At 56.1% G+C, this 57,671-nt stretch carries 49 protein-coding genes (2 of these 49 only partly in view); 14 read left to right on the top strand and 35 right to left on the bottom strand.

Features of this window, described 5'->3' with window-relative positions; genetic code table 11:
- The 7 genes from recN to EU556_RS09630 all read right to left on the bottom strand — a co-directional run.
- Positions 1-1,387 carry the 5' portion of a DNA repair protein RecN gene (recN, locus tag EU556_RS09660; RefSeq protein WP_135433609.1) on the bottom strand. The gene continues 287 nt to the left of window position 1, outside the view, so 1,387 of the gene's 1,674 nt are visible here — the first part of the coding sequence; its start codon is at positions 1,385-1,387; the stop codon falls past the left edge of the window.
- A gap of 152 nt (positions 1,388-1,539) precedes the next feature.
- Complete coding sequence (gene porD / locus EU556_RS09655; protein WP_135433607.1) at positions 1,540-2,460, bottom strand: type IX secretion system protein PorD; 921 nt, start codon at positions 2,458-2,460, stop codon at positions 1,540-1,542.
- Positions 2,453-3,103, bottom strand: coding sequence for a phosphopantothenoylcysteine decarboxylase domain-containing protein (locus EU556_RS09650; RefSeq protein WP_135433605.1), 651 nt, complete (start codon positions 3,101-3,103; stop codon positions 2,453-2,455). Before EU556_RS09650 ends, porD begins: the two co-directional genes overlap by 8 nt.
- 115 nt (positions 3,104-3,218) lie before the next feature.
- Positions 3,219-3,788 carry a flavoprotein gene (locus EU556_RS09645; RefSeq protein WP_135433603.1) on the bottom strand — a complete coding sequence of 190 codons (570 nt, stop codon included), beginning with the start codon at positions 3,786-3,788 and terminating at the stop codon, positions 3,219-3,221.
- Positions 3,789-3,814: 26 nt separating this feature from the next.
- Positions 3,815-4,162: a DNA-directed RNA polymerase subunit omega gene (locus EU556_RS09640; protein ID WP_135433602.1), complete on the bottom strand. Its 348-nt coding sequence runs from the start codon at positions 4,160-4,162 to the stop codon at positions 3,815-3,817.
- 100 nt (positions 4,163-4,262) lie between these two features.
- The gene (locus tag EU556_RS09635) at positions 4,263-5,090 is read right to left on the bottom strand and encodes an outer membrane protein assembly factor BamD (RefSeq protein ID WP_135433600.1); all 828 of its coding nucleotides are present in this window, start codon (positions 5,088-5,090) and stop codon (positions 4,263-4,265) included.
- A gap of 89 nt (positions 5,091-5,179) precedes the next feature.
- A complete protein-coding gene (locus tag EU556_RS09630) occupies positions 5,180-6,853 on the bottom strand; it encodes an OstA-like protein (RefSeq protein ID WP_135433598.1) in 1,674 nt (557 codons plus the stop codon).
- 285 nt (positions 6,854-7,138) lie between these two features.
- Here EU556_RS09630 and tilS point away from each other — a divergent pair, with 285 nt between their 5' ends.
- Positions 7,139-8,467 (top strand): tRNA lysidine(34) synthetase TilS, encoded by a 1,329-nt coding sequence (gene tilS, locus EU556_RS09625; RefSeq protein ID WP_135433596.1) that lies wholly within the window; start codon positions 7,139-7,141, stop codon positions 8,465-8,467.
- Between the two features lie 106 nt (positions 8,468-8,573).
- Here tilS and EU556_RS09620 read toward each other — a convergent pair whose 3' ends face one another.
- Positions 8,574-9,647, bottom strand: a complete 1,074-nt coding sequence (locus EU556_RS09620) for an FUSC family protein (RefSeq protein WP_210116256.1) — start codon at positions 9,645-9,647, stop codon at positions 8,574-8,576.
- A gap of 470 nt (positions 9,648-10,117) precedes the next feature.
- Between EU556_RS09620 and mdh the strand changes: the two genes are divergently transcribed.
- Entirely contained in the window at positions 10,118-11,059 is a 942-nt protein-coding gene (mdh, locus tag EU556_RS09615; RefSeq protein ID WP_135433592.1) for a malate dehydrogenase, read from the top strand.
- A 139-nt stretch (positions 11,060-11,198) separates the two neighbouring features.
- Positions 11,199-11,831 (top strand): macro domain-containing protein, encoded by a 633-nt coding sequence (locus tag EU556_RS09610; protein WP_135433590.1) that lies wholly within the window; start codon positions 11,199-11,201, stop codon positions 11,829-11,831.
- Positions 11,832-11,929: 98 nt separating this feature from the next.
- Here the strand turns inward: EU556_RS09610 and EU556_RS09605 are convergent, their stop codons facing one another.
- The 3 genes from EU556_RS09605 to mutL all read right to left on the bottom strand — a co-directional run bounded on the left by EU556_RS09605 (position 11,930) and on the right by mutL (position 16,079).
- On the bottom strand, positions 11,930-12,823 hold the full coding sequence (locus EU556_RS09605; protein WP_135433588.1) for a rhomboid family intramembrane serine protease: 894 nt from the start codon (positions 12,821-12,823) through the stop codon (positions 11,930-11,932).
- Between the two features lie 189 nt (positions 12,824-13,012).
- A complete protein-coding gene (locus EU556_RS09600; protein WP_167855527.1) occupies positions 13,013-13,777 on the bottom strand; it encodes a rhomboid family intramembrane serine protease in 765 nt (254 codons plus the stop codon).
- 223 nt (positions 13,778-14,000) lie between these two features.
- Positions 14,001-16,079: a DNA mismatch repair endonuclease MutL gene (gene mutL, locus EU556_RS09595; RefSeq protein WP_135433584.1), complete on the bottom strand. Its 2,079-nt coding sequence runs from the start codon at positions 16,077-16,079 to the stop codon at positions 14,001-14,003.
- Between the two features lie 303 nt (positions 16,080-16,382).
- Between mutL and EU556_RS09590 the strand changes: the two genes are divergently transcribed.
- The 3 genes from EU556_RS09590 (at position 16,383) to EU556_RS09580 (ending at position 21,401) form a co-directional block, all read left to right on the top strand.
- On the top strand, positions 16,383-19,334 hold the full coding sequence (locus tag EU556_RS09590; RefSeq protein ID WP_135433582.1) for a glycoside hydrolase family 3 N-terminal domain-containing protein: 2,952 nt from the start codon (positions 16,383-16,385) through the stop codon (positions 19,332-19,334).
- 257 nt (positions 19,335-19,591) lie between these two features.
- Positions 19,592-20,731: an N-acetyl-alpha-D-glucosaminyl L-malate synthase BshA gene (gene bshA / locus EU556_RS09585; protein WP_135433580.1), complete on the top strand. Its 1,140-nt coding sequence runs from the start codon at positions 19,592-19,594 to the stop codon at positions 20,729-20,731.
- 142 nt (positions 20,732-20,873) lie between these two features.
- Complete coding sequence (locus tag EU556_RS09580) at positions 20,874-21,401, top strand: hypothetical protein (RefSeq protein WP_135433579.1); 528 nt, start codon at positions 20,874-20,876, stop codon at positions 21,399-21,401.
- A 121-nt stretch (positions 21,402-21,522) separates the two neighbouring features.
- Here EU556_RS09580 and EU556_RS09575 read toward each other — a convergent pair whose 3' ends face one another.
- Positions 21,523-22,059, bottom strand: a complete 537-nt coding sequence (locus EU556_RS09575) for a DUF7935 family protein (RefSeq protein WP_135433577.1) — start codon at positions 22,057-22,059, stop codon at positions 21,523-21,525.
- A 295-nt stretch (positions 22,060-22,354) separates the two neighbouring features.
- On the opposite strand from EU556_RS09575, the gene EU556_RS09570 reads away from it, so the two are divergent.
- Complete coding sequence (locus tag EU556_RS09570) at positions 22,355-22,708, top strand: HesB/IscA family protein (protein ID WP_135433575.1); 354 nt, start codon at positions 22,355-22,357, stop codon at positions 22,706-22,708.
- A 76-nt stretch (positions 22,709-22,784) separates the two neighbouring features.
- Here the strand turns inward: EU556_RS09570 and EU556_RS09565 are convergent, their stop codons facing one another.
- Both EU556_RS09565 and EU556_RS09560 read right to left on the bottom strand, forming a co-directional pair.
- Entirely contained in the window at positions 22,785-23,585 is an 801-nt protein-coding gene (locus EU556_RS09565; RefSeq protein ID WP_135433573.1) for an alpha/beta fold hydrolase, read from the bottom strand.
- Between the two features lie 166 nt (positions 23,586-23,751).
- Complete coding sequence (locus tag EU556_RS09560) at positions 23,752-24,105, bottom strand: hypothetical protein (protein WP_135433571.1); 354 nt, start codon at positions 24,103-24,105, stop codon at positions 23,752-23,754.
- Positions 24,106-24,288: 183 nt separating this feature from the next.
- Here EU556_RS09560 and EU556_RS09555 point away from each other — a divergent pair, with 183 nt between their 5' ends.
- Positions 24,289-26,484 carry a penicillin acylase family protein gene (locus EU556_RS09555; protein WP_135433569.1) on the top strand — a complete coding sequence of 732 codons (2,196 nt, stop codon included), beginning with the start codon at positions 24,289-24,291 and terminating at the stop codon, positions 26,482-26,484.
- Positions 26,485-26,576: 92 nt separating this feature from the next.
- Here EU556_RS09555 and EU556_RS09550 read toward each other — a convergent pair whose 3' ends face one another.
- From EU556_RS09550 to EU556_RS09525, 6 genes are all read right to left on the bottom strand, one after another.
- On the bottom strand, positions 26,577-27,968 hold the full coding sequence (locus tag EU556_RS09550) for an alpha-amylase family glycosyl hydrolase (protein ID WP_245327554.1): 1,392 nt from the start codon (positions 27,966-27,968) through the stop codon (positions 26,577-26,579).
- Between the two features lie 61 nt (positions 27,969-28,029).
- Positions 28,030-30,132 (bottom strand): glycoside hydrolase family 97 protein, encoded by a 2,103-nt coding sequence (locus EU556_RS09545; RefSeq protein WP_135433567.1) that lies wholly within the window; start codon positions 30,130-30,132, stop codon positions 28,030-28,032.
- Between the two features lie 101 nt (positions 30,133-30,233).
- Positions 30,234-31,097 (bottom strand): alpha/beta hydrolase, encoded by an 864-nt coding sequence (locus EU556_RS09540; RefSeq protein ID WP_135433565.1) that lies wholly within the window; start codon positions 31,095-31,097, stop codon positions 30,234-30,236.
- 114 nt (positions 31,098-31,211) lie between these two features.
- Positions 31,212-32,126 carry an MBL fold metallo-hydrolase gene (locus EU556_RS09535; protein WP_245327550.1) on the bottom strand — a complete coding sequence of 305 codons (915 nt, stop codon included), beginning with the start codon at positions 32,124-32,126 and terminating at the stop codon, positions 31,212-31,214.
- Between the two features lie 88 nt (positions 32,127-32,214).
- Positions 32,215-32,910 (bottom strand): DUF4288 domain-containing protein, encoded by a 696-nt coding sequence (locus EU556_RS09530; RefSeq protein ID WP_135433562.1) that lies wholly within the window; start codon positions 32,908-32,910, stop codon positions 32,215-32,217.
- Between the two features lie 61 nt (positions 32,911-32,971).
- Entirely contained in the window at positions 32,972-33,397 is a 426-nt protein-coding gene (locus tag EU556_RS09525; protein ID WP_245327548.1) for a GNAT family N-acetyltransferase, read from the bottom strand.
- A gap of 107 nt (positions 33,398-33,504) precedes the next feature.
- Here EU556_RS09525 and EU556_RS09520 point away from each other — a divergent pair, with 107 nt between their 5' ends.
- Both EU556_RS09520 and glpK read left to right on the top strand, forming a co-directional pair.
- Positions 33,505-35,127: a glycerol-3-phosphate dehydrogenase/oxidase gene (locus EU556_RS09520; protein WP_135433560.1), complete on the top strand. Its 1,623-nt coding sequence runs from the start codon at positions 33,505-33,507 to the stop codon at positions 35,125-35,127.
- Positions 35,128-35,325: 198 nt separating this feature from the next.
- The gene (glpK, locus tag EU556_RS09515) at positions 35,326-36,852 is read left to right on the top strand and encodes a glycerol kinase GlpK (protein WP_135433558.1); all 1,527 of its coding nucleotides are present in this window, start codon (positions 35,326-35,328) and stop codon (positions 36,850-36,852) included.
- A 72-nt stretch (positions 36,853-36,924) separates the two neighbouring features.
- On the opposite strand, the gene EU556_RS09510 is transcribed toward glpK, so the two are convergent.
- The 7 genes from EU556_RS09510 to EU556_RS09480 form a co-directional block, all read right to left on the bottom strand.
- Positions 36,925-38,379 carry a carbohydrate-binding protein gene (locus EU556_RS09510; RefSeq protein WP_135433556.1) on the bottom strand — a complete coding sequence of 485 codons (1,455 nt, stop codon included), beginning with the start codon at positions 38,377-38,379 and terminating at the stop codon, positions 36,925-36,927.
- A gap of 462 nt (positions 38,380-38,841) precedes the next feature.
- Entirely contained in the window at positions 38,842-39,480 is a 639-nt protein-coding gene (locus EU556_RS09505; RefSeq protein ID WP_135433554.1) for a hypothetical protein, read from the bottom strand.
- Positions 39,481-39,609: 129 nt separating this feature from the next.
- Positions 39,610-40,488 carry a ChaN family lipoprotein gene (locus EU556_RS09500; protein ID WP_167855526.1) on the bottom strand — a complete coding sequence of 293 codons (879 nt, stop codon included), beginning with the start codon at positions 40,486-40,488 and terminating at the stop codon, positions 39,610-39,612.
- 127 nt (positions 40,489-40,615) lie between these two features.
- On the bottom strand, positions 40,616-41,947 hold the full coding sequence (locus EU556_RS09495) for an ABC transporter permease (protein ID WP_135433552.1): 1,332 nt from the start codon (positions 41,945-41,947) through the stop codon (positions 40,616-40,618).
- Between the two features lie 41 nt (positions 41,948-41,988).
- The gene (locus EU556_RS09490) at positions 41,989-42,945 is read right to left on the bottom strand and encodes an ABC transporter ATP-binding protein (RefSeq protein WP_135433550.1); all 957 of its coding nucleotides are present in this window, start codon (positions 42,943-42,945) and stop codon (positions 41,989-41,991) included.
- Between the two features lie 121 nt (positions 42,946-43,066).
- Positions 43,067-43,609, bottom strand: coding sequence for a hypothetical protein (locus tag EU556_RS09485; RefSeq protein ID WP_210116255.1), 543 nt, complete (start codon positions 43,607-43,609; stop codon positions 43,067-43,069).
- An 86-nt stretch (positions 43,610-43,695) separates the two neighbouring features.
- On the bottom strand, positions 43,696-44,169 hold the full coding sequence (locus EU556_RS09480; RefSeq protein ID WP_245327546.1) for an RNA polymerase sigma factor: 474 nt from the start codon (positions 44,167-44,169) through the stop codon (positions 43,696-43,698).
- Between the two features lie 224 nt (positions 44,170-44,393).
- On the opposite strand from EU556_RS09480, the gene EU556_RS09475 reads away from it, so the two are divergent.
- Positions 44,394-46,652: a S41 family peptidase gene (locus EU556_RS09475; protein WP_135433546.1), complete on the top strand. Its 2,259-nt coding sequence runs from the start codon at positions 44,394-44,396 to the stop codon at positions 46,650-46,652.
- A gap of 90 nt (positions 46,653-46,742) precedes the next feature.
- Here the strand turns inward: EU556_RS09475 and dnaJ are convergent, their stop codons facing one another.
- Both dnaJ and EU556_RS09465 read right to left on the bottom strand, forming a co-directional pair.
- Positions 46,743-47,882: a molecular chaperone DnaJ gene (gene dnaJ, locus EU556_RS09470; protein WP_135433544.1), complete on the bottom strand. Its 1,140-nt coding sequence runs from the start codon at positions 47,880-47,882 to the stop codon at positions 46,743-46,745.
- Between the two features lie 27 nt (positions 47,883-47,909).
- A complete protein-coding gene (locus EU556_RS09465; protein WP_135433542.1) occupies positions 47,910-48,479 on the bottom strand; it encodes a nucleotide exchange factor GrpE in 570 nt (189 codons plus the stop codon).
- Positions 48,480-48,658: 179 nt separating this feature from the next.
- On the opposite strand from EU556_RS09465, the gene EU556_RS09460 reads away from it, so the two are divergent.
- Complete coding sequence (locus tag EU556_RS09460) at positions 48,659-48,973, top strand: hypothetical protein (RefSeq protein WP_135433541.1); 315 nt, start codon at positions 48,659-48,661, stop codon at positions 48,971-48,973.
- Between the two features lie 7 nt (positions 48,974-48,980).
- Here the strand turns inward: EU556_RS09460 and obgE are convergent, their stop codons facing one another.
- The 5 genes from obgE to EU556_RS09435 form a co-directional block, all read right to left on the bottom strand.
- Positions 48,981-49,973, bottom strand: a complete 993-nt coding sequence (gene obgE / locus EU556_RS09455) for a GTPase ObgE (protein WP_135433539.1) — start codon at positions 49,971-49,973, stop codon at positions 48,981-48,983.
- 109 nt (positions 49,974-50,082) lie between these two features.
- The gene (locus EU556_RS09450; protein WP_135433537.1) at positions 50,083-50,706 is read right to left on the bottom strand and encodes an adenylate kinase; all 624 of its coding nucleotides are present in this window, start codon (positions 50,704-50,706) and stop codon (positions 50,083-50,085) included.
- Between the two features lie 109 nt (positions 50,707-50,815).
- Positions 50,816-51,355, bottom strand: a complete 540-nt coding sequence (gene hpt, locus EU556_RS09445; protein ID WP_135433536.1) for a hypoxanthine phosphoribosyltransferase — start codon at positions 51,353-51,355, stop codon at positions 50,816-50,818.
- Positions 51,356-51,525: 170 nt separating this feature from the next.
- Positions 51,526-53,754, bottom strand: a complete 2,229-nt coding sequence (locus EU556_RS09440; RefSeq protein WP_135433534.1) for a sodium-translocating pyrophosphatase — start codon at positions 53,752-53,754, stop codon at positions 51,526-51,528.
- Between the two features lie 192 nt (positions 53,755-53,946).
- On the bottom strand, positions 53,947-54,861 hold the full coding sequence (locus EU556_RS09435) for a M20/M25/M40 family metallo-hydrolase (RefSeq protein ID WP_135434720.1): 915 nt from the start codon (positions 54,859-54,861) through the stop codon (positions 53,947-53,949).
- Between the two features lie 110 nt (positions 54,862-54,971).
- Here EU556_RS09435 and EU556_RS09430 point away from each other — a divergent pair, with 110 nt between their 5' ends.
- On the top strand, positions 54,972-56,225 hold the full coding sequence (locus tag EU556_RS09430; protein WP_135433532.1) for a tol-pal system protein YbgF: 1,254 nt from the start codon (positions 54,972-54,974) through the stop codon (positions 56,223-56,225).
- Positions 56,226-56,234: 9 nt separating this feature from the next.
- The gene (locus EU556_RS09425) at positions 56,235-57,608 is read left to right on the top strand and encodes a hypothetical protein (RefSeq protein ID WP_135433530.1); all 1,374 of its coding nucleotides are present in this window, start codon (positions 56,235-56,237) and stop codon (positions 57,606-57,608) included.
- Here EU556_RS09425 and EU556_RS09420 read toward each other — a convergent pair.
- On the bottom strand, positions 57,560-57,671 hold the 3' end of the coding sequence (locus tag EU556_RS09420) for a glycosyltransferase family 4 protein (protein ID WP_135433528.1). The gene runs 956 nt beyond the window's last position; the window shows 112 of its 1,068 coding nt (coding positions 957-1,068); the start codon falls outside the window, past its right edge; it ends in the stop codon at positions 57,560-57,562. The genes EU556_RS09425 and EU556_RS09420 overlap by 49 nt on opposite strands.

Raw genomic sequence — 57,671 nt, 5'->3', positions numbered from 1 at the left:
TGATACCCGTGTCAATTTCGTCGAACACGATGGTAGGCAGGGCGGTTTTGTCAGCCAGCATGTACTTGATGCACAGCATAAGGCGCGAGAATTCACCGCCCGAGGCCGCTTTGCTCAGGGTCTGGGGCTGAGCGCCCTTGTTGGCCGTGAATAAGATGCCGATGAGGTCGATGCCGCTGGCGGCGGGGGCACCGGCCTGGTGCTGCACCACAATGCGCGAGTGCGGCATGCCTAGCTCGGCCAATAAGCCTACGAGTTCCTTCTCAAATTTAGGGAACACCTTGCGGCGGGCTTCCGACAAACGGGCGGCTTGCTTGGTCACGGTAGCCAAGGCAGCTTCGGCATCACGGCGGAGGCGGAAAATCTGCTTGTCCAGGTTCAGCACCGAGCCCACTTTGTCGCGCAGCTCCGAGCGCACGGCTAGCAGGGCCACTACATCGCGCACCTGGTGCTTGCGCTGCAGGCTGTAGAGTACGTTCAGGCGGCCTTGCAACTCATCAATGCGGGCGGGGTCGCCTTCGGTGCGGCGCTCGGCAGCTTCAATCTCATCAGAAATATCGTGCAGTTCAATTAGGCAGCTATCCAGGCGTTCCTTCAACTCCTTAAACGAGTCGGCATAGGCCGAGACCTGGCCTAGCAGCGTGGCGGCTTCCTTCAGGCCGCTGGTAGCGCAGTACTCGCTTTCCGTTAGGCTTTGCAGAGCCTGGGTCAGCTTGTACTTGATTTCCTCGGCGTGCTCTAGCTGCTTTACTTCCTGCTCAACTTCCTCCTGGTTTTCGTTGTCGAGGCGGGCATCTTCCAGTTCGTTGAGCAGGAAAGTGTGATAGTCTAGCTCCTTATTGGCCTGGGCTACTTGGTCTTCCAGGGCCTTTAGGTCAGCCTCCAGTTTGCGGTACTGGCGGTAGGCATTACTGTACTGGGCGCGGGTGGGTACTAGGCCAGCGTACAGATCCAGCAGGTTCAGCTGGAACACCGCGTCGCCAAGCAACAGGGTGTCGTGCTGGGAGTGAATGTCCATCAGGTTGGCCCCAATGTTACGCAGCGTCTCCAGCGTTACAGGCGTGTCGTTCACGAAGGCCCGCGACTTCCCGGCCGGACTAATCTCCCGCCGCAGAATGCATTGGGTGTCGTAGTCGAGGTCTTCGGATTCGAAAATATCTTGGAGCTGGTAGCTGGAAATGTCGAACTGGCCTTCAATCACGCATTTCTTCTCCGTGTCGAAGAGCATGCGCGAGTCGGCGCGGTTACCGAGCAGCAGGCCAATAGCGCCGAGCATGATGGACTTGCCCGCGCCAGTTTCACCAGTGATAATATTAAGTAGTGCCGAGGGTCGCAGCTCCAGCTGCTCAATCAGGGCGTAGTTGCGAATGCGCAGGTCAACTAGCATAGCAAACCAAATGAGGGCCGGGCATACGGCCGTAGCTGACAAAGAGAAAAGCTACCACACCAGCCTAGACACAGCCGGCGTAGTAGCTTCCCAAAGCTACTAACTCATTTAGCTAATTACCAATTAAATTCGCAAAAGAATTTTTTAGAGCCCTAGCGCTGCTGCATAATGGCCTGATACTTCGCTGAGTTGGTGGGGTCAACCTCCGAGAGCAACGTCGCTACCTGCACCTTCTGTTGCTGGTCGGGGCTGCTGCGAAATACATTGGCTATTTCATCCGATTTCGTAGTAAAGAAGGCTCGGGCGAGCAAGGTACCTGGCCTACGCTGTACGGCTTGCTGCACCCCTTGCAAGGCCGTGGCAATGTTAACACGGGCCTCTTCAGGCTTGGTAATGAAGATATCCATGCCTTGGCGGTAGTAAGCGTACATGCCGCTCCGGAAAGCTTCTAGCTGTGGATCCTGCAGATTGTTGAGCAGCCAATAGCGGTTTCCTGATTCCGTATCCTTCCAGCCTGGGTCTTGCTCGTTAGTAGAGTTTTGAGAGGCGGCGTTGGTAAGTACCGTGCGGGCCCGGTCGTAGTAAGGCGAGCCGCCGAGGGGCGAGAAGCTGTCCTGATCCATGCCAATGATAGTGAAGGCGTAGAAAGTCAGGAGCGAAGACAAATTGCCGACAAAGGTATTTTCCGAGAAATCAATCGGGTTCTGGGGCGTGTAGTTGAATACCCAGCCCTTGTCGGCGAAGCTCAGCAAGTTGGTTTCGTAGCCAGTACCGTACACCGGGCGGGTGCTGATTATCCGTACTGTGGCCCGATAGGTACCGTTCTGCGGAATCTCGGTGATGCCAATGGCGAAACGGCACCTGATTTTCTCCTGGGGACGGTAAGTCTGCCGGGTGAACGAGCGCGTGTTCAGAAACGTCTGGATATCCTTCTGCATCTGCTGCACCAGTTGGCGGTCCGTAATCGTCACGTTTTCCGTCGTGATTTGCACGTCGGCCAGGAGCTCTTGGGCGCGGGCCGGACGGGTCAGTAACAGCGGAAATAGCAGAAGAAGCAAAAAGGATTTACGCATGGCGGGAGTAGCGGGCAAGAACAGTCTCAACAATGTCGCGGGCCACCGCAGTCTTGGGCTTTAACTCAAAGATAGTTGTTTGCCCCCCGGCTTCCAGCAGCGATACCTTGTTGGTATCGTGGCGGAAACCAGCTCCAGCGTCGCGCAAGGAGTTCAGCACCACTAGGTCGAAGTTCTTGCGCCGGAGCTTGTCGAGGGCGTAGGCCTGCTCGTTATTCGTCTCCAACGCAAAACCCACGGAATATTGTTCAGGGCGCTTGGTGTGGCCGAGCGTGCCGGCAATGTCCACGTTCTTCACCAGCTCCAGGGTAAGCGTATCGCCGTCCTTCTTGATCTTGTTTTCGGCAGCTTGACTTGGCTTGTAGTCGGCCACGGCGGCCGCAAACACCCAGATGTCGGCTTCCGGCGCTACGGCGGCAGCGGCGGCGTACATCTCGTCGGCAGTTTGTACGCGCTGAGTGGTAATGCGCGGATTGGCGGGGTCGGGCAGGCTAGTGGGGCCGCTTACCAGTGTCACCCCCGCTCCTTCTGCGGCAAAGGCCTCAGCTAACGCATAGCCCATTTTGCCGGTGCTGTGGTTGCCAATGAACCGAACCGGGTCGAGGGGCTCATATGTAGGGCCGGCCGTAACTAAAACGCGCATTATGTTGATCAGGTAGGTAGAAGCCTGTCATATTGAGCGTACTGCAGGACCTTACCTATGGTTCTTCGCGGCGCTAGGCCAGTCGTTTATTACATGATAAGATCTTTCGCTGCACTCAGGATGACGTTCCTATCGATAGAAAAAACCGCTCCAGCTCCGCTTGTATGTCCTCTGGTTCTAGCATGCGACCGGGTCCGGCTAGGCCACTCGCCAGTTCTCCGGAAGGCGAATCCCAGACGGTGTTACCGTACTGTCGCAGGCGAGCCAAGTTAGCTTGCGTAGCGGGGTGCTGGTACATGTCCAGGTCCATGGCGGGGGCCAGGAACACCGGGCAACGGGCCGAGAGATACACCGCATCGAGCAGAGTGTCGCAGAGTCCGTTGGCTAGGTGGCCTAGCGTATTTGCCGAGGCGGGCGCAATAACCAGGGCATCGGCCCAGAGGCCTAGGTGCACATGGTTGTGCCACTCCCCTGCCCGCTCATCCTTTAGAAAACCCTGCAACACCGGGTTTTTGGAGAGTGTACCCAGAGTTAAGGGCGTGACAAAGGCCGGGGCCGAGGGTGTCAGGATTACCTGTACCTCTGCCCCGGCCTTAACCAGGAGTCGCACCAGCAACGCCGATTTGTAGGCTGCAATGCTTCCGCAAACGCCCAACAATATCTTACGCCCGTGCAGCGACGACATATGTGTTTGTCTAGAAACTAGGCAGACTACTCAGCCCGACGAGCTTCTGGCAGCTGGGCCACTTCTTCTTCGGTGCGGTACATCACTTTGCCTTCCAGGAATTCCTCAATAGCGAGGTTGGTGGGCTTGGGCAGACGCTCGTAGTGCTTGGAAATTTCGATCTGCTCACGGTTCTCGAATACTTCTTCCAGGTTGTCGACGGTGGTGGCAAACTCGGCCAACTTGCCGTTCAACTCCTCTTTCAGCTTCACGGCCAACTGGTTTGCGCGCTTCGAGATGATGGCGATGCTCTCGTATACGTTGCCGGTTTCATTGGCGAATTCCGACATGTTGCGGGTCACGATGGAAGCAGAAACGTTGTTAGGAGTTTTCATATGACTTGATCTTCTGATGTGCTGATGATTGATTAGGGAATGCTAATGTGCTGATTTTTTGAAGAGCTGCTAAGGCTAACAACTCCCAACATCAGTGCATTTACTTTGCCGCGGTGGTTTCGGCGGGCTTCAGCTTATCTACCTCGGCGCGGGCCGTGTCGTACATCCGCTCGGCGTCCTTGAGGTTCTTGCTTTGTGGGTAAGTATCAATGAAGCTCTGGTAGAAAGCAATGGCCTCTAGGTACCGCTCGCGCTGCTTTTCCGGCACGCTTTCCTTGGCTAGGTCGTACTGGGCACTCAGCTTGTAGTACGCCGCCTGCTCATTCAGAGCCGAAGAAGGATATTGCTGCTGAAAGCCGGTAAAGGCCGTTACGGCCGACTGATAATAGCGCAGGTCGTAGTAGAGGCGGGCGCTGAGGAAGGCCTTGCTTTCTAGCTTCTTCTGTAGCTCCTGCGACATCCCCTCCGTTTCCTGGCGAAATTTGCTCTCGGGGTAGCGGTTCAGGAACTCCTGAATGCCCTCCAGGGCTGTAAACGTATTGGTCTGGTCCAACTGAAACTCCGGAGAGTCGCGGAAGAGGGACTTGGCATGTAGGAACATGGCCTCCTCGGTCAGAGGCGAGTTCGGGTACGTTTCGTAGAAGGTCTTAAAGTAGTAGGCTCCCAGCGTGTAGTTACGCTGCTTGAAGTTGGTGTTAGCGAAGTAAAACTGCGCTTTCTCCGCCTCCGGGCGACCTTTCAGCAACGGAATCAGCTCTTCGAGCAGCGTACCGGCCTTGAAATAGTCGCCTTTATCGTAGTACTGAATAGCGGCTTCGTACTTCTTGTTCACGTCGCTGCTCTTGAGCAGCTTTTGGTAGCCCGTGCAAGAGCCGAGCAGCAACGCGCTCAATAACAGAACAAAGAAGGTAGGGCGAAAAGAGAGCATAAGGGCGCAAAGGTAACGAAATGGTCTTAAATCTCAGATAGGCGGGATGAACTCCAGTACTGGCTTCGGTAACCCGGCTATTCATCCATTTACTGTGTGCGGGTAACCGCTTTAGGAGCCTGCGTACTGGCTTTGGGCTGTTTCTTGGCCGGAGCGGCGGGGCTTTTCTTCTTAGGAATGGTTTTTTTGGCCGGAGCCTTTTTCTTGGGCGGCGGGGCGAAGTGCTTACCTAACGTTTGGCGGCGGGTGGGTCGTTCCGTGGGTCGCCACCGGAAGCCAGGCAGTTTGGCATCTTCCGGCTTCAGCTCATTGGGCGGAATAAAGCTAGCGTCGGGGTTGGTGAGAAAGGTAATGGTCTGCAGCTTGCTTTCGGCGAACCGCATGGCCATTGTGGCGGAAAGTGCCCGGTTAACGCCCGACACGGCCGTATCACCCTCAAGAGCATAATAGAGGCTCTCTGCGTTGCCAAGCACGTCAATTTTTTTTATGGCCTTTTCCCCAAAGTAGGCCACCATGTTGCGGCCTTTTACCTGGTTGAAGTTCAGCAAGGTATCCTGCCCAATGCTGAAGGCGTGCCCGTAGAGGCGCATCTGGTCGATCTTCCCCTTCCGCTGCTGAATCTCCATGCTATCGGCGGTGAGCTGGTTCTTGTTGTTCCAGAGCACCGGGTCGTGGCTCAGATAGATAATGGAGTCTTGCCGGTCGTAGGTCAGCGAGTCGCAGCGGCCCTGCAGGTCGGCGCGGAAGATGCGGACTTTCCGGTAAGCGTAGATTACCCCGGCCTTGTTCTGGGGTGGCCTACCCTCAAGGCTCACTAGCGTATCGGCAGCCAGGTACAGGGTATCTTTCTCATTGATATTGCGCATCACAGGGGCGCCATAAATCTTGGCCTTCCCCTGCCCTCGCCAGTAACGGCCAATGTCGCCACGAATCACGATGTTGTCCTTCTTAGCCGTCATCGAGACGTTGCCGGTAGCCACGCCGTACTGCCGGGCTTCATCATAGAACAGCTTGTCGCCACCTAGTAAGTAGTTAGGCGTTTCAATTTTAGCGTTCCGGGCGAAGTTCGAGACTTTGGTTACGGTGTTGTAATTGCCATTCTCGGCGTAGAGGTTGCCCTGCGGCCCCTTGATGCGCGTGGGCCCGAAGAAGTAGGCCACCTTGGTAATGGTGTTGTACTGCAGCGTATCGGTGTCGATGGTGTTTTCCTTGGTAATCAGCTTTACGTCGCGCTTGAAGCTGAACACTTTGGAGGCGGTATTGTAGTAGCCAAACTGACTATCCAGGGTGTTCTCAGGATCCTGGAGGTGGCCGCCGGTGCTGTAGTAGGCCAGGTTGCGGTTGAGGTCGTAGTCGAGCAGCTGGGTGGTGAGCGTCATGCGCGGGTCGCGCAGGGTCACGTTGCCGGTCATGCGCGCCTTGCGAGTATCACCATCATAGAAGCCCCGGTCGCCGGTGATGGTGATGGTATCGTTCTGGATGATGCGCACTTTGCTGAATGCCTCCAGGGCGTTGCGCTCAGTGTACTGGTAAGCCGAGTCGCAGTAAAGCAGCGTGGTTCCCTGCCGGAGGCTTACATTGCCGAGCAGCTTCCGGATCTGGACGCCATTGAACGAACCACCCTGCAGCTGACCAGCACTAATTAGGTCAATCGGCTGGCCTTTCGGAAGCGGCGTGGGGCGCGCCGCCGGGCGCTGCTGGGCCGCGGCCAACCACGGCAGCAGCAGGAAAAACAGAAGAAAAAGTGACTTCGGGAATGACATTTCGGGGCAAAGGTACAGAAGGCCCGTCGGTAACGGTTTTCTTTGTGGAATAGTACAGGCCTAGGCCAGATCGGAGCTAATCTGATTGGCCTTTAAAGCTAGAGCTAAAAGGCTAGTTCACCTCCTTAGCTAAGGAGGGGCTAGGGGCGGTTGACCGGAGCGTTAAACTGCTACTAGAAACTAGTTTTAGCTCTGACTAATGTTCTAGGCCACTTCAACCACCCCTAGCCCTTCCTTAACTAAGGAGGGTAACTAGCTTTTAGTTCTTAGCTTCCAACCCTCCCCATGCTCGACCGCATTCAACAATTCATACAAGAACAAGACCTCTTCTCCCCTACCGATACGTTGCTGGTAGCTGTCAGCGGGGGCATGGACTCGGTGGTGCTGGCCGATGTGCTGCACCGGCTGGGCCAGCCGTTTGCCATGGCCCACTGCCACTTCGGGCTGCGCGGCGAGGAGGCAGATGCCGACGAGCAGTTTGTGCGCAAGCTGGCCAAGAAGTACGACGTGCCGTACTTCGCCGAGTTCTTCCAGACCAAGCAGTTTGCCGAGCAGGAAGGCATCTCCACGCAGATGGCGGCCCGGGCCCTGCGCTACGAGTGGTTTGAGCGCCTGCGCCAGACCCAGGGACTGGCCTACATTGCCACCGCCCACCACCAGCGTGACGCCGCCGAGACCATGCTGCTCAATCTGACTCACGGGACTGGCCTAGCCGGACTGCACGGCATCCGGCCCAAAAATGACTACCTCGTGCGCCCTCTGCTGCCCATCGGCAAAATGGAACTGTACGATTACCTGGTGGAGCACCACCTGATGTGGCGCGAAGATGCCAGCAACGACAGCCCCGTGTACCAGCGCAACCGCCTCCGTCTGGAGGTGCTGCCCGTACTGCGCGACATCAATCCCAACCTCGACCAGACCCTGCAGATTACCGCAGAGCGCGTGGGCGGGGCCGAGGAAATTGTACGCCGCTACGTAGAAGACACCGCCGCCCAGGCCCAGCGCCAGGAAGACGATGCGACGTACCTGGATATCCGGATGCTGCAGAAAACGGCTGCTACCACCTTGGTGCTGCACGAGCTGTTGCGGCCCTTCGGCTTCTCTTACATCGTCACCAAGGACATCGTGCAGAGCTTCGGGGCAGAGCCGGGCCGCCGCTTTGAGTCACCCACGCACCGGCTGGTGAAAGACCGGGAGCAGTTGGTTATTACCCGCAAAAACCTCACGAAGTTTGGCACCCACCAGCTGGCCCTAGGCCAGGAAGCCCTCAAAATTGATGGCTTACATCTGCGCACCGAGCTGCATGAGGTAGCGGAGGGCTTCGACATTCCGCGTGGCAAGGCTGTGGCTGCCTTGGATGCCGATGCGCTGAAGTTCCCGCTCATTGTACGGGCCTGGCAGGAAGGCGACTGGTTTATGCCCATCGGCATGAAGGGCAAGAAGAAGCTCTCCGACTTCCTCATCGACCAGAAAGTACCCCTCAACCTCAAAGACAACGTGCAGGTGCTGTGCTCCGCCGACGGCAAGATTGCCTGGGTTATCGGCTTCCGCCCCGACGAGCGCTTCAAAGTAACCGAAGAAACCGAGCGCGTGCTGATAGTGAAGCGAATGTAGTGGCCTAGGCCTGCCGCAAAGAGTAGCCCGAAGAGTAGTATGCATTGATGAGTTCAGCGTGCTGCTCTTCGGGCTCTTTTATGTATTGAGCCTAGGTAGCTTTCCTCTACTGTGCCAGCACTTTGTTGGCTTGTAAACGCAGTAGCCTCTCACTACCCCAGAACAACACCAGCGCAATGCCAGCGCCCAGCAAGGTATCTAGCACGCGCCCTTCTACTGTAACCAGTGTATTGCCGGCGTGGCCAACGGTGGCGTTTAGCAGAGCAATGGGCGTAATAAAGAGCAACCCCAGCGCGTAATTGCGGGCCACTACTACCTCCGTGGCACCTTGCAACAGCATGAGCGCAGCTACCAGCCCCAGGCCTGTTGGGTGCAACAAGGAAAGCAACTCAAATAGGCCTACTCCCAGCACCGTGCCCACCACTCGATGCGCAGCCCGTAGGCCAGTGAGCTGCCGCGATGGGCTAGCCTGCAGCACTGCCACCGCCGTCAGCACTACCCAGTACACGCGGTGCGCGCCTAATGGCCTAGCCACCACACTAGCTACCAGTATGGCGGCCACCACGCGTAGGGCCACGGCTGCGGTATCCCGGTCAAAGCTTAAGCGCGGCAGCAGCACACGCAGCCCTAGTGGTTCCGGATAGCGCCTGCCTGGTACCAGCAACGGTAGCACGACTACTAGGTAGGCCAGGGCAGCTCCGGCGGCGACTAACCCCAGCAGCCGGAGGCCCGGTTGGGCGGCACCGTCTAGCTCTGCGGGAGCGGCAATGTGCCCGCTCACGGCGGCCACCAACACAAACATCAGGGGGCCGGGCGGCCCCAGCCGCAAGCCTAACACCAGCGTAGAAGCCAAGGCTCCCACCACACCCAAGCCAGCAACCGTCAGCCACGCACTGTTGGCGCAGGCTACCCCTAACGCCGCGGCCAGCACCAGCCCAACCGCCACAAAGGGCAGAAGCCGGGCGCGGTCTTGGCGCCCCAGCGAGGCTCCATACAAGGCCGTGAAACTACCCAACGCCGCTTGCAAGCCCCACATCTGCTCACCCGCCAGTGTGAATACCGCCACGGGCAGGCCAATAGCCAGCCCAGCTTCCAGACCTACTTTCCAGCGCCACGGCGCATCGTGTAGCTTCAGAAGACTACCCACGGCACGGCGGGTGCGGGGAACATAACGCGACATGGGGTTTCTCATACGCACGCAAACTGGCTAGGCCTCTCATGGTACGTACAACCCTAGTCAGAGATAACGCCCATGAGACCACGCTCCTAATACGCCAGCGGCCCATGCTGTTAATAGCTTGGGCTACTGGTACAATGTATCGAGGATAATGATAGGCCAAGTAGTCGGTCTGCTGGGGTCGACGTTGGTCCATTTGAATGGTTGCTGTTTTATGCGGCACCGAGGACACGGTCACACTCGGCTGCGCAGTTGGAGCTTTCTGATAGGGTTGTTTGAACCTTATTCTATATAGTGTAGCCATTACCTAGCCTTATTAGGCATAGCAATAGAGGCCTAGGCCACTATTTTTCGGCTTCCTAACGAGCAGGTTAGATGCTACAGGCGAACTTTCGCTGCTTCTAAGTTTTCCAGAACGGGTTTTCGGTTAGCTTTACGGCCTAACCCACATCTCACACCCATATTCCATCCCAATGAAAGTTACCGTAGTTGGAGCTGGCAACGTAGGCGCAACCTGCGCTGATGTACTGGCCACCCGCGAAATTGCTAATGAGATTGTACTGGTAGACATCAAAGAAGGCTTCGCCGAAGGCAAGGCCCTCGATATCTGGCAGAAAGCCCCCATCATTGGGTATGATTCCCGCACCGTTGGCGTCACCAACGACTACAGCCGCACCGCTGACTCCGACGTGGTAGTAATTACCTCGGGCCTGCCCCGCAAGCCCGGCATGAGCCGCGACGACCTGATTTCGACCAACGCCGGCATCGTGAAGACGGTAACTGAGCAAGTGGTGAAATACTCGCCCAACGCCATCATTATTGTAGTGTCGAACCCGCTCGACGTGATGACCTACCAAGCTCACCTTACCTCGGGTCTACCCCGCGAGAAGGTGTTTGGCATGGCCGGCATCCTCGACACGGCTCGTTACCGCGCCTTCCTGGCGGAGGCCCTCAACGTAAGCCCCAAAGACATTCAGGCCGTACTCATGGGTGGCCACGGCGACACCATGGTGCCCCTCCCCCGCTACACCACGGTGGGCGGCATTCCTGTAACCGAGTTGATCGGCAAAGAAGAGCTGGACGCCATTGTGCAGCGCACGGCCGTAGGTGGCGGTGAGTTGGTGAAGCTGATGGGTACCTCGGCGTGGTACGCGCCCGGCGCCGCTGCGGCTCAGATGGTAGAAGCCATTGTGCGCGACCAGCGCCGCGTGTTCCCCGTGTGCATTGAGCTGCAGGGCGAGTACGGCATCAACGGTGTGTACCTGGGTGCGCCGGTTATCCTCGGTAAAAACGGCATTGAGAAAGTAATCGAGCTGCAGCTGAACGACGAGGAGAAAGCCCTGCTGGAAACCTCGCGCGGCCACGTAAAAGAAGTAATGGACGCCCTCGACAACATGAGCAAGGCCACGGCCTAAGCTCCTTGCTTTTCCCGAAGGCTCTGAACCGGCCGTCCTACACTCGTGTGGGGCGGCCGGTTTTTTCATTCTTGGATTCTAGGCCACCCTGCTTACTACTCCCCTGGTTTCTGCGTATGTTTCTGCCTGAAACCATTCTATGCACTTTAACTTCATTGACACCAACCAGGAGGTAGTAGCCGCCTGGCAGCGCGTATTCGCCGATGTTCCGCAGGTAACCGTTCAGCACGGTTCTATCTTTGATTTCCCCGCCGATGCGCTAGTAAGCCCGGCCAACAGTTTCGGTTACATGAATGGCGGCATCGACTTCGCCATCTCCAAAAACCTGGGCTGGCACCTGGAGAAAGACTTGCAGCGCCTCATCCGTGAGAAGCATTACGGCGAGCTGCTCGTAGGCCAGGCCGAAATACTTCCTACCGGCAGCCCGCTATTTCCTTACCTGATTGCGGCGCCAACTATGCGCACGCCCATGACTATTACGCGTGGGCCTAACGTGTACCATGCTATGCGGGCCTTGCTGCTCTTGCTGGAACACGGGCGCCTGACCACCGGTGAGCCCATAAAGTCAGTCATTAAGACCGTTGGCATTCCGGGCTTGGGTACGGGCGTAGGCCAAGTCCGGCCGCTGGTGTGCGCCCGCCAAATGCGCCTTGCCTGGGAAGACATAATGAAGCAGAAATACGCTACGGTGGCCGGCTGGGAAACCATGTGCGGCAACTACGCCTATTTCTATACCCACAATGAGTCAGATATCAAGTACGACATACCCTAGGCCAGTAACATCTTTACTTCCTTGAAAACGCAAGAGCCCCAGAACTCAGTTCTGGGGCTCTTACTTCTTAATAGATGTTGGCTTTAACGACTAGGCCACTATTTCTGGCTGGCGCGGAAGAGCTTTTGCTTTTCGTCCTTGGAGAGACTTTCGTAGCCGGAGCGAGAAATCTTGTCCAGTATCACGTCAATTTCGTCTTGCTCGGGCTTGGGCAGGGTGCCTTTCTTAGCTGGGGCGGCCGCCGGGGCCGTAGTGTTGCGGTGCGTTACGCGCAGGCGAGGTCGGCCACTGAGTAGGCCACCCACAAACTCGCCCACAGCCTGCACCGGCCGGCCCAGGTCGCGGCCCGCTTGCAGCTGCTTGATAAACAGGAAGCCAATTATGGCGCCCCCAATGTGGGCAATGCCACCGCCGGGGTTGCCCTGGTTGATAGCAATGATAGACAGCAGGATAACCACCGCCGCAATGTATTTAATGCGGACCGGCCCGAACAGAAACAGGTTGAACGTATACTCAGGCAGCAGCGTAGCAGCCGCCATGATGATGGCAGTTACGGCCGCCGATGCGCCCACCACCGACACGTTAGGATAGATCCGCAGCGCCGGAATTAGGTTAAACGCCAGCAGGAACAGAACTGCTCCGGCCAGGGCTCCCAGTATATACAAGCTTACTAGGCGCTTATCGCCGAGATACTCGCGCACCAGAGCACCAAACCAGTATAGGTTAAGCAGGTTGAAGAGAATATGAAAAAAGCCCTCGTGGGTAAACGCGTACGTTAGCAGAGTCCAGGGGTGGCGTAGTACGGCCGCCGGCTCGGCGGGCAACTGAAATTGCCGCAGGACGTTCTCGTAGTACGCGTCGGTCCCGGTCAGGAACATGATGGCTTTCATCACTACCAGTCCCACAAACACCAGCACATTAATCAGCAACAGCTGATTTAGCGCATTGTCGCGGCGACTGAAGGCAGTGCGAATGTCATTGACAATACTCATAGGTGGACAAACAGGGGTAGAACGGAAGAGGCAGGCAAGCTGTAGAAATAACGACCCGCCACGCCGAATGATACGAGCAGGCGTCGCAATTTTCAGGCAACCTTTCAGGAGGCCCCGTCTTGCTGCCAACCTGACGGTAAGCGTGGCAAGTATAGCACTAGGTTTCCAGTATTAGCTAGTGGCCTAAGCTTAGTACATGCGGGTGCGGTTGCGCTGCCAGAATAATAACACCACCAGCCCCACTAATAATCCCCCGAGGTGCGCAAAGTGCGCCACATTGTCGCCGGGTGCCCGGTGTACTCCCTGGTAGAACTCATATAGCCCGTACAGCACCACCAAATACTTGGCCTTAATTGGGAAGGGCAACGGGAAGATGATGAGCGGAGTGTTTGGGAAGTAAAAGGCAAAGGCTATCATGATACCGAACAAAGCACCTGAAGCTCCCACCATGGGGCTACTCATGCTCCGCTGATAGATGGTGTTCATGCTTTCCAGCGCACTGTTGATCAGGCCCTGGTCGTCGGGGGTGGCGTGCAGCTGACGCGCTACCACTGCAAACGGTTCTCTAAATTCCGAAGCGTTATGGTCTACGAAGTCCATGAGGTTTACGTCCGTCGGCTCGGCCTGAAACGCTTCAATATCATGGCGCATCCTTTGCCCATCGTAAGTGCGCAGGCCATTGTAGAGAACAGCAGCTCCTAGGCCACAGATCAGCCAATACGTCAGGAAACGATTGGCGCCCCAGCGCTGCTCCAGCATCGGCCCGAATACTACCAGCCCCAGCATGTTGGAGAAGATATGGCCTAGGTTGGCGTGCACGAACATATAGGTTAGGAACTGCCAGGGCTGGAACAGCGGAGAGCCAATGGGGTACAGCGCCAGAGCGCTAAGAGGGTTGATCTGCATTGCCGCAAAAAACACCACCACGTTGGCGATGAGCAGATTGCGGACCATAGGAGTCAGTTGAAACATTGCGTCGCTGATTTGCGCTGGAACGGGTGATGAGGTGGCCTAGCAAAGCCCATGACTTTGGTGCCCTTGCTGAGTACGGCCCGACCAGATTTTTGGCCGGACTTACACGTAGTGTGGGCCTCAACTTACTGCTCTCGGATAGTAAAAATCCGCAGAGCAGTAAGTTGAGGCCCACCCTTAATGCCTTTATATAGCACTAGGCCACTCAGCGAGTGAAGAAGCTTTGCAACTCACCTAACTCTAGCAGCACCAAAGTGCGGCGGCCATCGGGCGTGTAGTTGGGCACGGAGCAGGCAAAGAGCTTATCCACTAGGGCCGTCATTTCAAACTCAGTAAGGCGGTTGCCAGCGGCGCTAGCCGCTACCCGCCGGGCCAGTGCCCGCGCCATCTGCTCACGCCGGTCGAGCTTTACAGGGCCAGCGTGGGTCCGGAATTGCTCAATAAGCCCTTCCAGTAGTTCCTTCTCGTCGCGGGCTGGCACATCGGCCGGAATGCCTTCCACAGCAATGGTGTACTTGCCGAAATCGGAGAACCGGAAGCCCAAGGCTTTAAGTGGCTCTTCTACTTCGCGCAAAATGGCAAAGTCTTGGGGTGTAAACGTGACGGAGCGCGGGAACAGCAGCGTTTGCGAAGCACTGGTTTCGCGCTCCAGCGCCTGGGCATATTGCTCAAACAGAATCCGCTCGCGGGCCGCTACCTGGTCAATCAGCATCACCCCCGATTTCACGGGCACCATGAGGTATTGCTGGTGCAGCTGCAGCACTTTGTTACCGGGGGCCGCGCTGGGGGCCGCCTCCCGCAGGGGCAGTTCCGGCGAAGCCGCCGACGGCGCCGGCATTACAAACGGTGCCGCTTCCGACTGGCCTAGCGGAGCTACCGGCGCGGCTAGGCCAGTTGTAGGAGTAGCCGGCTGCTCGGGCGTGGTCTGCTGAGCGGCTTCCTCGGCTTGGCGGGCCGCCGCAATAGCTGCCGCCGATGGCACCGGCACGCCAATGGCCGTGGCCTCGCGCTCAATATCAGGCACCTTCACCTGCTGCAGGCTCTTATAGAACTCCTCTAGCTCACGCTTGGCCTGGTCGGTGGGACGGGGTGGCAGCTGACGCTCGTAGGGCTCAGAAGAGCGGCTGGGCCGCTGCTCGCTCTTGCTGGGCGTGCTGGCAGCGCGGGCCGCCGCCGAGGCCAGCGCGTCGGGCTTGAAGTCGCCGGCAAAGGGGTTTTGCTCGTTGCCCGACAGGCGCAGGGGCTGAATGGGCGCAAAGTTTACGTCGCCCTCAAAGTCCAGCGAGGGGGCCATGTTATGCAGACCTAGGCTCTGCTTTACGGCGGCCCGCACAATGGCGTACACGGTCTTCTCGTCCTCGAACTTGATTTCCGTTTTGGTGGGGTGCACGTTGATGTCGATGGTCTTGGGGTCGAGCTCCAAAAACAGCACGTAAAACGGGTGCGTGTCTTTGGGCAGCAGCCCCTCGTAGGCTGTCAGCACCGCGTGGTTGAGGTAGGCCGAGCGAATAAAACGGTTGTTTACGAAGAAAAACTGGTCGCCCCGGCTCTTCTTCGCCGACTCGGGCTTGCCGATGTAGCCCTTCACCGAAATAAATGGCGTAACCTCTTCTACTTGGGCCAGTTGCTCCTTATAGCCATTACCTAGTAAGGCCACAATGCGTTGGCTCAGCTTGCCGGCCGGCAGGTTAAACACTTCCAGATCATTCTGAAAAAGCGAAAAGCTGATCTGCGGATTCGCTAGGGCCACGTGCTGAAATTCGTCCAGGATATGACGCATTTCCACGGCGTTGCTCTTAAGGAAGTTGCGGCGGGCGGGCACGTTGAAGAACAAGTTCTTCACGCTGATGCTGGTGCCATCTGGGCAGGCTACGGGCTGCTGGCTTGTAATCTGGGAGCCTTCTACCAGCAGCAGACTTCCCGTGTCTTGGCCGCGCTGCTTGGTGCGCAGCTCCACCTGGGCCACGGCCGCAATACTAGCCAAAGCCTCGCCCCGAAAGCCCAGGGTGCGAATGCGAAACAGGTCGTCCGTGGTGCGAATCTTACTGGTGGCGTGGCGCTCCAGGCTCATGCGCGCATCGGTGGCCGACATCCCCGTACCATTATCGACTACCTGCACCAGCTGCTTGCCGGCTTCCTTAATGATGAGTTGCACCTGCGTGGCGCCAGCGTCCACGGCATTTTCCAGCAGCTCCTTCACCGCCGAAGCCGGACGCTGTACCACCTCGCCGGCGGCAATTTGGTTGGCTAAATATTCGGGAAGTAGCTGAATAATATCGGCCATAACTACCTAAAAACAGAAGAAAAATGAGATGAAGCGCAGAGGTGAAATCGACAGCTATCCGCCTGATAACAACCAGCGTCGGGAAAATATCCGTAAGTTTGCGGCCAACTTTTGTGTGTGCTGCGTGGGACGGAATCTTCCGCGCATACGTTAGGAGCTTGCGAAGGCAAGGCACGAGGGCCAGCAAATGGGCTTCTGGTTTAGCCGGAATACTCTCCTCACACGCTTCTAGGAGGAGGCAAAAGTAGGGCTTTTGCCGCGCTTTTCACCTTACATTAACCTCAGCACGAACTACGGGAGCCGATGCTCAAAGACTTTCGGATTGGACTCTTCTTGCTCCTCCTGGCCATCACGGGTCTGATCATCTCCTCCTCCGCTCCCCGCGTGGAAGAGGTGCGCCCGATGTCGGTAGCCGAGCAAAACTGGGTCGATAGTGTTTTCAACTCGCTTACCCCCGATCAGCGCCTAGGCCAGCTGTTTATGGTGGCGGCTTACTCCAACAAGGACCGTAAGCACGCCCAGTACATCGACTTCCTGGTTAAGAACTATAACATCGGCGGGCTCATGTTTCTGCAGGGTGGCCCGCGCCGGCAGGCTATCCTTGCTAACCGCTATCAGGCCAGCGCCAAGGTGCCCCTGCTGGTGGCCATGGACGCCGAGTGGGGCCTAGACATGCGCCTCGACAGCTCCATGCACTTCGCTAAGGGCATGACCCTTGGTGCCATGGACGACGACCAGTACGTGTACCAGATGGGCCGCGAAATTGCCCTGAAGATGAAGACGCTGGGCGTGCACGTGAGCTTCTCGCCCGTTATCGACGTCAACTCCAACCCGAGCAACCCCGTCATTGGCAACCGCTCCTTCGGGGAGAATAAAGAACAAGTAGCCAAGCGCGGAGTGGCCTACATCCGGGGCCTGCAGGACCATGGCATCATGGCCGTAGTGAAGCACTTCCCCGGCCACGGCGACACCGACGTGGACTCACACGTGGCCTTGCCGGTTATCAACTCCGACATGGCCCGCCTCACCAGCGTAGACCTATACCCCTTCCAGAAGTCATTTGAGGCGGGCGTGATGGGCGTGATGGTAGGCCACCTCTACATGCCCCTGTTCGACACCGTCCGGACGCTCTCGGCCACTATCTCCAAGAACTTGGTGACGGGTCTGCTCAAGGACAAGATGGCCTACCGTGGCCTAGTGTTTACGGATGCGCTGAACATGAAAAGCGTGTCGAACCTCTACAAACCTGGCGAGCTAGACGCCTTGGCTTTGGCTGCTGGCAACGATGTGCTCTTGTTTTCGGAGGATGTGCCCATGGCCATTCAGAAGATTAAGGACATTCTGGCCGCTGGTAAGCTCGATCAGGCCGACGTAGACGCTCGGGTACGCAAGATCTTGCGGGCCAAGTACTGGGCCGGGCTTAACCGCTACCAGCCCGTTGATTTGCCCAATCTGATGACCAACCTGAACCGGCCAGCCAGCCGCACGGTGCAGCAGCAGATTTATGAGCATGCTACTACGGTTGTAAAGAACGACGACGGCCTCCTACCCTTCCTGCGCCTCGACACGTTGCGCATTGCGGCCGTTACCATCGGCTCCGACGCACCGACTTACAAGGAGATTATGGGCAAGTACCAAAGCGGACCGGTGTACGCCGTGCCTAACCGCTATGCCCCCGACTCCTCATTTGCCCGCTTGCTCAATCGCCTTACTCCCTACAATGTGGTGGTGGTAAGCCTGCACAACATGAACAACACGCCCGCTCATAACTATGGTATTGGGGATGGCGCGCTGAAGTTTTTGAAAGACCTGCAGGCGAACCCCCGCATCAAAACTGTGGTGGTGGCTTTTGGCAATGCCTATGCGCTCAAGAGCCTCGCCGATGCCCGGACCCTGGTGTGCGGCTACGAAGACAACTATGCCTCGCAGCTGGTAATGCCGCAGGTGCTGTTTGGCGCCCTGCCAGCCAAGGGCCGCCTGCCCGTTACGGTATCGGAAACGTTGAAAGCAGGCCTAGGCCTGCCCACCCCCGACTACAAGCGCCTGCGCTATGGTACTCCTGAGGCGACTGGCCTAGACTCGCGCGTACTGGCTCAGATTGATAACGTAGCGCTGGAATCAGTGGCCTACGCGGCCGCGCCGGGATGCCAAGTGTTAGTGGCTAAGGACGGAATGGTGGTTTTCGACAAGAGCTATGGCTATTGCACCTACGATAAGTCGCAGCCTGTAAACAGCAGCACCCTCTACGACTTGGCTTCCGTCACGAAGGTAGCGGGCACGCTGCAGGCCATCATGTACCTGAAAGACCAAGGCAAGCTCAACCTTGATGAGCGAGTAGCGGCCTACTTACCGGAGTTAAAGTCGACCAACAAGAAGGACATGACGGTGCGCGACGTGCTGATGCACCAAGCGGGCCTCAAACCCGGCATTGCTACCTGGGAGAAAACGGTAACTAAAACAGGCCCCAAGCCCACGTTTTACGCCAGCACCGCCTCCCCCGATTTCCCCCGGGAAGTGACCCCAAACCTCTACAGCCTGAAAACGGCCGACGACTCAGTGTGGGTGTGGGTGCAGCGCTCCAGCTTGCTACCCAAGGTGAAAGGCAAGTACCCCACTGAGTACAGCGACCTGAGCTTTATTGTGCTGAAGCGCGTGGCCGAAAAGCTCCTACAGCAGCCCATCGACGCTTTCCTGCAGAAGAATTTCTACCAGCCTCTCGGGTTGGGCACTATGACCTACAATCCGCTGGACAAATTCCCGAAGTCGTGCATTGCGCCCACTGAGAACGATACCTACTACCGCCGTACGCTGCTGCAAGGTAACGTGCACGACCAAACGGCCGCCATGCTCGGCGGAGTTGGGGGCCACGCGGGCTTGTTCTCGAATGCTAACGACTTGGCTATTTTGATGCAGATGAATCTGCAAAATGGCCGCTACGGGGGGCAAAAGTTTTTCCAAACGCCCGTGGTATCAGAGTTTGCGGGTAGCAAGGAGGCCGGTAGCCGCCGGGGGTTAGGCTGGGACCGGGGCGACCCATCGAAGCCGGAGGGGCCGACCAGTAACCTGTCGCCGGCCAGCACTTTTGGGCATACAGGCTTCACGGGCACCTGCGTGTGGATGGACCCCGAAAACAAAATCCTCTATATCTTTCTTTCTAACCGTGTGTACCCCGACGCTGGCAACAACAAGCTGCGTCAGTTCAACATCCGCACCCGTATCCACGACGTGATTTACAAGTCGTTGCAGAAAACATGATCTGTTGTCAGACTCTTTTGCTTCTCTAATTTGCCCCGGCGGCAAGGCATCCAAACGGGATGACTTGCCGCCGGTTTTTTTGCCGCTTACCTAACGGCCGGCGGTACGTAACTAAAATTTAATGCGGAGCTTCCTCTCGGCGGCCGCAACGCTCCGGCTCCGGCCGTGTCCGTTGGACGCTGAAGTACCCCCCGTTTCACTTTCTCACTCCCCTTTTCGCCCTAGTCTACTCCGGCAGGGCGCTAGTTCAAGCTCCCATGAATATCGGCATTGTCTGTTACCCTACTTTCGGCGGCTCCGGCGTCGTGGCAACTGAGCTGGGCAAGGCGCTGGCCCTGAAAGGACACCGTGTCCATTTTATTACCTATAGCCAGCCCGTTCGCCTCGACTTCTTTAACGAGAACCTGTTTTACCACGAAGTATACATTCCGCCGTATCCGCTGTTCCAGTTTCCGCCCTACGAATTGGCGCTGGCCAGCAAAATGGTGGATATCGTGCAGAACGAAAAGCTGGATGTATTACACGTGCACTATGCCATTCCGCACGCCTCCGCGGCTTACATGGCCAAGCAGATTCTTATCACCAAAGGCATTCGGGTGCCCGTCATCACCACCCTGCACGGCACCGATATCACCTTGGTGGGCAAAGATGCCAGCTACGAGCCGGTGGTTACCTTCAGCATCAATCAGTCGGATGGGGTGACGGCGGTTTCGGCAGACTTGCGCCGCGAGACCTACGAGTACTTTGCCATTGAGAAAGACATTGAAGTAATCCCCAACTTTATCAACCTAGAGCGCTTCAAGAAGCAGAATAAAGGCCACTTCAAGGCCGCTATTGCCCCTGACGGTGAAAAACTATTGGTGCACACCAGCAACTTCCGCTCGGTGAAGCGGGTGGAGGACGTAGTGCACATCTTTGATGGAGTACGGAAAGAGATACCGGCCAAACTCTTGCTCGTAGGCGATGGTCCCGACCGGCCCCGCATCGAGAAGATCTGCCGCGACCTAGGCCTGCTCAGCAACGACGTGCGCTTTTTGGGCAAGCTGGAAGCCGTAGAGGAAGTGCTCAGCATTGCCGACCTGTTTCTCATGCCCTCCGAGAAAGAAAGCTTCGGGCTGGCCGCCCTGGAAGCTATGTCGTGTGAGGTGCCGGTTATCAGCACCAACGCGGGTGGCATTCCGGAGCTGAACGTGCACGGGGTAACCGGTATGGTCAGCAACGTGGGCGATGTGGCCGATATGGTAAAAAACTCTCTGTACGTTCTCGAAGAAGACAACCTGCCTCGCTTCAAAAGAGCCGCTCGTGTTCGGGCCGAGGAATTTGCCGTCGATAATATCGTTCCCCGCTATGAGGCTTGCTATCAGCGCGCTATTGATGCCCAGCTAGCAGCAGTATAGGCCTAGCCCCAGGTAATTGTTGAGCCCGAATGCCCTTATAGGCGTTCGGGCTCATTTATTATACTTTATTTGCATTATAGTATTTCACCGGGATACTGCTCTATCCGCTTCCGGCGGCGTTGTTGTCGCCTTTTACTTGCTTATGAAATCCTTCTTCGCCACTATTTCCTTACTCACGCTACCCGTAGCGGCGGCCCTAGCTCAAGACAGTGAAGCCAGCCTCCAGACCCTCGATGATACATATGGGTTTCATGGAGCACGCTTTGAAACGTCCGTTTCCAGCTACAAAGACATGGTACTCGCCGAAAAGGCCGGCAAAACCCAATACTACCGCCGCACCGGCGAGCAGAAAAAGCTGGGCAGTGGTGAGGTAGCCGACATCACGTACGGCTTCTATCAGGGAAAGCTTTCGGTAGTGATGCTGAAAACTCACGGGCAAACCAATAGCCAGAGCGTGCTCGAAGCACTGCAGGAGCAGGCAGGCCCTGGCGTGCAAAACAATCGTTTCGCCCAGCGCTACGCCTGGAACGCCAAACGTGTGCATATGAGCTACGACGAAAATGCCATGAGCGGTGATGCCCTGATTCTAATTACCTGCAAAAAGCTAAAAGAGCAGGAAGTGAAGCAAGACCTCCGCTCTCGCCCCACAGGCCCGTTGGGCAGCCGGTAAAGCAGATCAGCAATTGACCTAAAACGGTCATTCTGATCGAAGCGAGGAATCTGAGTTACTCAATAGAGTCTGACCCAGATTCCTCGCTTCGATCGGAATGACCGTTTTAGGGTTTTGCAACCTAGAACATGGCTACGGCCTCGCGCTTTACGGCCATCAGGGCTTGGGCCGTGGGGTCGGCTTCATCAGTCATCAGGCTTTCTAGAATGCGTTTGGCTAACTCCGGGCCCCGGGCTTGCTGCGCGTTGGGCAGGCTGCGGAACTGCGTGTTAATTAGGTTTACCACGTTTTCCTGGCCTTGCTTCACGAAAGCCCAGGTTTCGGGCTGCATATAGAGCTGCTGGCTCAGGTTGTGCTCCACCTCAGCCCTGATTTCCTGGAGCAGCAGGCGGTGGTAGTCAACGGCCGAAATGCCCGCACTGCTCACCCGAACCAATAGGTTGCTGGGCGTGATACGCTCTAGCAGCAGCGTCACTCGCTCCAAGGCCTGCAGGCGCAGGGGCAATGTGGTTTTGCTAGCTTCCAGGCGCAGCTCTACTAGGCGGCGCTGCTGTTCTTTTTCGAGAAACTGCTGAAACAGAAAGTAGATGGTGCCCGCCACAATGAGGGCCGGCAGAATAATCTTGAGCAGGTCGAAGAAGTACGCGGTAGAATCCATGAGGGGCTATACGAAGGGGAAGGCTAGAAGAATTGGCCAGTGGCCTAGAGAATTTTTTAGGGAACCAGGACTAGGCTAGCGAACCACTAGTAACAGGCGCGCTAGTAGGCAATACGCTGCCTAGTGGCCTAGGGCTGCACAAATATAGACGGTGAACCGGAGGCCCTAGTTTGTTGTTAAGGTCTCAAACGAAGTACGTACTCCGGTAGTACCCCGCTCGTCCTCGACGAAGCATGTTGCTACTGCCGCCGTCTTCGTATCTTTGTCGCCTTACTTCTCTAACGACGAACACACTATGGCAACGGCCGTCTCCACGAAACTTGCTCCCATTACCCTCACCTCGCGCGCCTTGGAGGAGGTCCGGAATATTCTCACCGAGAAAAATGTACCCGCTGAATACGGTCTTCGCGTAGGCGTCCAGGGCGGAGGCTGCTCGGGCCTGAGCTACCTGCTCGGCTTCGACAAAGCCAAAGATCAGGACGAAACCTTCGACCTAGATGGCGTGAAGCTGATCATGGATAAGAAGCACGCCATGTACGTAATGGGCATGGAGGTTGACTTCCAGGATGGCCTGAATGCCCGTGGCTTCGTGTTCAACAACCCCCAGGCGAAGAGCACCTGCGGCTGCGGCTCCTCTTTCTCGGCGTAGTCAGCCCACTCGATACAATAGTAAAGGCCTGCCCTATTACGGGGCAGGCCTTTGTTGTTTTGCAACCTCTGTAGGCCTAGGCCGCCAGAAATAGCTCCATGGCTGAAAGCGTTTGTGCAGGCGCGCTTAGCTGCGGGCAGTGCCCGGCCACTGGCAGCGTAACCAAGGAAGCATCAGGAATAGCTCCTTCGAGGTAATCACCTACTTCCAGCGGCGCAATTAGATCTTCTTCGCACTGCACCACCAAGCAAGGCTGCTGTAAGTGCATGACATCTATCCGGTTGTCGGACAAGAAGGTAACTCGAGCAAACTGCCGGGCAATAGCGGGGTTGGTCTGGCAGAAGCTGTGCGTAAGCTCCGCCGCCAAGGAGGGACGGTCGGGGTTGCCCATAATAAACGGCCCGAATGTGTCGGCCCAGCCCACGTAGTCTGTTTCCATGAACTTGAGCATAGACTCGATGTCAGCCCGCTCGAAACCGCCGTGGTAGCCAGCCTGATTGACGTAGCAAGGCGAAGGACAGAGCATAAGTACCTGCTTGAACAGTTCAGGCTTGGCAATGGCCGCCAGCATCCCAATCATGCTGCCCACTGAGTGCCCTACCAAAACCGCACTGTCCATGTTTAAGTATTCGCAGATTTCGATGAGGTCCTGCGCGTACCCTTGCAGTGAAGCATACTTACTCGGCTCATACGCAGCTGTTACTGACTGCCCGGCCCCAACGTGGTCGTAGAGTACAAGTGTGAATTCTTCTGGGTCGGAGAAGGCCGGAATGATATAGCGCCAGATGCTTTGATCACAACCAAAGCCATTCACGAATACCATTTTCTGGGGGCCATGCCCTACTACACGCACATTGTTGCGTTCTAGAACCTGCATATTCGTTTGCCTATTTCGCCTTGTTAAAGCAAAATAGTTACAAATATTATAACAAAAATTCAAGCATAACTCAAAATAGGACACTCCAGCTTGAGGCACGATACCTCTGCTTGCCCTTAGGGGCAGGCTAAGTCCTACACTATCTCAATTTGAGACGCGGAGTGGCCTAGACACTGGTCAGGTGTAGCAGCTCTATTACGGCCGCCGGATTTTCTACTTCAATAATTAGCTCATCGTACTCATCGTGCTCCAGCTCTATAATGAGCGCGTTTTCGGCATGGTGCACGTCCCAGAAGATGCGCTTATCCTGCTGTAAGAAAGTACCGGCCGCAATAAGGCCGGGAATGTGCGTGCCGGGGGCCCGAAACCCTTTCCACCATCCTTTCAGCACCTCGGGGTCTTGCCGGATGCTCTTAATATGGTTTGCGGGAATTTGTAACTGACTTTTAAAAGCCCACAGCTTGTGCAAGCCCTTCACCTGAAACAGTACGTTGTCGCCGTTTTTCGTTACTTCAACCATGATGCTTTGCTGTATTAACCGGATGGAAGATATTGGCGGTAAGTTAGCGTCTCAGCCGAACCAACGGCTACCTAAGTCTAGTGCCAAGTGGGCCGAGGCGAAAAACCGGAAGCACCCGCTAGGCCACCTTCCAGACTTCGCGCCTTGCGCCGCCCGACACCCCCTACCCTATCTCCGTTCCGAATGCGTTGCGTACTTTCCCTAGGCCTGTTGCTCGTGGCAGCCGGCGCACAAGCTCAGGCCTTCACTCCGGCAGAAATTGCCCGCTGGCAGCAGCAAGCCAAACAGGTAACCATTACCCGCGACACCTGGGGCGTACCCCACGTACAGGGCAAAACTGACGCTGATGCCGTGTTTGGCCTGCTCTACGCCCAATGCGAAGATGACTTCCCGCGGGTGGAAACCAACTACCTCGACGCCATCGGGCGGCTGGCGGAAGTGGAAGGCGAATCGGCCATCTACCACGACCTGCGGGCCCGCCTGTTCATGGACAGCACCCAGGCCATCAGCCTATACAAGAAGAGTCCCGCCTGGATGAAGCAACTGCTGAACGCCTTCGCCGACGGCACTAATTATTACCTCCACACCCACCCCACGGTGAAGCCTCGGCTGCTGCGCCGCTTTCAGCCCTGGATGCCGCTCATGTTCAGCGAGGGCAGCATTGGCGGCAACATTAGCGTGGTGCCCCTGGAGCGGCTGAAGAACTTCTACGCCAACCGCAAGTCTACCTCGTGGCAGCGGCCCGACTTTGAGAAGGCTGAGCGGGAACCGGTGGGCTCTAATGGGTTTGCCATTGCGCCGGCCAAAAGTGCCAGCGGCCACGCCCTGCTGCTCATCAACCCCCACACCTCCTTCTACTTCCGCCCCGAGGTGCAGGTAACCAGCCAGGCTGGCCTGAACGCCTACGGCGCCGTGACGTGGGGGCAGTTTTTCGTGTACCAGGGCTTCAATGAGCACTGTGGCTGGATGCATACCTCCAGCCAGGCCGACTCGATGGATGAGTACCTGGAAACCATTGAGAAGAAGGACGGCAAGTACTACTACCGCTACGGCCAGAAGCTGCGCCCCGTGCAGGTAACCACCGTCTCGATTCCGTACCTGCAGGGCGGCAAGCTGGTGCGCAAAGAGTTCACCACCTACCGCACCCACCACGGGCCGGTGGTAGGCCAGCAGGCAGATGATAAATGGGTAACGGTGCGCATGATGGACACGCCCCTGGAGGCGCTGGAACAATCGTACCTGCGCACCAAAGCCACCGATTATGCCAGCTTCCAGAAGACGCTTAAGCTCAACGGCAACGCTTCCAACAACACTGTGTTTGCCGACAGCAAGGGCACCATTGCCTACTGGCATGGCAACTTCATGCCCCGACGCGACCCGCAATTCGACTGGAGCCAGCCAGTGGATGGCAGCAACCCCAAAACCGACTGGAAGGGCCTGCATAAGCCCGAAGAAATTGTGCAGGTGAAAAACCCCGCCAGCGGCTTTATTCAGAACTGCAACTCCACGCCCTACACGGTATCGGGCCCGAGCAGCCCCAGCAAAGCCAACTACCCCGCCTACATGGCGCCCGACGCGGAAAACTACCGCGGCATCAACGCCGTGCGAGTGCTCAGCCGTAGGCCAGTCTTCACGCTCGACACGCTGATTGCCGCCGCCAAAGACCCTTACTTAGCAGGATTTGAGGAGCTGTTGCCCGCGCTGGCCAAGGATTTTCAGTTTGTGCTGGATAGCTCCAATCCACCCCAAGGCGAAGTGGTAGACGCCATGAAAGTGCTGCAGGCCTGGGACAAGCGCTACAGCAAAACGTCGGTAGGCCAGACACTGGCCACGTACTGGGGCGAGCGAATTTTGCGCCTGGCCCGCCCCCGCGTGCCCGCTGGCCAAGTGCTCGACTACATCAGCCTCGTCAAGTTTACCATTGCCAATACCACGCCCCAGGAGAAAGCAGCGGCCTTGCAGGAAACCCTGGATGAGCTTACCCGCGAATTCGGCGCCTGGAATAAGCCCTGGGGCGATATTAACCGCTTCCAGCGCCTCACCGGCAATATTCAGGAAACCTACGACGACCAGAAGCCCAGCCTACCGGTGGCCTTCACCTCCTCGGCTTGGGGGTCATTAGCGGCCTTCGGCTCCCGAACCTTCCCCGGCACCAAGAAACGCTACGGCTATGTGGGCAACAGCTTTATTGCGGTAGTAGAGTTTGGCCCCCGCGTAAAGGCCCGCTCCGTGCTAGCCGGCGGCAACAGCAACCAGCCCTCCTCCCCTCACTTCACCGACCAAGCCGCGCTTTACGCGGAGGAGAACTTCAAGGACGTACTCTTCTATCCCGAAGACGTGAAGCAGCACACCGAGCGGACGTATTCACCGGGCCAGTAGTGGCCTAGATAGCGCAAAAGCCAAGTGCCCCGGCCAGTAGGTCGGGGCACTTGGCTTTTGCTGCGCTTTCAAAAGAACGCCGAGTGGTTTGGCTATTTCTTCAACACCCGGTAACCGTAGGCAGGCAGCGTCGTGCGGCTGCCTAGCGTCACGGAGCCGCCTTGCAGTGCATCCGTCCAGGTGGTGTTAGATAGGGCCTGTGGCACGTTGTACTGGGTGGCGCTGCCGCGCACATTTACCAACACCAATACCTGCTCGTTGCCAGCGGTTTTCGTGAAGGCGCACACATCGGGCGTGTTGTAGTCGGTGGTGGTGCCGTGCTGAAGGGCGGGGCTGCTGGCCCTAGCCGCCAGCAACTGCTTGTAGGCCTTCGTTACGCCGGGCTTGGCGCCCCAGCTGATTTTCACGGAAGTAAATGGGAACGGAATAGCCGTGGTCATGCCCGCTTCCTGGCCGTTATAAATCATGGGTACGCCTTTGTAAAGGGAGGCAATTACGAAAGCTGACATAGCCCCGGCCTCACCTCCGAATAGATACTCGGGCGTACCGTCGGAGCCATTGACGTCGTGGTTGGTGGTGAAGCGTACTACTTGCTGGGTACCGTTAGCACCCGCGTATTCTTTGCTGTTCAGGCCATTCAGGGTGGTGGCTGGCTTACTCCGGCGGTACACATCCCAGAAGCCACCGTAAAACTCCGAGCCAAAGTTGTAGTCGAAGCCGGCCGTGAAGTTGGCGTTGCGGGCACCCTCGGCCATCAGCAGCAGCTTGTGGGTCTTGATGTTGCGCAACGAGTCTACGGCTTGCTTCCAGAAGTTCACCGGCGGCCCATCGGCGTAGTCGAAGCGGAACCCGTCCACGTTGGCCGTGTACACCCACGACTTCATGGCGTCAATCATGGCTAGGCGCATGGGGGCACTGTCGAAGTTCAGCTGGGCCACATCGGTATAATTGGTGTTGGGCGGGCTCTGGATAACGCCGGCTCCGCTGCGCAGGTACCACTCCGGGTGCTGATTAATCCAAGCGTTGTCCCAGCTAGTGTGGTTGGCCACCCAATCCAGCATCACGCTCAGGCCCCGGCTGTGGGCCCCATCTACCAAAGCCCGCAAGTCGGCGAGGGAGCCAAACTCGGGGCTCACGGCCAGATAATCCTTCACGGCGTAGGGCGAGTTCACTGCCTTCACCAATCCAATGGGGTAAATAGGCATCAGATATACCACATTGGCCCCTAGTGCCTTAATGGAATCGAGCCGGGCCGTGACGCCGGCCAAGTTGCCGGCCTGGCTGAAGGCGCGCATGTTCACCTGGTAAATCACGGCGTCCTCGCGGTTGGGCACACCCGCGAAGGGGGTACCGTACTGCGTGGGCTTAGCAGCAGCTGGCGCAGGCGTTGGGTCAGAGGAGCCATCCGACTTACAGCTGGCAAGCAGCGCGATGGTAAGGGCGGCCGCCCGGCTTTTATTAAGAGCGTTTCTGAAAAAATACACGCTATGGAATTGATAAAGTGGGAATACAACTAAAGCTTGCCGACGACGGCAACCCCTAAAATTACTTAATAGGCTTGATGCTCACGGCCGCGCCGCCGCCGGGAGCTAGCTGCAGCTTGAGCGTGGTTTTGCTATCTACTTTCTGCTTGCGGATTTGGTAGGCCTGGGGATTCTTGTCCCAGGAAGCGCCTTTGCCGTCGGCGTAGATAGTGGCCTCGTACTTGGTCCCGGGCGTCAGGAAGTCGAGCTTGACGGTTTGGGTACGGGCGTTTTCATCGGTGATGGAACCCAGGTACCACTCCTCTTTGCCTTTGGCTTTGCGGGCGGTGGTGATATAGTCGCCGGGCTCAGCCAACAGAATGCGCGTGTCGTCCCAGTCTACTGCTACGTCTTTGATAAACTGGAAAGCGTCGGGGCGCTGCTCGTAGGCCTCGGGCAGGTCGGCGGCCATCTGTACGGGGCTGTACATGGTCACGTAGAGGGCCAGCTGCTTGGCTAGCGTGGTGTGCACCTGCTTGCCCTGGTTGCGCTCCGGGTTCCAGCCTTCCAGCTTGATCTGGAAGATACCGGGCGTGTAGTCCATGGGGCCGCCCATGAGGCGGGTGAAGGGCAGAATGGTTTCGTGCTCGGGCGGGTTGCCGGTGCTCCAGGCGTTAAACTCGTTGCCGCGGGCCGCTTCCGAGGCCAGCCAGTTGGGGTAGGTGCGGTGTAGGCCAGTCGGGCGGACGGACTCGTGCATGTCCACCATGATCTGGTTTTCGCCGGTTTTCTGGGCGGTGCGGTTGTAGTGGTTTACCATCCACTGGCCGTCGTGATGCTCCCCGCGTGGGATGATGCGGCCCACGTAGCCGGTTTTTACGGCGTCGTAGCCGTACTGCTTCATGAAGCGGTAGGCGGCATCCTGGCGGCGCTCATAATTGGTGACCGAGGAGCTGGTTTCGTGGTGCATCATCAGCTTCACGCCCTTGCCGGCGGCGTAGGCCTGCAGCTCCGGCACGTTGAAATCGGGGTAGGGCGTCACGAAGTCGAACACCTCTTCCTTCCAGTTATTGGCCCAATCTTCCCAGCCCACGTTCCAGCCTTCTACCAGAACACTAGCTAGGCCATGCTTGGCGGCAAAGTCGATGTAGCGCTTCACGTTGGCGGTGTTGGCGCCGTGGTGGCCGTTGGATTTCAGCTTGCTCCAGTCGGTGCCAGCCAGCTTGATGTTGCTGGTGTCGGCGTAGTTCCAACTGGCTTTGTTCACGTGCATCTCCCACCACACGCCCACAAATTTCTGGGGCTTAATCCAATGGGTGGTGGCGAAGGCAGTGGGCTCGTTGAGGTTGAGGATGAGCTTGCTGGCCAGTACCTCGGGGGCTTTGTCGCTGACGATGATAGTGCGCCAGGGTGTGTGTTCGGGGGCTTGCAGGTAGGCTGCGGCACCGGTAGCGGAAGGCACTAGTTGGCTGCTCAGCCCGAAGCTTTTGGTGTCCACGTTCAGCATCATGGCCGGATAGTTCACCAGCGCCGCCTCATGGATGTTCACGTACAGCCCGTCATCCGACTTAAGCATGAGCGGCGTTTGGATGCGCTGAGGAGCTGCCTTTAACTGAATAGGCTCAATGGGTGTGGTATTCACCTCGCTCAGGCGCGTCTGGCTATAGACGTACTCGTTGGAGTCGTAGTCGCCCGGAATCCAGAAAGCCTTGTGGTTGGCGGGCAGGTTGAACTCGGTTTTCTCTTCCTGCACCACGAAGTACGTGAGGCCGGGCTGCTGGGGAAACTCGTAGCGGAAGCCTAGGCCATCATCGTAGAGGCGGAAGCGCACCACTACGCGGCGGCCGTTGTTAGCGGGTTGCTGCAGGGTCACGGCCAGCTCTTTGTAGCGGTTCCGGATGTTTTTCACCTCGCCCCACACCGGCTGCCAGGTATCTTCGTGCTGGCTGGAGTCAATGCGGGAAATGGTCAGGCCTTTGTCCAGCGACGGTTGGCCCTGCAGGAGCATACCCAGGCGGCTCGGCTTCAGCACTGGCCTAGCGCCAAACTGAAGTTGGTAGGTTGGCTCGCCGCTGGGGCTGAGCTGAAAGCGAAGGGTGAGCTTGTTATTGGGCGAGTGGACGGTCTGGGCTTGAGCAGCGGCACCCAGTAAACCAGCCAGCACCAAAAAGGAAAGTCGTTTCATAAAGGGGGCAGGAATGGAATAGGAAAGGTACGCTGTTGCTTTCCATGCCTGCTAGGCCAGTGTTGCCCGCTTATGGTTGTGTGTTACCTAATGCCGCACCTTTATTTCGGCTTCTTATATAAGGTTTGGAACGCCTTATACACCGCTCGGTGCAGTATAGTAGCGTGCGTTTCCTCCGGGAACGGAACGTAATCAATGCGGCCGACTCTGGCAGGCGTAGCGCGCAGTAAGCTCACCATGCCCTCCGTTGCTTTCTTCATCTCCGGGCCTTCGTTGCCGAGGGCCACAAAGACGTTGGTGGGCGCAGCAGTGGAGGATTGCTTCAGCAGCATTGGGGCCTGCTTACCCAACGATTCATCGTCCCACCACAGGCTGGGACTGGCAATGACGTAGGTGTTGAACAGCGTGGGCTTCTTCAACAGCACCTCCAGGGCAAACAAGCCGCCCAACGATTGGCCAATGATGGTTTTCTGGCCGTTGGTACGGTACGTCTTTTCCACGTAGGGCTGTAGGTCCTTCTCAATAAAGCCCATAAAGGCTGCCGACTTCCCAGTGGTTGGGTAGTCTTTCAGATCCTTGGCATTGTGGGTCGGGAAGGTGAAGTCGCGCCTTCTGTCCACCGTGGCAATGCCCACTACAATGGACTTGGGCAGCGCATCAATCCAGGGAAATGTGAGGTACTGAACCAGCCCTACAATGTGGATGAAATCTTCATCAGCCGACCCATCCAGCAAGTATATCACGGGGTACTTCACCTTGGGGTCGGCGTCGTACCCATCCGGCAGATAGATGTTGAGTACCCGCTCCTCGTTCAGTTGCACCGACTTGATACGGTCAATGTGGCCTAGCACGAAGGGTTCTCGCTTTGGCGGCTGGTTCTGGGCGTAGGCTGTCGTTGCGGATAGAAACAGCAGGAGCAACAGTCTGTAGCTGAGAGCTGCTTTGCGGAGGGTGGGTAGATACATGCTATTAAGCTACTAGAGAACTGCGTCAAGTAGTTAACCAGCCCGTCATGTCTCGGCAAGCTCGACATGATGGCCTAATTAAATTTTTCAAGCTTCAACGGTTTCTAAGCCACTTCAAAATTCTAGTCGCTTGCCTTGCTCTGGGAACACCAGTTTTAATTGCAGCTTATTCGCCTCCGTCAGTTGCTTTTTGATTAGGGCCTCGTTGCCGGGTGAGGGCTTGAGGTGAGTAATGACGACGGGCAACCCGCGCATAGCCGCCGGACTGGTTAACTGGCCTAGCGCCCCCATTTCTTGTAGGAGTAGCGCCGGGGTGAGGTGGCCGAACAGTTGTTTCTCCGGCTGGGTATTCGGATAGGAGGCTTCGATGAAAATAGCCTTGAGCTGGTGTGCCTTAATCAGTGGTGCCATGGCCTGCCATACCACGCGCAGGTTCTGGCTTTGCTCAACGGCATCGGCTCCGGTGTCGCCGAGGTAGAGCAGGTAGCTGCTGCCGCTACGCACCAGAAACGCCGCGCTTTGGTAGGGCTTGCCGTGGCTGAGCGCAAAGGCCTGCACCCGCATAGCGGTGTTTTCAATGGGCGTTTCTTGCCGGGTTACTAGCTCGCGCAGCTGATATTTCTGTAGGGCCGGCGGGTTGCCGCCGCTGCCGAAGTTGGGCCAGGCCCGCCAGTTGAAGTAATCATTCTGGATGGTACTGAGGCAGCTCGGGAGGCCGTAGATGCTCTTGGGTGTATCATCGGGGGCACCTAGCAGCAGGCCCGAGACGTGGTCGAGATGGGCGTGGGAAATGAGGTAGGCTTTTATTTGGGTGCGTACTACCTCGCCGGCCGGAGCGAAAAACACCTTGTTGCTGATGGCTTTTTCTACTCCGCTGTACACGGTTCCCGCATCGAGGCAAACGTAAGAGCTGCTGCCCGTCGGCGCTACTAGGTAAGCCGAGAGGTTGCTTTCCTGTAGCCCACCCTTCACCCCTAGCGGCACTACAGTAAAGCTGGGCTGGGCAAGGGCGGGCAGTGCAAGTAGCAAGCTCAACAAAAGCCAGCTACTTACTATTATTCTTTGGAGGCTTAGCCGCGTAATGGATGTAGAAGTACCGTTGCTCATGCTGGTAGCCTTATTCCGTTTTTCCGTCCCAAACCCTTTCAGGTGTTATTCGGCGCCTTTGGATAACAGAAAACACCTCTACACCTGCTGGATTAGTAAAATCTGAAAGCGTAGTGATACCTGTTACATAGCAGTCATCTAAGCTTTCTACCTTCCACCTCACTAAGTAGCCAGCTTCATTCAGATAAGGTTCGGCATACTGTGAGCTTGCTGCCTGTACTCTGTTGTAAGCATCCTCACTCGAGTAGGCTTTGATGAGAACAAACCGGTCCTCGTAACTCTGTAGGCCGTCACTCACATCCTCTATTTGAATAGCAGCTGTCATTCTCACACAGAAAAATTGCTGCGCTTTTCTCTTACGGCGCACTATCTTCTTGCCTCCTGCAACGCCAGTTATAGTTGCCCACGTAACCTGCTCCATGCTACGTAAGTCCTCAAGCTTACTAAGTGGCAAACAACACTTCATACCTCGGGGCCTGTGCTTAGAAGGCGACGGCGAGTACGTCACAGGCTGACACTGGGCCACTACCGCTTGAATATTCAGCTGCATAAGTTCATTTACTCGTTTCACCCGTTGGGTAGGTTGTAGAGCCTTAAGCTCCTCAATTGGCGGGTAAGCAAAATGAATAGAAGCATCTACTAAGGCATCCTTCGGTAGCCCCTCTAAATTCCAATCATCTAGGCCGGAAATCTTGTCTACAGACATCTTGACTATCGATAAGAGTTGGAATTATATACTCATAGCTACTTCTTCCACTTCTCTGCTGTCATTTCAAAGCGTATTTCTCCGCTTTTGGTCCGGCCGGTGTCTTGCCAGCCTTGGCGGCAGTAGAATTCTTCGGCGCGGGTGCTGGGGGCTGTGCTGAGCCAGATGGTTTCGGAGGTTTGGCAAAGTACCACTGTAGCATCAACTCATGCAGCCGTTTGCCAATGCCTAGGCCAGCAAACTCCGGCTGCACAAACAGGGCCCAAATGCTGTGGCCTACTACATCCGCAATGCCGAAGCCAACGATGATTCCCTCAGCTTCGCACACCCAGCCTTTGCCGCGCTGAGTGAGGTACTCGAGATAATCCTGCGCTGTAACCCGAGCCGGATCCGACAAGCGGTTTTCCTGCACCGAGAGTCTCACGGTGCTCATCTGAGGAATATCGGCTACCTGGGCCTCCCGAAATAGCAAGGGTTGTGTGTGCATGAGCGAGCTGAATGACTACTGAAAACGGCTGAAATTATCCATTTCCGCGGCAATCCGTTGAGGTAGAGAGTGGCCTAGGCCACCAAATCAGGTTTGCCACCGCCCTTATGTCATATACTCCATCCGAACTTCTTTTCCAGCGCGAGCACTTAGTGCAGCAGCTCAGCGCCCAACCCATCTGGGACCTGCTCGTGATTGGGGGCGGCGCTACTGGCCTAGGCATCGCCCTCGATGGCGCTAGTCGGGGCTACAAAACCTTGTTGCTGGAGCAGACCGATTTTGCCAAGGGCACCAGCAGCCGCAGCACCAAACTGGTGCATGGCGGGGTGCGGTACCTCGCACAGGGCGACGTAGGCCTAGTGCGTGAAGCCCTGTATGAGCGCGGCCTACTCCTGAAAAATGCGCCTCACCTCGTCAAGAACCAAGACTTCATCATCCCGAACTACAGTTGGTGGGGCGGGCCGTTCTACACCATTGGGCTGAAGCTGTACGATCTACTGGCCGGCGAGCTAAGCTTGGGTACCTCGGTACACCTGAGTAAGGACGAAACCGTACACCGCCTGGGTAACATCAAGCCAATGGGCCTGCGCGGCGGTGTGCTCTACCACGATGGACAGTTTGACGACGCCCGACTAGCTATCAATCTAGCCCAAACCGCTATTAAGCAGGGCGCCGTGTTACTGAACCACTTTGGGGTACACGGGCTACTGAAAGATGCGCTAGGCCAGGTGGTGGGCGTGGCGGCCACCGATGCAGAAACCGGCATTACCCACGAACTGCAGGCCAAAGCTGTAGTAAATGCCACCGGCGTGTTTGTAGATGATATTTTGCAGCTAGACCAGCCCGGCGCCCGCAAGCTGGTGCGCCCCAGCCAGGGCGTGCACATTGTAGTAGATAAGTCGTTTCTGCCCGGCGACGATGCCCTGATGATTCCCAAGACCGAGGATGGTCGGGTGCTGTTTGCCGTGCCGTGGCACGGCCGCGTAGTGCTAGGCACCACTGATACTCCGCTGGATGAGCACAGCCTCGAGCCCCAGGCCTTGGAGCAAGAAATCGACTTCATCCTGCGTACCGCCGCCCAGTACCTAACCCGTGCGCCCCAGCGCTCCGATGCCCTGAGCATCTTTGCGGGGCTGCGGCCCCTGGCGGCTCCGCAAGGTGGCTCGGGGCAAACCAAGGAAATTTCGCGCAGCCATAAAATTCTCGTTTCGCCCGCTGGCCTTATCACCATCACGGGTGGCAAATGGACCACCTACCGCCGCATGGCCCAAGACACGGTAGACCGGGCCATTGCCCTCGGCAAACTTCCCCTGGCTCCCAGCCAAACGGCCCACCTGTCCATCCACGGCGCCCAGCCCACCCCCGACCGCAGCAGCCACCTCTACATGTACGGCTCCGACCTACCGGCCCTGCAGCAGCTCATTGCCGCGCACCCCACACTAGGCCAGAAGCTGGACGAGAACCTGGAGTTCCTGCAGGCCGAAGTGGTGTGGGCCGCCCGCTATGAAATGGCCCGCACCGTAGAAGACGTGCTGGCCCGCCGGGTACGGGTACTGTTCCTGGATGCCCGCGCCGCTCTCCGCATAGCTCCAACGGTGGCAGCCCTGCTTGCCCAGGAACTAGGTAAAGACCAGCAGTGGCAGCTAGAGCAAGTAGAGGCATTTACGGCGTTGGCCCAGCAGTACGTGTTGACGGACAAACCAGCGACAGTAAAAACTACGTCTAGTTAACTGGCCTAGAACGGCTTTAACAGGACGTCATGCTGAGCTTGTCGAAGCATCTCTACCTCTGGCTAACTACTGGCCTGACAACGAAGCGGTAGAGATGCTTCGACAAGCTCAGCATGACGGGCTTTATTAGTAGATAGTAGCCCGTTCCCTTTCTATTTACCTATTATCCGTTCCTACCTCACCTCTACCCTACTTCCTATGCCGCAGTACATCCTTGCACTTGACCAGGGCACGACCAGTTCTCGAGCTATTCTGTTTGACAAGAAAGGCCGGATAGTGGCTCAGGCGCAGAAGGAGTTCACCCAGATTTTTCCTAAGCCGGGCTGGGTAGAGCATGATCCGCTGGAAATCTGGTCGACGCAGGCGGGGGTGGCGGCGGAGGCGACGGTGAAGGCGGGCAAGAACGGCAAGAGTATTGCCGCCATCGGCATCACCAACCAGCGCGAGACAGCGGTGGTCTGGAATCGCAAAACCGGCAAGCCCATCTACAACGCCATTGTGTGGCAAGACCGCCGTACCGCCGAGTATTGCGACCAGCTACGCGCCGCAGGCCGCGAAGATCTAATCCGAAGTAAGACTGGCCTATTGCTCGATGCCTACTTCTCGGCGAGCAAGGTGAAGTGGATACTGGATAACGTGCGTGGGGCCCGCCGCAAGGCCGCCGCTGGTGAGCTGGCCTTCGGCACCGTGGATAGCTGGCTGATCTGGAATTTCACCCAGGGCGAGCTGCACGTCACGGACGTTACGAATGCCTCCCGCACCATGCTCTTTAATATCCACACGCTGCAGTGGGACGAGGAGCTGCTAGGCCTGTTCGACATTCCGAGAAGCATGCTGCCCGAGGTGCGGCAATCGAGCGAGGTATACGGCGAAACCAAAACCACCGTCTTCGCCTCCAAAATCCCGATTGCGGGCATTGCCGGCGACCAGCAGGCGGCGCTGTTCGGGCAGTTGTGCACGCGCCCCGGCATGGTAAAAAACACCTATGGCACCGGCTGCTTCATGCTGATGAACACAGGCCCAACACCTAAAGCCTCGCGCAACAACCTGCTCACTACGGTGGCTTGGCAACGCAACGGGCAAGTAGAGTATGCCCTAGAAGGAAGCATTTTTATGGCGGGGGCCGTGGTGCAATGGCTGCGCGACAACCTGGGCATCATCAAAACCTCAGCCGAGGTAGAGCAGCTAGCCAAGCAGGTCAGCAGCAGTGAAGGGGTGTACTTCGTGCCGGCGTTTGCGGGCTTGGGGGCTCCTTACTGGGACCCGTACGCCCGGGCTACTATCTTCGGGATGAGTCGGGCCACCACGGCGGCGCACATTGCGCGGGCCGCGGTAGAATCAATTGCCTTCCAGACCATGGATGTGCTCGATGCCATGAAGGCCGACTCGGGCCTGCCCATTGCGGAGCTGCGCGTGGATGGTGGCGCTTCGGCCAACAACCTACTCATGCAGTTTCAGGCCGATGTGCTCGATACAAAAGTTATCCGCCCGCGCATTACCGAAACCACGGCGCTTGGAGCCGCCTACCTGGCTGGGCTGGCGGTGGGCTACTGGCAAAGCGAGGAGGAATTACAAGCCCTAGGCCAGTCCGACACCTCGTTTAGCCCCAAGGCCACCCGCCCCGGTATTCAGGAAAGCATTGGGAGTTGGCACCGCGCGGTGCAGGCCCTGCGGGTGTGGGCTCAGCCCCCTTACGCCAACGCAGCGCCAACCTCACCCCACTAAACGCAAGTGGGCACTGCCAACTTACGTTAACAGTGCCCGGCTAATAGCTCAGAAAGACAGCCTACGGACGCGCTATTTGATAAACCGTTGCGTGAGCTGCTGGTTATCGGCGGTAGTAAGGGTCAGTTGGTAAACGCCTTTTTTCAGGGCTGATACGTCGATGCTTTCCGTCTGCAGCTGCCCACTGCTCACGGTGCGGCCCACGGCATCGGTAATCTGGTAGCGGCTGCCCGCCACTTGCGCAGCCGTTTGAATGCGCAGGCTGCCGTTTTCTACGGGGTTGGGGTACACCTGTAGGCCAGTCGTCCGGACGTGAGAAGCCTCGTCAGCACCTACCGCCGACGCCGTTTGCGTAGCGGTCAGGGCCGTGGTGGTAGCCTTCGTAATCCGGATCCAGTTAATATTCCAGCCGCCGGTTTGCGCGAAAACGCCGAAGTTGTAGGTGCCGGCATTTACGTTTACGGTCTTGGAGACGGTGGTCCAGTTCTGCCATCCACCGGTAGCGGGCACCGTGGTGTTGCCCAGCTGAATAGCGCCAGCGTTCAAGTCCGACGACAACGTGCCGCCGCTGGGGCTGGCCACGCGATACTCAATAGTGTAGGCGCCCGAGGTAGGGAAGTTGACGTTGCTGTAGGCCATCCAGTCGCCGGCATCAATGTAGGCCACGTTCTGGCCCCCGCCCGTATCGGAGCAGGCTTCGGTTTGCACACCGTTCATGGAGCTGTAGCTCTCGGCCTGCAGCGTGACGGATGGGGTGGTGGGCGGCGTAGAAGTCAGCTGGTACACCCGCACGTAATCGACGTACATGGTGGCGGGCAGCTTGCTTTCGTCCACGGTTTGGCCGGGCCAGTTGCCGGCTACGGCCAGGTTCAGCAGCAGAAAGAAGGGCCGCTGAAACTCCTCGGTGCTGCCCGTGCCGTTGGCAATGTTGATTTCGTGGTACTTGGTGCCATCCACAAACCACTTGATAGCATTGGCATCCCACTCAACTGCATACACGTGATAATCCTGGGGCGTGGTGATGATGTTGCCGCCGTACTCGGCGTGGCCGTTGCTGTCCCAGTGCACGGTGCCGTACACTTTGTTTTCGGAGTTGATGTGCTCCATCACATCAATTTCGCCGCAGGCCGGCCAGCTTACAGTATTGATGTTGGAGCCCAGCATCCAGAAGGCGGGCCACAGCCCCTGGCCTAGCGGCAGTTTCATGCGGGCCTCAATCTTGCCGTACTTGAACTCCTTCAGCCCCTGCGTTTTCATACGGGAGGAGGTGTACGGCATGCCACCCACCGTCTCCTTCTTGGCCGTAATCTGCAGTATACCATTAACCACGGAGGCATTGGCGCGCTGGTAATACTGCTTCTCGTTGTTGCCCCAGCCGCCGCCGCCGGTTTCAAATACCCAGCTAGAGCTGATACCGTTAGTAAACTCATCGGCCCACACTTGCTGGTAGGTTTGCGCTTCGGCTTTGAGGTGGCCTAGCAGGCTGAGGGCGGCTGCGCCCAGGGTGGTTAGTAAGAACTTTTTCATGGTGTTTTGGTGGGGTTTGGTGGAAACTAGAGCGGAGCAAGGCAATAGGTAAGCGCAGAAACGACAACGGCCACCCCGAAGGGCGGCCGCTTTTCGCTTGACTACTCCATACCACAACTACTCTCCCATGAGTTGCCTCATGCAGATCTGAAACACAGCGGAGCAGTAGAAGTAAAATTCGGACGATAGGCAGACGAAAGGCGGGTTGACGTACCCCAACATACGCACTTTGCCGCCCGAAGTCCAGTCAAAAAACATGCTCTAGTATCAGATAAGGCCTGTTTTAGGCAATTGCCATACACTTACTACACACGTAACCCCAAGGCTAATCCTGCCCCTGGCCAATGCGGTCAGCCTAGCCGGCTACTGGCGGCAACGGTTAAAAAACACTAAAAAAATTATGCTCACCCTGTTTTTTCCTATTCCTAATGCAATGGCAACACGCTCAAGCGCGACCGTTCGCTAGTCGAAGCTGTAAGGATATTGAATTTCGGTGAGGTCTTGTTGGAGCTGGTCCCAGTCGGGCACGTGCTTGGTGATGGCCAGCACTAGCTCGCGGGTGAGGGTTTCGCCGGCGTACACCTGGCGCACTGCCTCTACCGATATACCTTTGTCGGGCAGAGTTTCTGGCTCGTAGTATTCCTGGGCCCAGGCCACGTAGGTTTGCGGGTCGCCATCCAGAATAGGCAGCATCTCAGCGGAGCCATCTTCGTCGGTGGTCAGTTCGCCGGTTTGCCACTGGCCCTGGTCGTTGGTCCAGAGGCAGAAGGTGGTGCCAATGGAGTTTACTGGCTCTCCGAAGATAAATTCATGGAAGGCAGCGGGCAGCCCTTTGGTGAGCGGCTCCTTTTCCGGCTCATCGAGGCCATCAGCATACCCGTTTATCACGCACCCTTCCGGCCGAAACAGCACCAGCATCTGGTCACCTTCCCCGTCATTCATCTCAAACACCTCCTCTCCTGCCCCCCAATTCGAGTCGTAGGAGTAATAGCGGTACTCCCACTCCGGCGACACGATGGCCTCGAGGGCCGCAATGGATCGGCAGATGCGTTGCAGGGTTTCTTTATCCGGGAGGCTGGTGTAATTCTGCGTGGAAAGCATGGTGAAGGAGGGTTGGTAACGGGTACTTTCTACGCCTAGGCCACTTGATTTGGTACAGTGGCGTATGCCGTTAGGCCAGGCGGCAGCTGCAAAAGCTTGCGGTATTTTAACTCAGGCTTAGCAACTGCCCTAGTAGGTGCGGGTCATGTCCTGAGGCACTACCAGCACAAAGTCGGCTTTCTGCTCATTTTCCTTATCTAGCTTGGCAAGCTGCTCCTGCAATACCGTACTGATGGTGAGAACTTTCAGCTTGGGGTTGGTTTGCCGCAAGTAGGCCAATATGCCGTCGTGATTATCAGAGTGGTAGCTGCCGTTGAGATGAAGCAATAGGTGACCTGCTGGGCGGGCCTGGTTGAGGAAGTGGGCCATGGTGGCATCCTTGAGGGCCTGAGCTTGGATTATGTTCTGCACGCCGGCGGCGTGGGCCGCATCGCCCCCGAACATCTTCGCCATATTCTTGTAGCCGGGCAGCTCGTAATCAACCTGCATGGGCAGGGGCACTAGCCAGGCTTTTTCTTCCGCAGGCAGTTCATTGAGTGCCGTAAGGCTGCCCTTGGCTACTTGCGAGGCGTAGCGGCGCGGCACGTTGGTACCCACCACCCGAAACTTCTGCTGTTTGGCCAGCAGCAGCAGGGGCTTGTAGTCGGTGGCGTAGTTGGGCCAGGGGCGGCTCTGTTCCTCAAACTCCTTATCGGTTAGCTCGCCGGTGGCGTACTGATCTACCAAGGGCTGCACGTCGCGCTCAAACATCTCTAGGCCTAGCACCACCTGACCCTGCTTCAGGCGCAGCAAATCTTTGGTGAGTTGCAGCTCCAGCCAGTGGGCAATGGGGTCGTTGTGCTGCTCGCCGAAGAATACCACGTCGGCAGCGGCCAGATCCTTCAGCATCTTGTCGTAGGCCACTGGTTTGCCAGCGGCCGTGAACAGGCGGTAAGCCGGTTTATCGTCCTTCATCGTGAAGCTGAGCAGCAGGAAAAGCAGCGGAAGCAGCAGGAGTTTTCTGATCATTTGGAAAGCAAGCAAAGCAGAATGGCCTAGTTAGCCGGGGGCGAAAGGTAGCACAAAGCCCTGGCGGCTGCGTTACAACAGCTACCAGGGCTTTCTACGTTCAGTACCGGTTTAGTCAGAAACTGGGCTAGCCTTTATAAAACAGCCACTTCGACAGTTCGCCGTAGGTTACTTTCTTGCCGTACATCAGAATACCCACGCGGTAGATGCGGCCGGCCAGCCAAATGGTGCCCAAGAAGCCGGCAATCAGCAGGAGCATCGACAGGCCTAGCTGCCACATGGGTACGCCCCCAAAGGGCAGGCGCATCATCATGGCAATGGGAGAGGTAAACGGAATCATCGACATCCAGAAGGCTACCTGCCCGTTAGGGTTAGTGGTGAGAGTTGCCTGGGCCACCACGAAGGTGAGTACCAGGGGCATGGTCACGGGCATCATAAACTGCTGGGTGTCCGTTTCGCTGTCCACGGCCGAGCCAATGGCTCCGAACAGGGCGCCGTAGAACAGGTAGCCCCCCAGGAAATAAAACAGGAAGCAGCCGGCAATCATCCCGAAGTTAAGATCAGCTTCTTTGAATGCCTTCACGATTTCGTTGCCTTCCGATTTAGTGCTTTTGGCTTGCACCGTGGCAGTGGCACCAGCGGCGGCATTTACCCGCTCCACGCGGTTTTGCACAATCTTATCGGGGCTGACGGAGCCTGCAATGGCCGAAGTAATGCCAAACGACAGAACCACCCATAATGCTAGCTGCGTGAAACCTACCCCAGCAATGCCCAGCACTTTGCCCATCATCAGCTGGAAGGGTTTCACGGAGGAAATAACCACTTCCACAATGCGGTTGGTCTTCTCCTCCATCACCCCGCGCATAATCTGGATGCCGTAGATGAAGATGAACATGTAAATCAGGAAGCCGCACAAGTAGGCCACTCCGGTGCTTATGCCAGTGCTGGAACTCCGCTCCCCGTCTTCACTTAAACTAATGGTTTTCAGGCTCACATCGGCCTTCATGGTCTTCAGCACGGCTTGGTCGAGGCCGGCATTTTTGAGGCGCTGGGCCTCTACCGCATTTTCGACGGAGCGCTCAATGTCCCGTTGCAGTGTCATACCCAGGCCCTTGCGCGAAAACACCTGAAACCCGTCGGGGTTAGCGATGTCCAGCTTGGGCACGTACAGCAGGGCATCGTACTTGGCTTTGTTGAACTCCGCCTTAGCGGTAGGCAGGTCCGCCGACACGCGCTTGAACGTGATATCGTTCTGGGCTTCGGGTAGCTTGTCCGCGAACAGCCCGCCGGCGTCGGCCACGGCTACCACCTTGTCCTTATCCGACAGGGTAGCAATGAGCACAGGCACGGCAAATATGCCGGCCGTGAGCAGCGGCCCCAGCAACGACATTATCAGAAAGCTCTTTTTGCGCACCCGGGTTAGGTACTCGCGCTGCGCAATCAACCAAATTTTCGACATAGTAAAGGTAGTTTCAGATGCAGAAGGGAAAGAGGCTCGCGCTAGGCCAGGGCAGTATCGGTTTCGGGCACGTAGTCGGGCTGAGTTTCGCGCACACGCCGGATGAAGATGTCGTTGATGCTGGGCACTAGTTCCCGGAAGGCGTGCACCTCCACGTTGCCCGGCCCAATGAGGTAACGTAGCAGGTCGTTGGGGGTAGTGCCAGCATGCAGCTTCACCAGCACGCGGAAATGCTCATTTTCACGCTTCGACTGCTCTAGCTCCTCAAAATCAGGATGTGTGATCATCAGGTGGCCCGTGCCTTCTACCTCGTAGGTCTGGGCGCGGTAGGCGTTGCGAACCTCGCGCACGGGCCCATCGAGCACCTTGCGGCTGCGGTTGATGAGAGCAATATGGTCGCACATTTCCTCCACCGACTCCATGCGGTGCGTGGAGAAGATGATGCTGGTACCCCGGTCGCGCATAGCCAAAATCTCGTCTTTGAGCAGGTTGGCGTTGATGGGGTCAAAGCCCGAGAAAGGCTCGTCAAGAATCACCAACTCGGGCTCGTGCACCACGGTAGCAATAAACTGCACCTTCTGCTGCATGCCCTTGCTCAGGTCTTCGATGTTCTTCTCCGACCACGACTTGATATCGAAACGCTCCAGCCAGCCCTTGATTTTCTGGCGGGCTTCGTCCTTGCTCAGGCCCTTGAGCTGGGCCAGGTACATGAGCTGCTCCCCTACCTTCATTTTTTTGTAGAGTCCGCGCTCCTCGGGCAGGTACCCGATGCGCCCAATGTGCGAGGGGTTCAGTCGCTCGCCCCGAAACAATACCTCACCTGTGTCGGCACCGGTTATCTGGGTGATGATGCGGATCAGGGAAGTTTTACCGGCACCGTTGGGGCCTAGCAGCCCGAAAATAGAGCCCTCCGGCACGGACAAGCTCACGCCGTCGAGGGCGGTATGGGCGGCGTACTGCTTGCGCACGTCGCGCACTTCGAGGATAGGTGGTTTCACAGCAGAAAGGCGAATTAGTTGTTTCTGTAATATTACAGGAACCCAATAAAGCAGGCCTATAAATTCCAACCAACCGGCAGATTACTGGCCTGAACTGTCAGAAACATGACCTGAACGGGAGCTATTGAGGGCTTTGCAGTTCCCGAAGGGCCGTTTCCAACTGGTCGAGGTACTGTCCGTAGCGGCGCTGCTGCTTATACTCCCCTACCCAGAACAGCACCCACAAGGCCGCTGCTACCAGAACTATCAGTGCCACCGTGCGCCAGTTAACACTTGCCAGCACCGTTGACCACAGCTGACTGCGCTGACTATAGAAGATGATGGTAATGAGCCCCACCAGAAACACCCCTCCCGCCCAACGACGCCAATGCATTAACTGTCGAATCCGCTGAATTTGCGTCCGGAGGTGCTGATACACCGCGCCGGTATCTTGCTGCAGTTGCCGCACCACCCGCAATTGGGTAATCATATTCCAAGCCACAAAGGCCACCATTACTAGTACCAGCGCCAGCAATGCGGGGCGTACTTCTACCAAGCCATGACGCCTAGTCAGGCTGAACACGTTCCCGACGTTAATGATCAGCACAAATAGCAGAAACCGCAGGTCGCGGGTAGCATTGCGTTTCATCTTAGCCAGGGGGCCGTCGGTTTGGTTGGTAAGCATAGTGCGTAGTTTTCGTTCGGTTAGTGAAGTTTGCGTGGGCTCAACTGGCTGCTCCTGCCAGCGGCGGCGAAAATCATCGAGTTCCATTAGGCGGGTTGGGTCAGCAGGTGGCGAAGCTTGTCTTGCACGCGGTGCATTTTCACGCGCACATTGTTTTGAGTGATACCGAGGATGTCGGCCATTTCCTCATAGGTATGCTCTTCCAGGTACAGCAGCACAAAGGCCTTTTCCACGTCTGAGAGTCGCTCAATGGCGTGGTACAACTGGCCTAGGTCTTCAGCATCGGGGCCGGTGTCGGGGGGCGGAGCTACGTCCAGCACCACGTCGCCGAAATGCTCGGCCCTCGGGGTGCGGGTGCGCTGGCGCAGGCTAGAAATGGCTACGTTTAGGGCCACCCGGTACAGCCAGGTGCTGAACTTGGCCCGTCCTTGGTAGCTAGGCCAGGTGCGCCAGAGCTGCAGCACAATCTCCTGGTACAAGTCCTGCCGGTCATCGGCATCAGTGCAGTACATCCGGCAAATGCGGTGCAGCAGCGCTTGGTGCGCATTTACCTGGGACACAAAAGGCTCGGCAGATGGTGGCGTTAGCACAGTGAAGAGACAGAGAAAGCAAAGTACACCCCATATGTCGGCGGTTCAGGCCAGTCATTACAGCCGCACCAAAAATTATTTTTGCTCAGCCTCTCTTCCTGCGGTTTCGCGGGGCATGCCACCTTGCAAGGCAGTATTGTCTCTTATACTTGTGTTTACCTATTCATTCTCGTCGTTCTTATCATTTCCTGCCTATGTCACTTTTATCTCGCACGTGGCTGTGTTGTACCGCACTACTGTGTGCCAGCCTAGAGCTACCGGCCCAGCCTTCCGCTGGCAAACAGGTTAACCTTACCATGGAACAGCTGGCGGGTGAAGGCCAGCTCCCTCTTGGTTGGGCTCCCGGCATCCGGCAGGGCGCTGCACCATTAGATGCCGGCTACCAAGCGCAGGCCGATGGCACCGTGTACCAAGAGGGGCATCATTCCCTGCGTATCGCGTCGGGTGCCGGGCGGCTAGCCAACACTTTTGGGGCGGTGTGTTACAAGTTGCCGGGCACCTACAAAGGCCGCACCATCACGCTCAAAGGCTACTTAAAAACCCAGGACGTGCAGCAGGGCTTTGCGGGCCTCTGGATGCGCTTGGACGGGGCCGAGGGCTCCCTGCAGTTTGATAATATGCAGGACACCAACCTTAGCGGCACCCACAACTGGCAGCAGTACAGCATCACGCTGCCCTTGTCGGCGCAGGTAGAGCACATTTACATTGGCGGCATTCTGGCGGGCGCCGGCACCGTTTGGTTGGATAACCTGGCGGTGACTATTGACGATACCCCGTTAGCTTCCGTGAAGCCTAATGCCCTTTTCAAGGCTCAAACCGATACCTCCTTCCAGCATGGCTCCCGCATTGCTCTCGGCAAGCTCACGCCCCAACAGGTAGAGAACCTCACGGTGCTAGGCCAGGTTTGGGGCTTCGTGAAGTACTACCACCCGGCCGTAGCCAGCGGCAACTACAACTGGGACAAAGAGCTTTTCCGCGTGATGCCGGCGGTGCTAGCCAGTAAGAATGAGCCGGAACGCAGCCGGGTGCTCGGCACCTGGCTCGCTGGCCTAGCCCCCGTTACAACGCCCGCCGTTAAGCGTGTTCCCAAGGATCAGGTGCAGCTGGAGCCCGCGCTGGGGTGGCTATCTAACAGCAAGCTGTTGAGCCAAGACCTGCAACGGCAACTGATGTACTTGCGTGACCACCCGGCCAAATTGGAACACTACTACGTGGGTCAGGGCAAGGCCGGTAACGCTACGTTTCTGCACGAAGAGGCCTACGCCGATATGTCGTACCCCGATGCGGGTTACCGTCTGCTGGCCCTGTTCCGGTACTGGAACATGATAGAGTACTTCTTCCCCTATAAATATGCCATCGGCGAAGACTGGCAGACAGTTCTTAAAGAGTTTATCCCGCAGTTTGCCGACGCGCCCGATGCCTTACAGTACAGGCTAGCTGCCCTACGCCTCATTGAGCGCGTGCACGACACTCACGCCAACTTGTGGGGCAAGGATAAAATCATGACCGATTACTGGGGCATTTACACGGTGCCCGCAGAGCTGCAGTTTTTGGGTAAACAGCCGGTAGTTGCCAAGCTCCGCCAGACTGGCCTAGCGGCTCCTTCACCCCTACAGCCCGGCGACATTATTACATCTGTGGATGGCGTTACGGTGGCTGATTGGATACAACAGCGCCAGCTACTGTTCCCCGCTTCCAACGAGCCCACACGCCTGCGCAATGTGGCGGCCATGTTGCTGCGCGGTTCTACACGTACTGCCCGCTTAGGCATTGTGCGCAACGGTGAGGCCCGCATCGTAGAAGCTGAACGGGTAAGTATTACGGCTATGAATACCCCCAGGGGTACCGCCGCTGATAGCTCTTACCGCTTCTTGCGGCCTGATGTAGGCTATATCACGCTAGGCCAGATCCAGAATAAGCAGTTGCCTGCTATCATGTCGGCGTTTCAGAACACGAAGGGGCTGGTCATTGATATTCGCAACTACCCTTCCGAGTTCGTGGTGTTTACACTCTCCGCCTATCTCCTCGAAAAGCCCACGCCATTCGTAAAATTTACGGGTCCTTCTCTCCCACAACCCGGCCAGTTTATATATGGCAAGCCCGTGTATGTGAAGCCCGGCAATAAGCCGACTTATCAAGGTAAGGTTATCATCTTGGTGAATGAGCAAACCCAGAGCCAGGCCGAGTACACTACTATGGCGCTGCGCACAGCCCCCCGGGCCACTGTGCTCGGTAGCACCACTGCCGGCGCCGATGGCAACGTGTCTTACATTACTCTGCCCGGCAACCTCTCCACCATGATTTCGGGCCTGGGCGTGTACTACCCCGATGGCCGCGAAACCCAACGCATTGGTATCATCCCCGACGTAGAAGCTCACCCCACCCTAAAAGGTATCCGGGAAAGCCGCGACGAGTTGGTAGAAAAAGCCCTTGAGTTAATTGATAAAAGCTAGCGCATCACTTCAGCAAAAGGTGGCCTACAAAAAAACAGCCCGCTTTCCTCTAAGGAAAGCGGGCTGTTTACATCTGAGCGAAATCGGCTTTTACTGGAAGTACTCCTTCACTTTCTCGAAGAAGCCCTTCTCGTTTTTGCCGGGGTTAGGCGTGAAGTTCTGGGCATTACGCAGCTTCTCCAGCAGCTCCCGCTCCTCGCCGGTCACGTTCTTGGGTGTCCACACGCTGAGGTGAATGAGCTGGTCGCCGCGGCCGTAGCCGTTGATGTCCTTGATGCCTTTGCCACGTAGGCGCAGGATTTTGCCAGGCTGGGTACCGGGGTCTACCTTGATCTTCACCTTGCCCTCAATGGTCGGTACCTCAATGCTCGCGCCCAGGGCCGCATCCACGAACGAGATGTACTGCTCGAACATGATGTTGTTACCGTCGCGCTTGAGCAGCTCGTGCGGCTCCTCTTCAATCTGAATGAGCAGGTCGCCGGCCACACCCCCCCGCTCGGGGTAGTTGCCTTTGCCGTTCATGGAAAGCTGCATGCCTTCTGCTACACCAGCCGGGATGTTGATCGGAATAACCTCCTCGTGGAGCTGACGGCCTTCGCCATGGCAGACATCACACTTGCTGGTTACCACTTTGCCTTCGCCGTTACAGGTAGGGCAAGTGGCGGTGCTCACCATCTGGCCTAGCATGGTGTTCACCACGCGCTTCACTTGGCCCTGGCCGTGGCAAGTGCCACAGTCGCGCAGGTCGGTGCCGTTCTTAGCGCCAGTGCCCGAGCAGGTGTTACACGCCACATAGCGCTTCACCTTAATTTTCTTCTCAACGCCATTGGCTACTTCCTCCAGATCAAGCTTCAGCTTGATGCGCAGGTTGGAACCTTTGCGCACGCGCCGGCCACCCTGGCCGCGGCCTCCGCCGCCAAAGAAGCCTTCGAAGCCGCCGCCCCCGAAGATGTCGCCGAACTGGGAGAAAATATCTTCCATGTTCGGGCCACCGCCGTTGCCACCCATGCCTTGGTGGCCGTACTGGTCGTAGCGGGCGCGCTTGTTCTGGTCCGACAATACCTCGTAGGCCTCCGCAGCTTCCTTAAACTTGTCTTCGGCCGTAGGGTCGTCGGGGTTTTTATCGGGGTGAAACTTGATGGCCACCTTGCGGTAGGCCTTCTTAATTTCATCGCCCGACGCGTTTTTGGCTACGCCTAGCACCTCATAATAATCTCGCTTCGTTGCCATGGCAATAGAAATGCGCGTCGTTTACGGTTACTGGCCCAGTACCACTTTGGCGTGGCGGATTACCTTATCGCCGAGGTAGTAACCCTTTTCAATCTCGTCTACAATCTTGCCCTTCAGGTCTTCCGACGGAGCCGGAATCTGGGTAATGGCTTCGTGCAGCTCGGGGTCGAAGGCGCCACCTTTGGCGTCCATGGGGGCCAGGCCCTTCTGGCTCAAGGTTTTCTGGAGCTTATTGGAAATAATATCAATGCTTTCGCGCACGGCGTTGGCATCGTCGGTGTCTTTAGTATGGTGACGAGCCCGGTCAAAGTCATCAAGCACGGGCAGCAAGGCCACCATCAGCTCTTGGTTCGCGGTCTTGAACAAGTCGGCGCGCTCCTTAGTGGTGCGGCGCTTGTAGTTTTCAAACTCGGCGGCCAAGCGCAGGTATTTGTCCTTCAAGGCGTTCAGCTCAGCATCATTGCCAGAGCCCTGCTCCGGCGCTGCCTCAGTGCTTTCGGTATCGAGGGCGTTTACTTCTTCTTGCAGTTCGCCAGCCGCGTTGTCGGTGTCAACAGACAGATTGTCGTCCTGGGGCAGGTTGGTATCTTCAGCCATTTTCGTAAATATTCGTCGGAAAGGGTTTTTCACGGGAGTTGCCGTTGAGCACTAAACGGGGCGCAAGGAGTTTGCCAAAGCCGCTTTGGCTGTCATTGTGGCACAGGAACTCGAGAGAAGAGCAGTTAGTTCAGCCAGCCTGTATAAGCCGTACATTGCTGAACATCTACGGATGACGAATGACTTCTCAACTTGCTCGTGAACAACTCGCTCAAGCATATCCGCCCGGTACCCCGGTTAAAGGTAAAATCCTTACTACTCTCTATTTCGGAGTCTTTGTGCAACTGGATGGTTTCCCAAGTGATGTGTCAGCCTTGTTAGAAATAATCCATGTGCCGAACCTGGATTACCAACAATACCCCAATGGTTTTCCAATTGAAGCACGAATTGAAGCCAGAGTGATGGGCTGGACGAAGAACTTCGGTCAGGTTTACCTAACCCAATACGACCGTCACAGCGATAATCCTTTATACCAGGATCAACCAATAGGCTAGCGGCACTTTAAGCGTGTAAGGCCTCCCAAATCATGTCCTTCAGCTTCTGAATGTTCTTATTAGTGAGGCTGGAAATGAATACCGAAGGCAAATCAGTGGGCAACGTTCCGCGGATTTCTTCTTCTAGCTCCTCATCCAGCATGTCAGACTTCGAAATAGCCAACAGCCGCTTCTTGTCCAGCAGTTCTGGGTTGAACTGCTCCAACTCATTGAGCAGCACGCCATACTCGGCCGCAATATCTGGGGAGTCGCAGCTGATCATGAACAGCAGAATAGAGTTGCGCTCAATGTGGCGCAGGAAGCGTGTACCCAGGCCCTTACCCTCAGCGGCACCCTCAATAATGCCCGGAATGTCGGCCATTACAAACGACTTGTAGTCGCGGTAGGCCACTACACCCAGGTTAGGCGTGAGCGTGGTGAAAGCGTAGTCAGCAATTTTGGGCTTAGCGGCCGAAACCACCGAAAGCAGCGTGCTCTTGCCGGCATTCGGGAAGCCTACCAGGCCTACATCGGCCAGCAGCTTCAGCTCCAGAATCACCCACTCATCAATGCCTGGCTCGCCGGGCTGGGCGTAGCTGGGGGCCTGGTTGGTTGCCGACTTAAAATGGTCGTTGCCTAGGCCACCACGCCCGCCAGGGGTCAAGATGAGGCGCTGGCCTTCCTCGGTTATCTCCAGCTTTTTCTCGCCGGTTTCGGCGTCGCGGGCCACCGTACCCAGGGGCACCTGAATAATAATATCCTCGCCTTGGGCGCCGGTGCGTAGGTTCTCGCCGCCGTTCTCGCCGGGCTTAGCAATCAGGTGTTTCTGGTATTGCAGGTGTAGCAGCGTCCAGAGCTGGGAGTTGCCTTCCAGAATAATATGCCCACCGCGGCCGCCGTCGCCCCCATCGGGTCCGCCATTCGGCAGGCCTTTGGCGCGGAAGAAATGGTGGGAACCAGCTCCGCCCCGACCGGAGCGGCAGTTGATCTTAACGTAATCGATGAAATTATTGGAAGCCATGCTACAGCGCGTACTTAAAAAAAGTCATCCTGACTGCTCCGCTTAGCGCGCGGAATAGTCAGGATGACAGAGGATTCTGCCACTACCCAAGCGGGTAGCAGCTGCAAAGTTACGCTTTTACTTCGTCGGTTGCCTGCCGGCTGTCTTGAGCCGTGGCGGGCTGGTGCTTATCCAGAATAGCGCATATCTGACCGTAAATGTCTTCGATAGCGCCAATGCCGTTCAAGGAGTGAAATTTCCCCTGCTGCGCGTAGTATCCGGCCACTTGCGCGGTTTCGGTATTGTACACGGTCACGCGCTTACGGATTTTAGTTTCGTCCTGGTCGTCGGGGCGGCCCGAGGTCTTACCACGCTCCAGTAACCGCTTCACCAGCTCCTCCTCGGCTACTTCCAGCGCCACCATGCACGACACGCCAGTGTCATGGATAGACAGCAGTTGGTCGAGGCTTTCGGCTTGGGGAACCGTCCGGGGGAAACCATCGAAAATGAAGCCAGCCGCCTGCTTATTATTTTTCAGGGCGTGGTCAATCATGCCGATAACCACTTCATCGGGCACCAACAGACCTTCGTCCATCAGTTTTTTTGCCCGGAGGCCTAGCTCAGTGCCCTGCGCAATTTGCGCGCGCAGCAGGTCGCCGGTGGAAAGATGAACCAGGTTATATTGAGCAATCAGCTTCTGGCTTTGCGTTCCTTTACCGGCACCGGGAGGGCCGAAGAGTACGAGATTCAGCATAGCAAGCAGGTAGTTTCGCGAGGGAAGGGAAAAGAGGTGTTGAGGAAAGATAAGCAATGCGGCGGTAAGCCGCTGTACGCAGGCCAGCGAATTTTAGCTGGCGCGCACCTTATACTGCTTTGTAAACGTCGGGGTAGTTTCGGCCTAGGCCATCATAGTCAAGCCCATAGCCCACAATAAAATCATTGGGGATGCTCAGGCCCACGTACCGGATGGACAGCTCATGCTGCAAGCACTCTGGCTTCATGAACAGGGTGGCTACCTCCAACGAAGCGGGCTGTTTGGCGGCAAGCGTATCCAGCAGCATCCGCATGGTGTGGCCCGTATCCACGATGTCTTCTACTATGATGACGTGCCGGTCTTTGATATCCTCGGACAGGCCTAGAACCTCTTTTACGCTGCCTGTGCTGCTAGTGCCCTGGTAAGACGCCACTTTGATAAACGACACCTCACAGTCGAACTTGAGGCCCTTCATCAAATCGGCCACGAACATGAAGGAGCCGTTGAGCACGGCCACCAGCAAGGGTGTTTTGCCGGCATAGTCTTGCGTGAGGCGAGTGGCAAGCTCCTGAATAGCCGTGGCGAGTTGGGTAGCCGACAAGTATGGCTCAAACTGCTTGTTATGCAGCGAAATATGATCCGGATTCATCCGTATGGGGTTAGGGCCCTGGGCGAAGATGGCCCCAAAGGTAGTAGAAAAAGCTGCCCCACTTGTTGAGCTAGGTTGCTTACTCTCCTACTTCACTCATTTTAATGTAACTCAGTCGGGGGTAGCCCAGCAGTGCTTAGGCCACCCCCGACCGCCGGATTTAGATCATATTACAGCTGGCGCATCAGCACAAAAATTGCGTCGGTTGCCTTGGGAGCGAGGTCGGCATATTTCACGTTGGGCCGGGCCTGCAGCTCTGTTTTAGCGGGTTGTTTCTCAGCTACTGCCCGGCTGGGGGCGGCAATGTGCGGGGCAATTACCAGCGACACAATGCTCATGAGCTTAATTAGAATATTCATGGAAGGCCCGGAGGTATCCTTAAATGGGTCGCCGACGGTATCACCGGTTACGGAAGCCTTATGTGCGTCGGAGCCTTTGAACTCCATTTTACCGTCAATCATCACACCCTTCTCAAACGACTTCTTGGCATTATCCCAGGCGCCGCCGGCGTTGCTTTGGAACATGGCCATGAGCACGCCCGACACCGTGACGCCGGCTAGTGTACCGCCTAATACCTCAGGCCCGAAGCTGAACCCAATTATGATGGGCACAATCAGGGCAATAGCGCCCGGCAGCATCATCTCCCGAATAGCAGCCTGGGTGGAAATAGCCACGCACTTTTCGTATTCCGGCCGGCCCGTGCCTTCCATGATGCCCGGAATCTCGCGGAACTGCCGCCGCACTTCCTGTACCATGGCCATGGCTGCCCGCCCCACCGCCGAAATAGCCAGCGCCGAGAAAATAAACGGAATCATGGCCCCCACGAACAGCCCACCCAGTACCCGCGCATTGCTGATATCAATGGAGGAAATATTGGCTGTGCCCATAAATGCCGCAAACAGGGCCAGGGAGGTTAGCGCGGCCGAGGCAATGGCAAAGCCTTTGCCCGTGGCGGCCGTGGTATTGCCCACAGCATCCAGAATATCGGTCCGCTCCCGCACTTCCTTGGGCAGTTCGCTCATCTCGGCTATACCTCCAGCATTATCGGCAATAGGCCCAAAGGCATCAATGGCCAGCTGCATGGCCGTGGTAGCCATCATGCCAGCCGCCGCAATAGCCACCCCATACAAGCCGGCGCATTCGTAGCTGAGCACAATTCCGGCTGCTAGCACAATGATGGGCAATACCGTCGATTCCATGCCCACGGCTAGGCCGCCTATTACGGTAGTGGCGTGCCCCGTGCTGCTCTGCCGCACAATGCTCAGCACTGGGCGCTTGCCCATAGCAGTATAGTACTCGGTAATAATGCTCATCAGCGTACCCACGACTAGGCCTACCAGCACGGCGTAAAACACATTCATGGCACTAAAGGTGATACCACGAATGGTTAGATCCTCGGTGGGCAGCATCCAGCGAATAACAAAGAACGAAGCCACCGCCGACACCAGTACCGAGATATAGTTGCCCAGGTTGAGAGCTCCTTGCACATTGCCGTTCTCCTTCACCCGGACCATCAAAATTCCAATCAGCGAGGCTAGAATACCCATTCCCGCAATTACCATGGGCAGCAGAATGGGGGAAAGTCCCTGAAACTGGTCGCCGCGGGCTACTACTTCCCGACCTAGTACCATTGTAGCTAGAATAGTGGCTACATAGGACCCGAAGAGGTCAGCACCCATGCCGGCTACGTCGCCTACGTTGTCGCCTACGTTGTCGGCAATAGTAGCAGGGTTGCGCGGATCATCTTCCGGAATGCCAGCTTCCACTTTGCCTACTAGGTCAGCTCCTACGTCGGCTGCCTTTGTGTATATCCCCCCTCCTACCCGCGCAAAGAGCGCAATGCTTTCAGCGCCCAGGGAGAAGCCTGTTAGAACTTCCAAGGCCTTTTCCATCTCAACGCCATTGGCCCCGCCGTTCTGACTGACTACGAACAGTTGGTAAAACGCTATGAAGAGGGAACCCAGGCCTAGAACCGCTAGGCCAGCTACGCCCATGCCCATCACCGAGCCGCCCGAGAACGACACGTTCAGCGCATTACTCAAACTGGTGCGCGCCGCCTGGGCCGTGCGCACATTAGCCTTGGTGGCAATCTTCATCCCAATAAATCCCGCCAGCGCCGAGAATACCGCCCCTACCAGAAAAGCGCCCACAATAATGGGGCTTGACTTTTCCCCGGTACTGCCTAAATAAAACAGGAAGGCACTGGCAATCAACCCAAAAATGGTCAGCACTCGGTACTCCGCTTTTAAAAAGGCCAACGCCCCATCAGCAATGTAGCCAGCAATAGTCCGCATGCGGTCATCACCGGCATCTTGTCGGGTAACCCAGCCGGAGCGCATCCAGGTATACAACAACGCCAGCACACCAAGCGCTGGCACCACGTAAAGAATATTCATCATACAGGGCGGTGGGAATAGGGTGAGGTGTTGGGTTGAAAGCAGACAGAAGTGGATTCTGAAGGTAAAATAGAATTAATTAGCTGATCCCCAAGCTTTCAGTTACTAGCAATTGCAACCACCGCTTACCTCATGGCACAAAACAAAAAAGCCGCTCATATAAATGGGCGGCTTTCCTGAAGATGTTCTCTTAGTTTACAATTTCTGCATCAACACTTGATACAGGCCTAGCATACTGTCTATATCACGTTTATCCACCAACTCATTCGGAGAGTGCACATTATCTTCCGGAGCCCCAACGAAGCACCAATCCCATGGCTGAGCCCCGTGCTGTAATTCTTTAGCATCGGAACCGCCAGCCCCTTCTACTTCTAGTTGGTGTGGAATACCTGCCTCCCGCGCAATACGTCGAATGCGCTCAACGTAGCTGCGCCTAGGAATCAACGAGTCGCGGAGAGAAATGACTACCCCTTGCCCCATATGCACGCCTTCGGTTACCCACGTTATATCCGAAATGAGCGCTTGTCTTACTCCGTACGTCTCATAGATGTATTTGGCTAGGTACGCCACTGAGCCGCCACCATGCTCTTCCCAACAAGAGAAAACGATGATGCCATCTTGTATTGTTTCGCATAGGCGTAACGCATTCCACACTCCTAATCGGTTATCTAGGTAGCAGCTTTGCACAGTTGTGTCAGTTTCCCTAAAGTCACAGTGGAATGTGAGTTCCGTCCCCCGGTCTATTTCCCGGTCAAAATCACAGCTTAATGCACCACTTTGCTCATCTACTACTAAGGTGCTTTTAATCACGCCCTGTGAATCCTGCCCTACAAGCTTATACCCTGTTTCAGCATCTGGTCCACCTATACGTACCAACTGATTCCCGTATCGTACAGTGAACCCTATGCTGTCAATATGAGCAAACACAGCCGTACGTGGCGTTCCAAATACTAGAATAATACAATCTTGAAACTCTTCTCCGTGTAAGGTGGTTGGCTGAGTCTTCCAACTTTGTTTGTTTTCTTGGATGTAGTTTAATAAGAATTCTGTTAGTGGCGCTTCATTACCAGAAGGTGCTGCTATCTGGCATAAGGTCTGTAAAAGGTTCATAGCGGGGCGCTTATTTGTCCAAAACCAAGATAAAAATTCTAATTTAGCCTCTTCGGAGGCGGTTTCGCCAGCTATTTTCTGTGAGCGTGAAGCCGACATCAATTGTGATTATGATTCAAAAACTCCGTTTTATCCTGTTGCTCTTCCTCTTGCCCTTCTCGGCTTTGGCGCAGCAATCTGGAACAAACCGGTCTTCCGTATCCGACACAACTCGGCAGGTGCAACTAGAAAATGTAGACGTTGCTCCCAATGCAGTGGACACAAAAGGATGGCTTCTTCTAGACAAGGATATTCAGACAGAATTGGAAGGAGCAGTATACAATCTTTACAATTTCAAGTACGATAAAGCCGAGCGACAATTCCGCTCCTTACGGCGGCGCTATCCCAATCACCCCATGCCCTATTTCTTGCTGGGCCTAAGTACGTGGTGGAAAATAGTCCCGACTAACAATCAGACGAAACAGTACGACAAACTGTTCTTCGCCTATATGGATACGGCTATTACAAAGGGAGAAAAGCTGTATGAAGCTGATAAACGTAACTACGAAGCTTGCTTCTTCTTAGCAGCAGCATATGGTTTTGATGGTCGCCTGCATGCAGACCGCCGCGATTGGCGCAAAGCAACTGTAAGCGCTAAACGAGCCCTTGATTATCTTGAAATCAGTAAAGAGGCAAATGGTCTGAGTCCAGAGTTTTTGTTTGGCCAGGCCCTGTTTAACTATTATTCCGTTTGGATACCGGATAACTATCCTCTCCTGAAACCAGTCCTGCTTTTTTTCCCTAAAGGCAGTAAGACTTTGGGCTTACAACAACTGCGCAATGTAGCCGACAACGGTTTTTACGTAGGCCCAGAGGCGAGAGTGTTCCTCATGAAAATTCTCCTTAACGAAGAGAATAAGCCTGAGGCCGCCATGCCCATCGCCCGGTACATGGCTACCACCTACCCCGATAATGCCTATTGTCAGCGTTTCTACGCGTTAGTCTGCTTTAATCAAGGCGATTTCCGGGAGTGTGAGCGAGTGAGTCGTGAAATTCTGGATAAGCTCAACCGCGGCCTTCCTGGCTACGAAGCTATAAGCGGCAGGTATGCTACTTATTTTATGGGTTGGCTTATGCAGAATAAGTACAAGGACTTTGTAAAAGCTAAAGACTATTACTTGCGCTGCATCGTTTTTGCTGAAAGCACTGCCGAGACGACGGGTGGCTTCTATTTGTACGCCAACTTGGCTCTAGCTCGTATGGCCGATAAAGAGAAAGATGTAAGAGGGGCCGTACGCTATTACACCATTGTGCGTGAGAAATCTGAGCACAACTCGGAACAATACAATGAGGCGAAAGCGTATTTAAAAAAGAACAAGAAGTAGGCTCAGCGCATGGAATTAAAAGATCTTTTTCTAACTCCACTTTACTTAGGCCTATTTTATGGACTAGCATTTGCGTTGCGTAAACGCTTTACTAATTCTATTACTAAGAAATATTTTATTCCAGCACTATCAGTTAAGTTTTTAGGGGCTATTGCGTTAGGACTTATTTATCAGTTCTACTACAATGGTGGGGATACTTACAACTATTTTACTCACGTCAAGCTTATCTACCAAGCTTTTGTTGATTCGCCTGCAGCCGGATTAAAGCTCATTTTTGCTAAAGCAGAGTACGATCCACTAACTGCTCGCTACACTGGCCAAATGTATTGGTATAATGCTCCTACTGAGTATTTCGTAGCACGAGTTGGCGGCTTTTGTGCCTTATTCTGCTTTGGTACCTACACAATTGTCAGCCTCTTCTTCGCCCTGCTGAGCTTTTCTGGTATGTGGGCGATGTACCTCACTTTTCTGCGTATCTACCCTTTGGCTTATAAGAAATTAGCAATTGCTGTTTTCTTTCTACCCTCGGTATTCTTTTGGGGGTCTGGCCTTATGAAAGACTCGCTGTGCATGGGAGCACTGGGCTGGACGTTTTACGGCTTTTATCACCTGTTGATTGTCCGTAAAAATATGTTAACAGCTCTGATCATGGGTGGTATAGGTATATACATATTGATGTCCGTAAAGGTGTATATACTTCTTTCGTTCATGCCGCCAGCATTGTTATGGGTATTCAACGAGAATAACCAACGAATCAAATCTGCTGCTTTGCGGATGTTGCTAAAGCCTTTGTTTATCGTCCTAGGCCTCGGCGCTGGCTACATTGGAGCCACTAACCTCACTGCTGGTGACGACAAATACGATGTTGAAAAAATTGGAGAGCGAACTAAAATCAACCAAGAATATCTTACTACCCAGGCCACCAATGGTTCAGCTTATAACATTGGCGAATTCGATGGCTCTCCAGGCTCGTTGGTACGGGTAGCACCTCAGGCTATTATTGTATCAATTTACCGGCCATTTCTATTTGAGGTGCGCAACCCAGTGATGCTGCTCTCTGCTTTGGAAGCTACGCTTTTCATCTACCTTACCATTACGCTATTTTATCGCACTGGCCTACTAAAAAGCTTCAGATTAATAGCAGCCCGTCCTGTGCTGCTATTCAGCTTCCTGTTCTGTATCATCTTTGCCATTGGAGTTGGAACAAATAGTGGCAACTTTGGCACTTTAGTACGCTACAAGATTCCGTTGATGCCTTTCTATTTGTCGGCACTCTATATCATGCAGTTTATGGCTCAGCCTCAACCGCGCCGAGCTAAGCCGGCGCTACGTGCTCAGGTGAATAATGCAAGAAAATTGGGGCGATTAGCTACCACAGAATAGCGTTGTTCAACTGTGCGCCTGGCCGCACGGCCCATCTGGGCGCGTAAACCAGGATCTTGCAAC

This window comes from Hymenobacter fodinae (assembly GCF_004745825.1).
Classification (GTDB): Bacteria; Bacteroidota; Bacteroidia; order Cytophagales; family Hymenobacteraceae; genus Hymenobacter; species Hymenobacter fodinae.
Note: the sequence above shows the minus strand (reverse complement) of the source record. Positions and strands in the feature narration are given on the sequence as shown.

Excerpts from the sequence above, each read along its gene's own strand:
- EU556_RS09425 (WP_135433530.1), top strand. The coding sequence starts at position 56,235 with ATGGAATTAAAAGATCTTTTTCTAACTCCACTTTACTTAGGCCTATTT.
- EU556_RS09555 (WP_135433569.1), top strand. The coding sequence starts at position 24,289 with ATGCGTTGCGTACTTTCCCTAGGCCTGTTGCTCGTGGCAGCCGGCGCA.
- EU556_RS09630 (WP_135433598.1), bottom strand. The coding sequence starts at position 6,853 with ATGTCATTCCCGAAGTCACTTTTTCTTCTGTTTTTCCTGCTGCTGCCG.
- EU556_RS09510 (WP_135433556.1), bottom strand. The coding sequence starts at position 38,379 with ATGAAAAAGTTCTTACTAACCACCCTGGGCGCAGCCGCCCTCAGCCTG.
- EU556_RS09500 (WP_167855526.1), bottom strand. The coding sequence starts at position 40,488 with ATGATCAGAAAACTCCTGCTGCTTCCGCTGCTTTTCCTGCTGCTCAGC.
- EU556_RS09435 (WP_135434720.1), bottom strand. The coding sequence starts at position 54,861 with ATGAACCTTTTACAGACCTTATGCCAGATAGCAGCACCTTCTGGTAAT.
- EU556_RS09565 (WP_135433573.1), bottom strand. The coding sequence starts at position 23,585 with ATGCAGGTTCTAGAACGCAACAATGTGCGTGTAGTAGGGCATGGCCCC.
- EU556_RS09580 (WP_135433579.1), top strand. The coding sequence starts at position 20,874 with ATGAAATCCTTCTTCGCCACTATTTCCTTACTCACGCTACCCGTAGCG.
- EU556_RS09530 (WP_135433562.1), bottom strand. The coding sequence starts at position 32,910 with ATGTCTGTAGACAAGATTTCCGGCCTAGATGATTGGAATTTAGAGGGG.
- EU556_RS09430 (WP_135433532.1), top strand. The coding sequence starts at position 54,972 with ATGATTCAAAAACTCCGTTTTATCCTGTTGCTCTTCCTCTTGCCCTTC.
- EU556_RS09520 (WP_135433560.1), top strand. The coding sequence starts at position 33,505 with ATGTCATATACTCCATCCGAACTTCTTTTCCAGCGCGAGCACTTAGTG.
- EU556_RS09540 (WP_135433565.1), bottom strand. The coding sequence starts at position 31,097 with ATGTATCTACCCACCCTCCGCAAAGCAGCTCTCAGCTACAGACTGTTG.
- hpt (WP_135433536.1), bottom strand. The coding sequence starts at position 51,355 with ATGAATCCGGATCATATTTCGCTGCATAACAAGCAGTTTGAGCCATAC.
- tilS (WP_135433596.1), top strand. The coding sequence starts at position 7,139 with ATGCTCGACCGCATTCAACAATTCATACAAGAACAAGACCTCTTCTCC.
- glpK (WP_135433558.1), top strand. The coding sequence starts at position 35,326 with ATGCCGCAGTACATCCTTGCACTTGACCAGGGCACGACCAGTTCTCGA.
- EU556_RS09505 (WP_135433554.1), bottom strand. The coding sequence starts at position 39,480 with ATGCTTTCCACGCAGAATTACACCAGCCTCCCGGATAAAGAAACCCTG.
- EU556_RS09560 (WP_135433571.1), bottom strand. The coding sequence starts at position 24,105 with ATGGTTGAAGTAACGAAAAACGGCGACAACGTACTGTTTCAGGTGAAG.
- bshA (WP_135433580.1), top strand. The coding sequence starts at position 19,592 with ATGAATATCGGCATTGTCTGTTACCCTACTTTCGGCGGCTCCGGCGTC.
- EU556_RS09525 (WP_245327548.1), bottom strand. The coding sequence starts at position 33,397 with ATGCACACACAACCCTTGCTATTTCGGGAGGCCCAGGTAGCCGATATT.
- mutL (WP_135433584.1), bottom strand. The coding sequence starts at position 16,079 with ATGGCCGATATTATTCAGCTACTTCCCGAATATTTAGCCAACCAAATT.
- EU556_RS09495 (WP_135433552.1), bottom strand. The coding sequence starts at position 41,947 with ATGTCGAAAATTTGGTTGATTGCGCAGCGCGAGTACCTAACCCGGGTG.
- EU556_RS09590 (WP_135433582.1), top strand. The coding sequence starts at position 16,383 with ATGCTCAAAGACTTTCGGATTGGACTCTTCTTGCTCCTCCTGGCCATC.
- EU556_RS09640 (WP_135433602.1), bottom strand. The coding sequence starts at position 4,162 with ATGAAAACTCCTAACAACGTTTCTGCTTCCATCGTGACCCGCAACATG.
- EU556_RS09605 (WP_135433588.1), bottom strand. The coding sequence starts at position 12,823 with ATGAGTATTGTCAATGACATTCGCACTGCCTTCAGTCGCCGCGACAAT.
- EU556_RS09450 (WP_135433537.1), bottom strand. The coding sequence starts at position 50,706 with ATGCTGAATCTCGTACTCTTCGGCCCTCCCGGTGCCGGTAAAGGAACG.
- EU556_RS09600 (WP_167855527.1), bottom strand. The coding sequence starts at position 13,777 with ATGGTCCGCAATCTGCTCATCGCCAACGTGGTGGTGTTTTTTGCGGCA.
- mdh (WP_135433592.1), top strand. The coding sequence starts at position 10,118 with ATGAAAGTTACCGTAGTTGGAGCTGGCAACGTAGGCGCAACCTGCGCT.
- EU556_RS09545 (WP_135433567.1), bottom strand. The coding sequence starts at position 30,132 with ATGAAACGACTTTCCTTTTTGGTGCTGGCTGGTTTACTGGGTGCCGCT.
- EU556_RS09485 (WP_210116255.1), bottom strand. The coding sequence starts at position 43,609 with ATGCTTACCAACCAAACCGACGGCCCCCTGGCTAAGATGAAACGCAAT.
- dnaJ (WP_135433544.1), bottom strand. The coding sequence starts at position 47,882 with ATGGCAACGAAGCGAGATTATTATGAGGTGCTAGGCGTAGCCAAAAAC.
- EU556_RS09460 (WP_135433541.1), top strand. The coding sequence starts at position 48,659 with ATGACTTCTCAACTTGCTCGTGAACAACTCGCTCAAGCATATCCGCCC.
- EU556_RS09650 (WP_135433605.1), bottom strand. The coding sequence starts at position 3,103 with ATGCGCGTTTTAGTTACGGCCGGCCCTACATATGAGCCCCTCGACCCG.
- EU556_RS09575 (WP_135433577.1), bottom strand. The coding sequence starts at position 22,059 with ATGGATTCTACCGCGTACTTCTTCGACCTGCTCAAGATTATTCTGCCG.
- EU556_RS09465 (WP_135433542.1), bottom strand. The coding sequence starts at position 48,479 with ATGGCTGAAGATACCAACCTGCCCCAGGACGACAATCTGTCTGTTGAC.
- obgE (WP_135433539.1), bottom strand. The coding sequence starts at position 49,973 with ATGGCTTCCAATAATTTCATCGATTACGTTAAGATCAACTGCCGCTCC.
- EU556_RS09475 (WP_135433546.1), top strand. The coding sequence starts at position 44,394 with ATGTCACTTTTATCTCGCACGTGGCTGTGTTGTACCGCACTACTGTGT.
- EU556_RS09610 (WP_135433590.1), top strand. The coding sequence starts at position 11,199 with ATGCACTTTAACTTCATTGACACCAACCAGGAGGTAGTAGCCGCCTGG.
- EU556_RS09440 (WP_135433534.1), bottom strand. The coding sequence starts at position 53,754 with ATGATGAATATTCTTTACGTGGTGCCAGCGCTTGGTGTGCTGGCGTTG.
- EU556_RS09570 (WP_135433575.1), top strand. The coding sequence starts at position 22,355 with ATGGCAACGGCCGTCTCCACGAAACTTGCTCCCATTACCCTCACCTCG.
- porD (WP_135433607.1), bottom strand. The coding sequence starts at position 2,460 with ATGCGTAAATCCTTTTTGCTTCTTCTGCTATTTCCGCTGTTACTGACC.
- EU556_RS09620 (WP_210116256.1), bottom strand. The coding sequence starts at position 9,647 with ATGTCGCGTTATGTTCCCCGCACCCGCCGTGCCGTGGGTAGTCTTCTG.
- EU556_RS09645 (WP_135433603.1), bottom strand. The coding sequence starts at position 3,788 with ATGTCGTCGCTGCACGGGCGTAAGATATTGTTGGGCGTTTGCGGAAGC.
- EU556_RS09635 (WP_135433600.1), bottom strand. The coding sequence starts at position 5,090 with ATGCTCTCTTTTCGCCCTACCTTCTTTGTTCTGTTATTGAGCGCGTTG.